Below are 57,671 nucleotides of genomic sequence, written 5' to 3'. Positions count from 1 at the left end.
CATCCTTGTAGTTGTCATATGCTGCTTTATACTCCATAACGCGAGCCACTTCCGAAATAAAGTTTTCATCATAGCCTGCTCTTCTTAACAAATGAAAGCCCATTTCCATACCAGAAGCAATCCCGCCTGCGGTTACAATTCTGCCAGTATCAACTATACGAGCACGACTGATTTTGCAAGCTGGTGCAATTTCAGCTAATCGATCGATTGGCACCTTGCCCATGTCCGTAGCCTCCAAATGATCTGGCTCTTTACGATTTGTTGCAGGGATACCATCCAGAAGCCCCATTCTGCCGTAAATCCATGAACCTGTACATACACTTGTAAGCAGAGTTGTTTTAGGAAGAGATCGAATGTATTGGTGTAGTCGCTTATTATTCGTTTCCTGCCGGGTACCAAAGCCACCAGGAATTAAAAAGGCATCCAAATCGGGCATGTCATTGAAGCTGTAGTTGGGGTGTACAGTTAATCCCGCTTGAGTTTGAATTGGTTTCATCGCGTCAGCTACAAGAAAAACATCCAATTCAGGGTCAAATCTTCGTGCTACCGAAAATACGCCGTAGGGAGCTGCGTAATCAATAACCTCTGCGTCTTTAAAAATGTACACGCCTAATCTAAATCCTTGTTTTTTGTTCATGTTTTGTTTCCTCCTTTTGGATCGTCCTGCTTTTGAAATAGTACTTTCTTCTGTACGAGAGTTACTATATCATTGAATTACCGATTTTACTTATGAATGTTTACGATACGATCCATTTCGATTCCCGATATCACGGAGGTAGATATACAATGATTGAATTACTGGAAGGGAAGTTCTTTCAGACATTTATTGCAGTAATAGAAGAAAAGAGCTTTAGTCGAGCCGCAGAGAAATTAGGCTATGTTCAATCTACTGTAACTTCTCATATTCAGTTATTGGAGCAAGCCTGCAATCAAAAATTGTTTCATCGATTATCCAGAGGTGTAAAACCTACAGAAGCGGGTGTTAGACTTGCTACATTTGCGTATCAATTTATACATTTAGGTATGTCCTTAGAGCATGCAATGAACGAATTGGATCAGCCGCAGGGAACGATACATATTCGTATGCAGGAATCTTTTTTCTTAACACGTATGTCCTCCTTTATCCAACAATTTATGAATCAATATCCACGGATAAAAGTAAGACTAGAAGCGGGATTTCAGCCGGATATTCTGAAGAGAGTTTTAGATCACGCTGTAGATTTTGGCATTGTTCCGCAAAATCCCAATCGCAATGATCTGATTTTCCACCCACTTTTAGAGGAAAAACTTGTTTTTATTGCCTCGGATGCCTTGGTACAAAGAGTTGAATCTAGTGGATTGGATATGTTACACGATGAAATCGTAATAAGCTTTGGAACCAGTTGCCTATACCACACTCAAGCTAGTAGGATTTTGCAGGAGGCTGGAATTGAAGGAAATCGTGCATTAGAGTTTCCAAGCATAGAAATGATTAAGCAAGCTGTGAAATGTGGCATTGGTTTTGCATTACTTCCAGAAATATGCGTAAAAAAAGAACTAGAAGAAAAAGAATTCCAAACGCTGCCACTATCCCCGCCCATTTACTCAACACACGGGCTTATTGTCCATAAGGATAGAGAACTGCATTTTCCTGCTAAATTATTTAAGTCCCAAGTCGTTGAGCATTTTGGATAGAACGGTAGGCCGTCAAACGTAAGTATGATACAAAGATATACAAACGAGCGGATAAAAAATAGAGTGCCACCAGTAGCTCCGACTGGTTTTGCACTCTATTACCGGACTGAAGTGAATTAGTGTACCTAGCAATTTTAGCTTGTTCTTATTCATGGCATCTTCCCATGATAATGGTGTTATAATATTTACCGTCAGACAGGATTTTGTCTTTTTGTAGTATGCCTTCTATTTCAAAGCCAAGCTTTCTATAAAGGGTAATGGCCTTATCATTCGTTTCTAAAACATTCAATGTAATTTTTTTAATATCATTCGAGTCAGCCCAAGCAATAGATTCTTTTAACAGATTTTTACCTATGCCAAATCCCCAAAACTCCTTTAAAACGCACACACCAAATTCTATTTTATGTGAGAATCTTTTCAACTGATTTCCTTCGCATCTGGAAAATCCGATTATCTGATCATGAACGACCGCAACTAAAAATAAGTTTCTTTTCTTTTCAGTATCTGCATTAATTAATTGTTCAAAACCTAATGGATCTATGAACGCCTCCCCTTTTTCCCTGTCTAAATTTTCAGTCTCCCCATCTATCTGTAATCTAAGCTTAGACAAAGCTTTCGCATCTGTTTCGGTTGCAGATCGAATCATATAGCTTAGCCCTTTTACATCAAATTCTCGTTTGGTAATGATCATGATATACTCCATTCATATTCGATATGGTAAATATTTATAAGCTTAGTCTATCATATGTCACCATACTTGCGACTGCCTAAATGTAAAAGGGACCTTATCCAGTCCAAACCAGCCTAGTGAGTCCCACAATATTTCTGATAGGAAAAGGGTGTATTCCATCTAGGGCTTATTGCTTTGCTAGCTGAAAATTTTCCCTGGATTTAATATTCCTTTAGGATCAAAGGCTTTTTTTACAGCAAACATGGCAGGAAATGCTTCGCCATGCTCTGTTTGCTGGTATTTTCGTTTCCCCAGCCCTACACCGTGCTCTCCCGTACATGTACCACCGCGTGCTAAGGCATATTCAACTATACGGGTATTCGCCGCTTCTGCACGGGCAAGCTCTTGGGAATCAAGTGGATTTAATAAGAGCAGCGTATGGTAATTACCATCACCGATATGTCCAACCACTCCGCCCTCTAAATTCAATTCTTGCACGACTTGTTGGGCATTGCGTACTGCACCAGCCAGTTCGGATAGCGGCACACATACATCCGTCGTCATAACACGCTTTCCCGGTACGGAATGAGCAAAAGCATAGTACAAATGATGCCTAGCCTCCCATAATTGCGCCCGGGCCTTTGAATCTATCTCCTGCTGAAAATGTAGACAGCCTTTCTCTAACGCTAATTCTCTAGCAAATTGTGCATCCTGCATCAATCCTGCTGTATTTCCATGGAACTCAAGGAATAAGGTAGGTGTCACTTCGTATGAGGTATTTTTATGGCGATTCATTTTTTGAATGGACAATTCGTCTACCAGCTCCATTTTAGCAACAGGAATTCCTACAGAAAGAATAGTCACCGCAGTCTGAACAGCACTTTCCACATCAGGAAATGTAGCTCGAACGGCCATCATTTCCTCAGGAATACCGTATACGCGTAAGGTCAGCTCAGTAAATACACCCAATGTCCCTTCCGAACCAACAAACAGACCATTTAGATGGTATCCAGATGATGATTTGGCTGCTAAACCACCGGTATGAATAATGCTTCCATCAGCTAATACGACTTCTAGGTCACGCACCTGATCACGCATAACACCATATCGGACAGCAGTAGTACCGCTAGCATTTGTCGCGGCCATTCCACCAAGCGTAGCATCTGCCCCTGGATCAACAGAAAAAAACAAGCCGTATTTTTTCAGTTCTTTATTTACTTGGGTCCTGGTTATTCCTGGTTGAACACGTATCAACAAATCATCTGGCCGAATCTCCAGAATTCGATTCATTCGTTGAAAATCTAAGGATATTCCTTTATTCACCGGAATCACATGTCCTTCTAAACTGCTTCCGATACCAAATGGAACCACAGGTAGCTCACGGTCGTTAGCAAAAGCAAGCAGACGTGACACATCCTCCCTGGATTCAGGAAACACCACTACATCAGGTAAGACAGGGGTGTGATAAGATTCATCTTTGCTATGTAGCTCCAAAACACTCTCACTTATAGAAACCTGATCATCTCGAAATAATTGCCGTAAATCATTTAGGTCATTCATTTGAATTCCTCCTAAATTGCTTTTGACAAGTAGCACCAGATGTTAGTTCTATTATAAGAGAAGAAGGGATGTTTCAGATATAAAATTCGAAACATTCCTCCCTATAGACAGTTCATTACATGGACTTATTTCATTTTCTTGTTCCATTCTTATCCGATCGCTTTGCAATCGGAAATCACCAAATTCAATTCGCTCGACAAATCTATTTCAAATGGAGGTAATGTAACATGTGCTTTATTTTCTAAAAGACGAACAATAGGTCGTGAAGGCATACCCGGATTATTTTTGACAACGACACCTGAATAGCCTGAGCTTAACGTTACAAACATACCTACAGGATATAAATAGATGGAATTACGGAACGCTTGCAATACCTTCTGACAAAACTGGGTGCCTGAGCCTGCAAATAAAAATTCCATGGCATCGTGCGGTAGCATCGGCTTTCGATAAACACGCTGGCTCGTTAAAGCTTCGAAGACGTCACACACTCCAATGATTTTCGCAAATAAATGAATATCTTTTTCCTGCAAGTTACGCGGATACCCATTTCCATCCATACGTTCGTGATGCTGATAAGCGCATTGCGCAACGATCTCTGGAATTGCCGGCAGTCGTCTCAACAAAGCAAATCCTTTGCTTGCATGCGTCTTCATCATGTCATATTCCTCATTCGTTAGTGAATCCGGCTTCTGAATGATCTGAGTTGGGATCATCAATTTCCCTACATCATGTAAAAGCGCCCCTAAGCCTAAATCTATGATTTGCTGTTTATTCAAGCCCATTCTCAATCCAACTAATACACTATAAATCATTACATGTAAGGAATGGACAAATATGCTTTTATCAAAAACGCAAATCCTTCCTAGTAAATCCATGATCATTGAGTTATTCTTGCATGTAGAAATTAAATTTGCCAGCATATCCTGAGCGCTGGAGCCTATTTGTTCTCCTGCGATAGCTTTAGAGTAGGAATTATCCAATGTGGTATGCACAAAATCTATGGCTTCCTTCCTTGCTTGTCCAGATATAACATCCTTAGCAGGGGTATCCGCTATATTTTTATGTTGAACATGGATGGAATTGTGTCCAAACAAACTTTGAGTGAAAGTTCCTCCATTGCCCGCCGAAATCGAGCGATTGCTACTATAAATATCGCTTGAAAGTCTCATACCAGAACCACTGTGATTTTGAGAAAGTAACTGCATGTATATTTATAAATCCTCCCTAAAAGCTGACATTACATAAGACTTTATACCTAAGTCGTAATACATATATTACATATGAACTGATTTTCCTATCAAGTGTATTAATTACCGTTACTAAAGGCAATTTTTTTATTTCCTTGATAATGTCATCTCTCGCTATTCATTTTGATAATGACTTTCCTGTATGCAAGGCCATCCATTTTTATGCGTTTTAGTATTCATAGGCTCTTACAGAAAAAAAGACGTTCTCTTTCATTATGATTGAAAGAGAAAACGTCTTTTTCACATTGACAGGTATATTATTTATCGTCGTTGATAAATTGCTGAAGGGTATGAAGGTTACGTTGAGATAAAATGGATTGAACACGAATAACCGGAATGGATTGTATATCAATAGGAATAGTCGTAATGATTATATCGATACCTAGCGTTTTGATTTGTTCCTCTGTTATATCATACAAAAATTGATCTAATATTTGTAATTTCTCACCAAACCTTTCTCTTAAAATAGCCTCCATATATCGTTTCCAGCTTGTCCCATCACCAGATATAATAAGAGCCTTTTTAGATGTAGGCTTAAATGAAATCATAGCTTCTACTTGCATGGTGACATTAGCAATTTCATCATCAATGATATGATCTGCTATCCCGTATTTTTTTGCCCATTCATTATATACTTCTTTCACCTGTAAAAACGTTTCTCGGTGCTTTTCCCTAATATAATTGGTAATGGATTTTTCCTTTACTTTTATCGTAGAGAAATACTTTAGGGTATACATGGTTCGCTTAAAGTAATCGATTAAGGTAAAAACAAATTCCTCGTCATGAATCAACGGCTTGTTGATTTTATTTTCAAGCATACGAATGAAATCTTTCATATATAGGAATACTTGTATTTTTCCTTCATGAAAATATTGAAGCGCTTCCCTTTTTACTTTGCCGACATCCTTATACACATGCTTAGAAGCCTTAATAACAATCGTCATAATTACTTTGTCCTCTGTTGTTAAAGAGATATTATACTCTGATGTTAACTGATCGAGTATCGTGGATATTGTATGATAATAAGGTGTCTCAATATTATAGTGAGAAATGGGATTGCCTAAATTGATTTGATAGCCTTGTTTTTTTCTTTTTAATACAATCGCCAAAAAATAGGAGAGCTTATGCCTATCGCATACATCAAAAGTGATGTCTAATCCCTCTTCAATCTCGTCTAAGTATCGCAGACATACTTCCTCGTATTCTGTAAACGGCCATTCTTTATTGGTATAAGAGCTAGTATATAGTTCAAAAAACATCATGATGATTTGAAGTTCATTCCCCACAATTTGGAGGGGATTTCTTTGAAGCTGTAATTTATAGGTCTTTAAATGTTTCCCTACCCTTCTTAGAACGTTTTGAAGAGAAGGTCCTTGGATAAATAAATGTTCGGCTAATTGGGAAACGGTTTTACAATTTCCTTCAAGCAATTGCTGAAATACTTGAAAAGTAAACGAGTCTCTTACAAATAAAGATATCACTTCATTTATTGAGGAGCTTTCCGGTAAAAATAATTGGACGCCCTTCCCTTTTACAGAACTAATCTCCCAGCCAGGCGGCAAAAAATCCTTTAATATGGAAATTTCCTTGGCAACAGTCTTATATGAGCAACCTATTTTCTCTGATAACTCCTGAACTGTAAACCATCTATTTTCTCCACCGAGGAGCTTCATAATTTGAATTTGGCGATGTCTTTCTTTTCTCATGTCCATCTATCCCTATAGGGACTCCTTTCTTATGGTAAAAATAGCTTCTACCAAATCGTGCAAATATAATCTCTTATCTTTGGCGTACATTGTAACTTCTTACTAACTAATACAGAATAAATGAGAAAAGGTTTCATTTTTATTTAACTAAATCATTATATAGGAAAAAGCCCTTTTTCCTGTTGACAAAACAAGGAATAAAGGGCTCTACTCAACCTTCACATTGACATAAGTGCCAAATCTTCTTCTTTACGCTTCAATATAGTAGATACACATGTATTTCTATTCATACCGCAATGCATCAATTGGCTTCATCTCTGCGGCCTTTTTTGCAGGATACACGCCGAATACCACACCTACCAATAAGGATGATAAAAAGGCATACAGCATGGGAGTTATTGTAATAGCAATCTCCACTCTTCCCAGCTTGTTCACGACCCAAGCCGCTCCAACTCCCAGCACAATTCCAATGAGCCCACCCAAGATACTCAGCGTAACTGATTCAATCAGAAATTGTTGCATAATCGCTGTCTTAGTTGCTCCAATGGCCTTGCGAATCCCAATCTCACGAGTACGCTCTGTTACGGAGACCAGCATGATGTTCATAATACCGATGCCGCCTACCACTAAAGAAATCGCAGCAATTCCCGATAGCAATGTTGTCATTACGTTGGTTACGCTTTGCGCTGTTTCCAAAATATCTGATTGAGAGCTTATGGTAAAATCGTTTTCTTGGCTAGGCATTAGCTTATGCTGAGATCGCAAGGTTTGTTGAATATCAAACTGAGCCTGAAGCATTTCATCTGCTGATGTTGCCGAGGCATAAATCGTGCGAATACTGCTTTGTCCTAGACGCTCCATCGCCGTAGTAATTGGAATCATTACCTTATCATCGTTATTAGTCATGCCGGAGCTTCCTTGACTTTTTAAAATGCCAACCACTGTAAATGGAATACGATTAATTTCAATCGTTTTGCCAATAGGACTTTCATTGGAGCTGGCAAAGAGATTTGTGACAATCTCTGGACCGATAACCACCACATTTGCTTGCTCGCTTACCTCAAAGCTAGTAAAAAATCGTCCCTCTTGTAAGCTAACATTTCGTACCTGTGGAAAGGCTTCCGTCGTGCCCTCCAAACTGGATAAATAGTTGCTATTCTGATACACCAATTGGGCTCGGGTGCTAACCGCAGGGGTAACATCTGCTATCGAATCCTTTTGTTGAAGGGCTAAAGCATCCTCTAGACTGAGTGAAAGCGAGCCTGCCCCCAAGCTAATGCCACCTTGCCTTGCTTGCCCTGCCGAGATAATCAACAGATTACTCCCTAACCCGTTAATTTGATTGGCTACACTTGCTTTTGCTCCTTCTCCAATCGCTACCATTGCGATCACAGCAGACACGCCGATCATAATACCTAGCATAGTTAGAAAGGACCTAAGCTTATTAGCTGTAACACTCCGCAGTGATACGCGCATAGCTTCCCAATAATTCATACTACCACTTCCTCGGAATTCGCTATTCTTCGATCTTGAATTACCTCATTAGCTACAATCTGTCCGTCACGGAAATGGATGACTCGCTTAGCGTATTCAGCAATATCTGGTTCGTGAGTGACTAAAATAACCGTTTTTCCTTCATTATTTAATCGTTGAAAAATTCCCATGATCTCTTGACTTGTTTTCGTATCAAGAGCACCGGTAGGCTCATCCGCCAAAATAATCACAGGTTCATTAACCAAGGCACGGGCAATGGAAACACGTTGCTGCTGTCCACCTGATAACTCATTTGGTTTGTTATATAACCGATTGCCAAGTCCGACTCTATGTAGGGAATCAATAGCTCGCTGTCGTCTTTGTTTAGCTTCTACACCTGCATATAAAAGTGGAAGCTCCACATTTTCTACTGCGGGTGTACGCGGAATCAGATTAAAATTTTGAAAAACAAAACCTATTTTTTGGTTCCGAATTTTAGCCAGCTCCTCATCCTCTGCCTCCGAAACAGGATAGCCATCAAGATAAAAGGTTCCACTTGAAGGCAGATCCAAGCAACCAATCATGTTCATCATAGTAGATTTACCTGATCCTGAAGGCCCCATAATGGCTACAAAATCCCCTTCTTCAATGCTAAGATTTACTCCTCGCAGGGCATGTATTTCTTGATCTCCAATTACATACTTCTTTTTCACATCTGCAATCCGAATTACAGCTTTAGCATTATCTTGCTCTTGCCCCACCTTGGAAACTAGCTCCGCCACTTGGCATACCTCCTCCCATTACAGGCATACCACCCATACCTGACGACATTGGCCCCTGACCCATTTGGCGACTATTCGAGGAGCTGTTAGCTACCTGCATAGTTAAAAGGATTTGATCTCCTTCCTCGAGTCCAGACGTAATTTCAACGCGATCTGAGCCTATTAGTCCAGTCGTTACTTCCTTGAATTGAAAACCTGATACATTTTGCCCTTTGTCAAGCGATTTGCCTTTTGAATCGGCTTGTGTGTCCGTATCTGTACTAGTACCATCTTTTCCTTTTACCAAAACTCCAGTTTTCCCGCCTTGTTCGCGCAAAGCAGTAATTGGAACGTAGAGCACATTCTTTTGCGCCCCTGCATGAATTGTTGTCTGGAGCGTCATGCCTGGCTTTAACAATCCTTCTTTATTTTCGACAGTAAGAAGTACTTTATAGGTTGTCACACCTGATTCTGTACTCCCTTCTGGGTACACTGTTTCTACTTTTCCTTGAAATTTTTTATTATTGTAGGTTCCAATCGTAAAAGTAGCTTCCATCCCCTGCTTGATTTTACCGATATCGTTCTGACTGATCTGGGCCATTACTCCCAACTGTTCAGAATTCGAGTTGTCCATAATCAAAAAGGGAGAGCTTGCCGCTTCTCCTACCTGCCCATTCACCTGTAAAATAACACCATCCATTGGTGCTTTTAAGGTGAGCTTTTCTAAATTCTGCTGTTGCTGTTGCAGTTGTACCTCAGCTTGAGCAACTGATGCTTTTGCGGCTTGTAAGGAAGACTCTTGGATCGGAGCCTTAGCTTGATTAAATTGGGCTAGCGCAGAATCGTAGGCAGCCTGTGCTTGGGCAACATTATTATTACTCTGGTCTACTGTCTGACTGTGCTGCATGCTGGCTGTTTTGTATTCAGCTTCTGCCTGATTCAAACTATTTTGCGCCTGATCTAATTCACTTTTGGAAATAGCGCCGGCTTCGTATAATTTTTTTTGCGTCTCCAGATTTTTTTGAGCCTCTTGTAAGGTAGCGCTCGCTTTCTCTTGTTGGATCAGGGCCTTTTGATTGTCGTAATTTTTCTTAGCAGATTCTAATGCTGCTTTTGCTTTTGTTACATTTGACTGTAGGACTACAATTTCATTTTCATCCTTTGCCTGCATTTTTTCCGCTAAACCTGCCTTAGCTGATAAGAGGTTAGCTTCTGCAATCTTTATTTGCATCAAAGCAGCGGATTGATCCATTGTAGCCAGTACCTGCCCTGCTTTAACAGTATCACCTATTTTAACGTTGATTGCTGTTACGGACTGATCACCACTCGGAAAGTTAACTGTCATTTGCTGTGCAGCTTGTACGGTGCCTGAAGCAGTAACTACCTCCGACACATCCCCTCGCTGGACTTGAGTTGTCTGCATAATCGAAGCTGCACGTGAAGGAGATAGCAGCTTACTATAGGCAAAAACACCCGTTCCACACAGTAAAGCTATAGCTACTGCTCCCGTGATGATCCATCTTTTCCTTTTTCCCATTCCACTTAAAAATGATGTCCTCGTTGTACTTCCAAGCATTGAGATTTCCCCCAAAAAATTGTTTATTTTGTAAACCGCCTTCGTGATGAACTAAATATAAGTTCGCTGTATGTCAGCTAGATGTCTGTCTTGTGGGAAACTTGGTGAAAAATGGGGGCAAAAGAAAGGAATCCTTTACAAAGATAGCAAGAAGGATTATTAAAAAAAAGTTGTCCACAGCTACCTTTGAAATCAGTAATTGTGGACAACTTCTATAGAATGTTTTTTATCTGTGGATAATCTTTTTGATGTTCCTCATTGGGGTAATGACAACGTAAAAATGGTCTTTTCCTGAACACTCTCCGTCAATTCAAGATCGCCACCAAGTGCCTTTGCCATCATTTTGCTAAAGGGTAATCCTAATCCAAGCCCTCTAACCTTGTGCTTCTTCTCTTCTCCGCGATAAAATCGCTCAAAAATATATTCCTTTTCTGTTTCTGGAATGCCGACACCATTATCTTGAACACAAATTTGAAGAACGTCATCTTGCTGTAATAGAGCTACCTGTATAATTCCGTTTAATCCTGTTGCTTGCTTTGCGTTATTTAATAGGTTATATAAAATTTGCTGTATACGTAGTGGGTCGGTGTCAATCCATACTTCTTGTTCAGGAATATTCGTCTGTAGAACAAGCGTATTCTCATCTTGTCCAATCAACCATTGATGCGTAATTTCCTGCACCAGATGATTCATGTTCTGTGGTTGTTTGTTAACTTTAATATCCCCTACTGCAAATGAGTTAAAATCTAATAAATCTTCCACCATTTTTTGTAAGCGTAAAATCTCTTTGGAGCAAATCTCCAGAAACTCTTTGGCTACCTCACCGGTCACCACATCATCCTTCACCGCTTGTAACAGCCCGCTGATAGAGGTAACGGGTGTTTTCAGCTCATGGGTAACTCCAGCCAATAGCTCCGTTCGCATCAATTCTAACTGCCGAAGTCGATCAGCCATGTCTTTAAACGAATGAATTAGTTCATAGATTTCCTTTTCTTTGATATCCTTCTTCAGTTCAATATCATAGTGTCCCGTCACAATCTGTTTAGCAGCATCCGCAACTTCCTTCACGGGCTCCGATAATTTTTTTGTTAGATAATAAATAACGATCCAGCCTAATAATCCAAGACTTGTCAGCATAATGCATAATTGTTGCAACGTCTCTATGCTGCGATCCATCTCTTTTTTCGGCGAGAAGAGAAATACCCACCCCAGTGTTTGACCATTCTCCTCTATCTTCTGGGTAAGAAAAATGGCAGTATCTCCTGAGCGCGTCTGTATTTCTTGCACGTCCTGATCTTCTTCCCAATCCGGAGAGATTCGGCGGAGGATATCGTCAACAAATCGATTTGATTTTCCAAAAATAACCTGCCTATGTGCATCTAATATCATAACCATGGGCTTAAATCCACCCATGAAGCGTTGGCGATTCTCTACCAATCGTGACAGGAAGGCAGGTATCACAATCGTCGTCCCGTCTGCTGATACAATTTGTTCCGAAATCTCCACAGCCATGTACCTCATGACATCTAGCCTTTTTTGCGTTTCATTGTAGCTTATCCACATGCTAGAGAAAAGTCCAATGACAACAAGACCAACGCATAAGGTTAATACATAACGAGTTGTCCAATAGGTTAATAACGTTTTCCGCTCTTTATTTTTCATTGACACAGAACTGATACCCCAATCCTCGTAGTGTACGAATTTCTCCTTCATCGGTTGGCCAATTTTGCAGGGTTCTGCGGATACGCTTCACTGCAAGATCGACAGCACGATCACTGCCCTCATAGTCCATCCCCCAAACCTGCTCGATTAATTGCTCTCTAGTAAAGGTCTGATTGGGATGCTGCGCTAAAAATAAAAACAGAGAAAGATCACGCGGCGTAAAAGTAAGCTCAATACCGTGCAAGGTGACAGAATGGGCTCGATAATCTACTTTTAAACTTCCAAAAATTCGAGTTTGGTAGTCACCCATGACTAGTAAGGAGCGGCGTAAAACGGCATTGACACGTGCTACGACCTCCTCACCAATAAAAGGCTTGGTAATATAATCGTCTGCCCCCTGATTTAGCCCATTTATCTTTTGATCCAGTTGACCCAACGCTGTCAGCATAATCACAGGACAGCTACTTTTGGTGCGAATATGCTCTAAAACCTTCCATCCACTCTGCCCTGGCAGCATGACGTCCAATAAAACCAGGGAAGGTGCCGCACGCTCAAATGTATGTATCGCTTCTTCACCATCAAAGGCAAGCTCTACCTGATATCCCGCTTTTTCTAAATATACCTGTAGAACCCGAGAGATCGGTACTTCATCTTCTACGATTACAATTGTTTGCATAATTTGCTCCCTTCCAGTATATGAGGCTAGGGCTTTATCAAAAGAATACGAAAAACATCCCGAAAGGAAAAGAGGGTATGTTTTGGCAGTTCAAACATAAAAAACTACACACAGGCATGGCCTTCCTGAAAATTCAGGAAAACCATGCCAATCATCACGCATTATATCGAAAGTGGGAGGGTACTATAAACATGAGGATACTACTTTTTGCCGCATTCTTACTGCTACTTTGCCGGATACTACTGCCGTTTTTTTAACCTTGCCTTTTACGCACCCACTAGAAGCTTACTATTTGCCGTAATAGTAGCCACTAGCTTTGCTTTTTTGCTACTTATCTATTTCAATTACTCATCCTTTGCTTCAGACTCAGCCTCTGCTTTTGGATTTTTCTTGTTTTGCATTTTTTCTAACCACTCTTGTAGTAGTTTGTTTACGGTATCAGCATCATCCGCATCAGCGGCTGCTTTGATCTGTTCCATGATATTCTCTTTTCCTGCATGACCAAAATGCTTGATACCTAGTTTTTCCATCTCTTCTTTTGCTTGTTCTTTCGTTAATGTTCCAGCTTTCACTTGCTCTTGGATTTCATCTAGTTTTTGCTTGGTTTCATCGTCAAGTTTGATGTCTTTATAGATCGCATTCTTGACACCGAGTTTTTCCATCTTTTCTTTTGCTTGTTCTTCCGTTAATGTTCCAGCTTTTACTTGCTCACGAATTTCATCCAGTTTCTTTTTCGTTTCTTCGTCAAACTTGATGATTTTACGAACAGGCTGCTCGATGCCTAGCTTTTCCATTTCTTCTTTTGCTTGCTCATCCGTTAGTGTTCCAGCCTTCACCTGCTCACGAATTTCATCCAGTTTCTTTTTCGTTTCTTCGTCAAGCTTGATGATTTTATGAACAGGCTGCTTGATGCCTAGCTCTTCCATTTCCTCTTTTGCTTGTTCTTCCGTTAATGTTCCAGCTTTTACTTGTTCCTGAATTTCATCCAGTTTCTTTTTTGTTTCCTCATCTAAGTTTTTAATTTTGATCTTAACCTTATCAAAGCCTTTCAGTCCAAGCTTTTCCATCTCTTCCTTGGCTTGCTCTTGCGTTAATGAGCCATCCTTTACCTGTTCACGAATTTCATCTAGCTTTTTCTTTGTTTCTTCATCCATTTGAGGACGTTTTTCTTTCATTTTTTCCTGCTGATCAAACAGCTTTTGGAAATCGTCAGCTAGATCAGGATTGTATTTATTAATGATCTTCATTAATTCCTCCTGATTGGCTTGTCTATCCTCTAGAGAAAAATGTCCACGTTTTTGAAAGGTTTGTTCTGCTTTTGTTGTCTCTACATTTGAAGTAGTTGCCGCAAAAGCAGCAGTTGGTGCAAACACTGCAAGAGCTAATGCTCCGATCATCCATTTCGATGCTTTTTTATTCATTCGAATCAAACTCCTTCATAGTTGATTTGCAAGAAGAACTTCTTACAAGTATCAATTTACTAAGGGAGTATGTCAGGTGAATGTCCACCTTAAGGAAAAGTTGTGGGAAACCTGAGGCTGGCTGTTCCATTTTAAGCTGTCAAAAAAGTTGACAATTAAATGAATATTTCGTATGTTTTGTATAACTTTAGTGATTGTAAGCTGAATATCCTATTGATTTGGCAAGCTAGTCACCACTTAGCAAACTCTTGAAGCAGAAGATTTTTTTGCAGAAATGTTGTATATAAAGGGATTTCATCATATCGATAACGATAGAAAGGATGTGTTTGTATTGAAAAAGAATCTAGGCCTTATCATTCTGTTACTAGGAAGTATGGCTTTGGTAGGCTGTGAACGGGATCAATACAATGTGTTAGGTCATGAAACAGAATTTTACGCTGCCATGTTAAGTGAAGGTAAAGACTTAACCGACAAAGGCAAGGAATATACTCTCCCTACCTATGATAAAGATGGCAATAAGAAAATCCTAACTTACATCGCAGATTCTAAAATACCTGAGGGCTCTTTAGTTAAATTCACAATCAATCAGCAAGGCGAAGTGATAACACTTGATAACGTAGCTATTAAGGACATTCCAGAACCAGCTCAGAAACAACTTCATATTCAATAGAACAAATCAGTCAAATCAAAACAGCCACCTTTCTCTAATCAGATGAAAGGTGGCTGTTTACCAAAGGAACTATTCCTTTGCCAAATTGTTATGCTACTTCGTTATCACATCTTCCCTGAGTAAGGAAGCTATATAGGTTTTCATAAGAGATTTCTACCATGTTGGTAAGCGCTTCGTCTGTGTAAGAACCGATATGCGGTGTTACCAGTACACGAGGGAACATGTTGATTAGTTTTTCAATTGTTTCATTAGGCAAAGCCTGATCCTTCAAGTTTTTGAAGAAGAAAGCAGATTCATTTTCGAATACGTCTGTACCAAACCCAGCTAGTTTATTTGTTTCTAAAGCTCGTAGAATTGCTTCATTGTCTTGCAACTCACCGCGAGAAGTGTTGATTAGCACAGCTTGATCTTTCATTTTCGCAAGGAACTCATCGTTGATCATTTTGTAGTTCTGATCCTTGAAGAACGGAACATGTACAGATACCAAGTCAGATTTCGCTAATACTTCATCTAAAGGCAGGTAATCTACAATGATTTTAGCCTGTTCATTTTCAAACACATCGTATGCTACTACATGAGCTCCCAAGCCTTTGAATAATTTAGCAGTTGTTAACCCGATTTTACCGGTACCTAGGATACCTACTGTGCAATTGCGAATCTCCTTACTAAACATAGAAGCATCAACTGTGAAGTCTTTGTCTTTTGTTTTATTAGCTGTATAAGAAGCATTGCGCATCAGCATCATGCCAAGTGTAAGTGCTAATTCAGAAATCGCATTTGGAGAATAAGCTGGTACGCGAGCAGCTTTCATACCGCAATCCTTCACCGCTTGTAGGTCAATATGGTTAAACCCTACTGTTCTAGTCAGTAAATATTTTACTCCGTAGCTAGCTAATTTTTCGATATTCGTGCGAGTCGCCTTACAATTACCGCGAACCATAACCGCATCTGCACCTTTAGCCATCTCAACATTCGTATCATTCATTAAATCTGTTACTAGTGTTAAATTATAATTAAATTTGTTTAGTTTTTGAAAGAATTCAACCTCTACATCTCGTACACCATAGCAAACTAGATTAACTGTTTTCATTTGAAATCCTCCCTCTCTGTTGTGAACCTATTTACAAGCTTCTCTGCATTTCGTTATTTCTTTTATACAAACAGTCCCATAGATTTAATCATTTCTAGGACGACAATCCATAAAGGCATTGCTAGTACACCAAGTATTGTGGATAACAAGGAGCAGTTAGATGTTAATACTGCCTCTTTATCAAAGCTGATGGCATAAGCTGCTGCCACTGTTGCTGTTGGTGTAGCCATCATGATTACTACTGTTGCTAGAGCTACGTGAGATACTGGCAATAGACCAATCACTGTTAGCACAGTCAAGATCACGATATTAATAATTGGAACGATAACTACTTTGTTTAAGCTGTAGTACCAAGCATCTTTAACTCGTACAGCATCTTTTAAAGAAATCTCAGCTAGAGTAGCACCGATAGACAACCAAGCAAGTGGAGAAGCTAATTTAGCTAGATAATCCATTGGTTTGAATAGCCACAAAGCTGTTTTATCTATGCGCAGGAATGCGTAACTTACTTCTTTTCCATCTGCCATCATGTGAACCTGTGGAATGTAATTTTGGAACATCCAGATAAACAATCCTGCAAAGGTAGCTAATACGATTGGATTTAAGAACATTGTCTTGATGTTTTTCGCTTCCATTTTTAAACCAGACATCTTGATATAGCCGTAAGAGTAAAGGAAAATTCGATATCCAATGTTAAAGATAGAAGCGTACATAACTCCGACTGCACCATACATAACTTGTACGATTGGAATTCCGAAGAAAGTAGTAGAACCAAAGATCGTTAGAACTCGTAATACATCTTGTTTATCACCTGCATATTTAGCAAACAGTGGTTTAGAAACAATAATGAGTACGACGTAGACCAAGATTCCCCAAATCAGAAGGTTAATCCCTTGCTTCAAGGATTCTGTATCGATGTCAGTCATAAAGGCCGTAAATGCTAGTGCTGGAAGAGCTACAGATAAGATAACGTTGCTTAGAATCTTAGCTGTTTGCTTTGATAAAACTTCCTTCTTACGTAAAAAGAATCCTAAGAAAATAATGAAGACAGAAGAACTAATGGCACTAACAATTTTGCTATCTGTTAATGTGCTAATAAAAATTTCCCCGATATTCATCGAGCACTCCCCCTTGTATCGAAAATGTGAATACTTTCACATTGTGGTTCAAAAAAATAAGTGAGTTATTTGTTTTACCCTTGTGAATCAATTCACATTCTTTATGGTTCTATCATAATCCTACTTTTCTATTCTGCCTACCTTATATAACTTATTAAATCAATTATGTAACTAATGTAATTAGATAAGCAGAATGTCTGCTTTCATAAATAAAAAAAGCGACCAGTCAAATGCTAGTCGCCTTTTTCTTACATATATTGTTTAATGCGCTCGCTGCTATCCTCAACTGTACGGTGTTTACACACAGGCCGTCCTACGGTACCGTACATAATTTCAGCCTTCAATACTCCAATTTCGCTTAAAAAATTTAAGTATTTCCGCATGGATACACGTGAAATACCTACCTCGTGCGCCATTTCTTCCGTGGAGAATGCTTGTCCTTTTCTCTCGGTAATATGATCCCAAATCAATTGCAATGTCGTGCGCGTTAATCCTTTGGGAAGATCCAATAAAATTTGGGTATGATCTTTATCCTTTGCTAACAAAAATTTATCCAAATCGGTTTGACTTAATTTTTTTTGGCGTTTCATCACACTAGCTTTCTCTTTGTAATCTTGAAGCGCCTCCTGAAAGCGTTCAAATTCGAACGGTTTAATCAAATAATCAACAGCACCGAATTGCAACGCCTTATTAATGCTTTTCGTATCGCATGCTGCCGTGATCATAATGACATCAATACTTCTTTCTCTTTGACGTATTTGTGTGAGAAAGTCAAACCCACTCTTTCCAGGCAAATACACATCAAGAAGAACGAGATCAACCTCTATCTCATCAATAATCTCTAAAGCCTTCTTAACATCATTGGCCACTGCCTGAACGGTGAAGCCTTCCACCATCTCTAGATATCTTTTATTAAATTCTGCAACCATTGGGTCATCCTCTACGATTAGCACCTTAATCATCATACTCATCCTTCATTTTGTAAGGCAGGGCTATTACAAAGCTTGTTCCTTTGCCCTCAACAGAATGGATAGCAATCTCACCTTTCCACTTATCCACATGCTGAGTAACAAAATACAGCCCCAATCCTCTATTTTCTCCTTTAGTCGAAAAACCCTTCACAAAGATTTCTCGTCTAAATGTTGGTGGAATTCCCTGTCCGCTATCGGTTAGTTCAATTAAAATCTGCTCTTCTGTTTGTTCAATCTTCAGCTCTACTTTTTTAACCTCTGCCTGTATAGAGGCTTCCATAGCATTATTAATCAGATTTCCAACTATGGTAATGAGAGAATGAATCAGCTCCGAATCCTCCGTCTCCGCTAAATAGCTCTCTTCATTTAAAATCAGCTCTACATCATCTTCTCTAGCATCGCTAATTTTCCCCAATAAAAATCCAGCGAACACTGTGCTCTTAATCCTTCTCACAATAAACCCAATTTCTTTTTGGTGCTGAATGGAAATTTGTTTAATATATTCATTGAGCTGGTCATAATAGCCCATGTGTATCATGCCTTGAATGACATGCAATTTATTTTTAAATTCGTGCGATTTGGCCCGAAGTGCGTCAGCATAGAGCTGGATTCCTGTAATTTGTTCTACCAGTTGTTGTATTTCTGTTTTATCTCGGAACGTAGCCACAACCCCTACTACGTGATCATCAACAACTACTGGTACACAGTTAATCACAAGAGAGATTCCATTGATGCTGTAATGCTCATCTAACTGTGCCTTGCCCGTACGCAGAGTTTCCTCCAATATCCACATGTGGTCACTAGCGCACTTTCCTACGATTTCTTCAGAGTTGTCCGCTAGCTGTAATAATCGACGGGCCTCCGAATTGACCAAGGTAATAATTCCTTCCCGATCCACGGCTATAACGCCTTCACGTACGGATTGAAGCATCGCGTTTTGTTCTTCTAGCACTTTTGCAATAGCAAAGGGCTCTAGTCCAAACAGAATTTTTTTAATATGTCTGGCTAGCAGCAACGCTCCAATAATACCAATTACAATCCCGAGTATCATGCTTAGATAAATCACCGATCGGCTCTGTTTAACTGCCTTTCCTACATCATCTAATGCGATTCCGACAGTCACAACGCCAATCTGTTTTCCATCGTAATCATATACAGGTGTAAATACTCGTAAAGCCTCCCCCAGCACTCCTACTGCAATAGAAATGTATTCCTTACCAGATAATGAAGCGCTCGCATCTTCTCGATCCAAAAAGGATTGTCCTACTCTGGAAGGAATCGGGTGAGATTTTCTAATTAAATTCATATCAAGCACGACCACAAAGCTCACATTCGTCAAATCTTTAATCCGATTAGAGAAGGTCTGAATTTCGGCTTGATCTCGCTTGCCTGTTAACCCCTCAATAACAATTACCGAATTAGCTACAATTCGCCCAATATCGGTTACCTTCTCAGACAAGCTATGCTTGGTCTGGCTAGCAATATCCCTGCTAATCAGCACATTTGTAACCAGTAGAGAACTAATAACGACAATTCCAATAAGCAAGATAATTTTTGTGTGCAAGCTAAGCTGTAACTTCCTTTTGCCAGGTTTGTTCATGAACAGGCTAAGCTCCTTCTGCTCGAGATGTCTAGTTTCTTTTAGGTAAGCTAAGGTGCTATATCCCCTGAGTCGCTATGCTTCTCTATGCAACTAACGGATTACTCCTTAGTTTTTTACGCCATTTTAGCTATTATACTAAACTTCACAGATATGTAATATTGTTATCCAAAAAAGATTAGCAAATTGTCAGTAATAGAGAGGATTTCGCGAATAGTCCAAGCAAACAAAAAACATCCCGTATCATCCATGCAGATGATTCGAGATGTACATACCCTGATCTGATTTAACCGAACAGATTAGCTATATTCTATAAAAATTTCCGTTGTACCTTTTTCCCATCATAGCTAAAAGCCACAGCCCGATCATCCAATGTAGTCTCAATGTGTACGTTTTTGCCCCATAATGTATAAACATACGGTAAGGTTTTCTCAATGTATTTCACATCTAGCTCTAATCCCTCGTATAGATGCTTGATATACAATTCTCCGCTACGCAGATAGTCACCATCTTGGACGATCAAGTAGGGGAATCCACCATTTACACGTGAAAGTACCAATTGATCACGCACCAGCTCCCATTGCTTCTGTGTGATCACCCAGTCACTCCCCTGCTTTCCAAAAGTATACATATCCAATCGCCTTACAAGATCCTCTGTAAGATAGTTACGGATAAAAGAAATATCTCCCTCTAATTCGCGCACCTCAAAGATTTTTTCCATTCCCTGATTTGGTTTGCGACCGAAACGCTCCTGTTCTTCTTTCGTAGGATTATTATAACGCATTTCAATATCTTCAAACATTTTCAACCCTAAATGATACGGATTAATACTAGTCGTAGATGGCTGTATAACCGAGGAATGCAGCTTAGCAAACTCAATTGTTTCCGCCTCCGTTAAGTCCATTTCGCGAAGAATCCGGCAATGCCAAAAGGAAGCCCAGCCTTCATTCATAATCTTCGTTTCCATTTGTGGCCAAAAATATAACATTTCATCACGTATAATGGTCATGATATCACGCTGCCATGGTGCCAAATATGGGCTATATTCCTGAATAAACCAGAGTAAATCTTTCTCCGGCTGCGCGGGAAATCGTTGAGGCTGATTAGATGCCGTATCTGTTATCGGAGCATCTTGATCAAGCTTCCACAAATCATCATATGGTGAGCTAGGCTTATAAGTCTTAGGAGTATCCGTCTTTTCCGCATATAACTTTGTTCTTTCTTTTTTGGGCTGGATCAGTCGTGGATCAATATGCTCTTGAACCCCAATGCAAGCGTCCAATAATTCCTCCACTCTCTCTTTCCCATAGGCAATTTCGTACTCCCGAATACGATCAGCACTAGCTGCCATGCTTTCTACCATATTGCGATTCGTATTGCTAAAACGTACATTATTCTTGAAGAAATCGCAGTGAGCCAGTACATGTGCCACAATTAATTTATTTTGGACCAAGCTGTTTCCGTCTAATAAAAAGGCATAGCATGGATTAGAGTTAATCACTAACTCATAAATTTTACTAAGGTTTAAGTCATATTGAAGCTTCATTTTGAAGAAGTTTTTACCAAACGACCAATGCGAATATCTAGTCGGCATGCCATAGGCCCCAAACGTATAAATAATCTCCGCAGGACATATCTCATACCGCATAGGATAAAAATCTAAGCCAAACCCTTTGGCAATTTCTGTTATTTCATCAATTGCATATTCTAGTTGACGTTGTTCCTCCTGGTTCATCCACAATCCCTCCTTTTCACCTCTACATCATGTATATGTAAAATGTGGAAAAGAAATAAGGTAAATAAAAAAAGCACTTAGTTTGGCTATTAGTGCCAAACCATGTGCTTTTTTATCGCTACAAAACCACTTTTTATCGTATAGCCTACTGCTTGCTTATTTACTTCCCTTTAATACAAGCTCAATATTGTACCTACTCCTTCTTGTCGTGCTTTTCTATAAATTTCATAAGCGCACGAGATATCTTCTATAGCCATCCCCATCGGATTTAAAATAATAATCTCATCATCGGTTTCTCGGCCAGCTTTTTTATTGGTGATAATATCCCCTAGCTCTGCATGAAGCATTTCCTTTGAAAATTTGCCTTCTACTACTAACTGATTAATAATTTTTTTCTCACGATTGGATTGATCCCAGTCATCAACCACCACTTTATCCGCCCGTAAAAAAGCTTCCTTCTCCAAGTCCATAATAGAAATGTTACTGACAAATGTTCCTTTCTGGATCCAGTCTGCTTTAATATAAGGTTGGTCTGTGACGGTGCACGTGACGAGAACTTCAGCATTCTCTACTGCACTTTGAGCTGAGTGATGAATCTGAAATACAACATGACTAAAGCGCTGCTGCATCTCCTTGCCAAACATTTTAGCCTTTTGTAAATCTAAATCAAACAAGTGAACATTCTTAATATGGTCAAACTGCTCTAATAAAGAATTTATTTGCATCTTAGCAATTAATCCACAACCTATAACGGATAGATGCTGGAAGTCTTTTTTAGCCAAGTATTCAGTGGCTACTACTGTTACTGCCGCAGTTCTCATAGCACTGATAACACTGCCCTCCAAAATCGCGATGGGAAAGTTTGTTTCAGGATCATTTAAAATAATCAAAGCGCTTGCTCTTTCCAAATTCTTTTTCGTAGGATTGGAAAATTTACTTCCGATCCACTTGATGCCCGAGATGGCAGGCTCCCCCAAGTAGGCCGGCATAGCTATGATTCTATCTGCGATATGCTCATCTTTTTTATTGGTTTTGAGATACGGTTTTAGGGGCTGACTGAAGTTCTTTTCTGAATGTAGGGTAAGAGCTTGTTTTATAGCCTGTACGTATATCTGCGACTTATAGCCACCTACGTTGATAATATCTTGCTTGTTCAGATAAATTAATTCCGGCTTCGTTTCCACTAACATCATAACCACTCCTTTATCGCTGTCGCTTTATTTAATCGAAACAGATTTATAAATGGAGGTAGGCAGTGTAATGTCATGTTGGCTCATCCATTCATCTGAAAAAATGGTGCTATAGTATCTATCTCCTCTGTCAGGCAAAATGGCTAAGACTCTTTGTCCTTCAGGTAAATCATCGAGTAAACGCAGGGCTGCACAAACTGCTGCCCCTGATGACCCTCCAACGAGTAATCCTTCCTGCAGTACCAATTGCCTTGTGATATAGAACGCATCTGCATCATTTACATAGCTTACATCATCATACAAGCTTTTATCTAAATTCCCTGGAACAATAGCATTGCCAATCCCCAGCAACCTTCGTGGACCTGGTTGCCCGCCAAAGATAACCGATCCTACGGCGTCTACAGCTAAAATTTTCACAGAGGGGCTTAATTTTTTCATTTCTGTTGCCACTCCTGTAATTAATCCTGCTGTGCCAACCGGGCAAACAATCCAATCCAGTGTATCCTGAAAATCACTGTGAATTTCACGGGCTAATGACTCCATATACGCTCTAGGATTCTCTGGATTGTTGTATTGATTGGGCCAATAAGCCCCCTCTATCGTACTTTCTAATAATTGAGCCGTGGCCAACCGTGTTTTTAAATAGTTTCCATGCTCATCTGCCTTTTCTACCATATGAACCTGTGCCCCAAATGCTTTAATCAGGTTTAAATTAACCTTGCTAATTTTAGGGTCTACTACACATATCATTTTATAGCCCTTCATCTTCGCTACCATAGCTAATCCTATAGCCAGATTGCCTGATGAGGATTCAACAATTGTTCCATTGGGCTTTAGTTGCCCGTTTTTTTCAGCAAACTCAATTATGCGCTTGGCAACCCTATCTTTTGAGCTTCCCCCAGGATTAAAGCCTTCTAATTTTACGAATAATTCACTATTTTCACTCTGAACTAAATGCTTAAGCTTCACCACTGGCGTATTCCCTATTAATTCTAAAGCATTTTCATAAATCATGTTCTCGCCTCCCATGCTTGTTTAAATGACATTTGAGACTTTTTCATTGATAGAAATTGCTCTTGGGCTACCTTCTTTTTATCCTCATCAAAATTTTTACTTAAAAAATTTTCTCCCAAGTCGTTTTTATCGCTCTTAACTCCCACATATTGCAACTCAGGATTTTCAAATTCCGCCCTCGCCTGATTGACTAAAAGTTCAAAAGCTAATCGATAGGATGCAGCTTTCACTTCCCAAATGGATTCATAACGAAAAGGGTCCTTTATTCTTACCGCTCTGATAATTGGCCCTGTATCGATTCCGTTATCCACATAATGTATGGATGCTCCAGCGGCTCTTTGAAAGTCATTCTGGTTACCTTTCACAGCCATATTTTCGATGGCATACATTCCTCTCGCATACGGAAGAACTGCTGAATGAGCATTAATAATGTTTCCTTCTGTATACTCAATCCACCAGGGGTTTAAAATCTGATCCAAGAAAATATATACAGTAAGATCATATTCCTTGGTCAAACTACTGATAAATTCTTCCATGTCAGGGTGATTCAAATTGGGTCCACTATAATGGATATGCCCAACCACATCAGCAGGATAGGAGGGGATTCCATATAACGAAATCATGCTTTTTTCTGCTTCACTGATGGTTCCGTATAGCGAAAGAAGTTCACTGTATTCATTCTCTGTAAGTTGTTTTTTACCAGAGAATGTACGGTGGAATTGCACCTTTTGTTCACTGTTACCCTGATTATCTCTGATAACAATGCCCTTGAATGAAGTTGTATCTTTAAAGCTTTCATACCAATCTCTGATTAAATATACAGCGTGAAAACTTGCCTCTGTCAGTAATAGATGAGCTTTAGCCTTTTTCATCTCCATCTAAAGTCTCCTCCTCTTTTTTACCTTTCCCAACCTAAATTTCACATAAAAAAACCGGATCAGTATAAAGCCTAATAGAAGCTCTCCATAATGCCAGCAATTCAAGCCAATCCTCTTCTACGTAATCTTCTCGAATCAAAAAACTAAGCGGGATGTTCAAATTCAAAATTCGCCCGCAAGTAAGGGTAAATTTTGTTACACCTGCTGGTAAAAGAAGGCCTTCATCAACTATATTTTTAATCTGATCAATATGAAAAGCAGGGTATTGAAAGACAATGCCTCGGTCAACAGGCAATTGCTCTGCTGTTATACGATCAAATTTATATTTACTGGAATAAGAATTAACAATCTCCTTCCAAATCGTAATTCTTTTTTTTACATCCATGTAAAAATCTGCGGCAGTGTATACATAGTGTTTCTCATTCCTAACGAATAGCGTTGCAATCGGATCTACAGCATATTTCTCCTTCCGCCATAATAAGTCCGGGTTCTGTAGCAATTCCTCGATAAGATTCTCAGCATCTACAAGATGATGGGCCCAGGCATCTATGGAAAGATACTCTAAATTCACCACTTGTATCACAATTCGTTTGCAATTTAATCTTTGTAAAGATAATGTGCGATGAGCTCCATCAAGAATCAAATATTTGTCATGTTCAAGTTGCAAAGCAATAGGAGGATTTTTTACCTTTTGCTCATTTTTAATTTTGCTGCAAAGTTTTTTTAGCCTCTCTACTTCGTATTCTTCATGTAAAAATACTTGATTAATTGGTACTACTCGTAGCTCAGATAACACATTATTTCCTCCTTTACAGCTAAATGAGAATGGTCAGTTACCTATTGATACGAAACATACCTATAAAAATTTTAAAATATTTATAATCTTTTTAACCCATTTCATTTTAACATCACTCATGATATATTTCATTATATATTTGCAGTTTATGGATATTTTGTAAAAAGGAGGTTTTGTTTTGAAAGTAGTAGCTGGGAATCGTATGAAAGGAATGATAATGGTAATTACAGGTGCTGGTTTATGGGGGGTATCAGGTACCGTTGCTCAACAGCTTTTCCAACAGCTAAACATTTCTACAGAATGGCTCGTTACAGTCCGACTATTGATTTCAGGTATTATCCTGTTGCTCCTTTCATCGTGTAGTCCCAATAGATATCAAATATTTGGTATATGGAAGCATAAAAGCGAATCAATCAAAATACTTTTGTTCGGGATATTAGGCATGTTAGGAGTTCAGTACACCTATTTTGCCTCGATTAACGAGGGAAATGCGGCTGTAGCAACCTTATTACAGTACTTAGCGCCTATCTTTATCACTCTCTATCTTATTATAAAATGTAAAAATATTCCAACTAAAATTGATGCTGTTTCTATTTTTTTAGCCTTATTAGGAACCTTTTTATTGCTCACCAATGGATCAACCGATAATTTAACAGTGCCCATGCCGGCAATTATTTGGGGCGTTTTATCTGGCTTATCCTTGGCATTCTATACACTTTATTCAAAGGGCTTATTGCAAAAATGGGCTTCTTCTATAGTAGTTGGCTGGGGTATGATTATCGGTGGAATTGGGTTAATCTTATTACACTTTATCTCCACGAAAGAAATGATATTACTAACACGCATTGATAATTTAACATTAGAAGCTTTTTTGTTAATAGGATTTGTTGTTATTTTTGGTACATTAATTGCTTTTTATCTCTATCTGGAGAGCATCAGATATATTACTCCAAAAGAAACAAGCTTACTAGGGTGTACAGAGCCGCTGGCTGCTATTATTACGTCCGTTTTATTTTTACAAGTTCCATTTGGATTCTTCCAATCTGTAGGGACCTTATCTGTTCTCATCATGGTTTTCCTGTTAAGCCAAAAGCCCTCTTCTTCAGAAAAACCATCTACTATAATTGAAGGCTAAAAAAACACAGCCTCTCTATGAAAACAGTTTCATCGAACTCTATGTTTTGTCTAGTTATTTACAAACATAAACAGCACATCTCCTCGCAATACGTTAGGAATATGTGCTGTTTGATTGTAAGAATCCATTAAATTAATAGCGAATCACATTTTATTTAATCCCAGAAAATCCATTCGAAAAGTGAAAAATGTTTACTTATTGCTCAGGATGTTTCTTTTTTTGTTCTTCTCTTCTCTGGTCACTTGTTATGATAAAAAAGGCTCCAACTACAAAAATCACACATCCAAGTAAAACCACATCCACAATAAATTCCGTTTAAAGCATCTTGTCATCCTTTCTTTTGTCACAAGCTAACGCTCCCCTTCTCCTGATTTATACGACTTGTTTAATCAGATTAGAACGAGGTTATTCTTGATAAGAAGCAAGGCTAGAGCACATTAAAACGAGTCGCAGCGACCAGAAACGGTTACAATAGGAAAAGAACATGATTTAGGAAATACAAGGAGGGCAATCATGCGCTTACAGGGTAAACAAGTAGTATGTTATGTGGAAGATGAATTTGAAGACTTAGAACTATGGTATCCCGTTTATCGATTACGTGAAGAAGGGGCTACTGTTCATTTAGTAGGACCAGAAGCGAATAAAAAATATATAGGTAAATACGGTGTTCCTTGCACCTCTGATAAATCAATCTCCGAGGTGAAGGCATCAGACTATGATGCTGTACTCGTGCCAGGAGGCTGGGCACCAGATAAATTGCGTCGTTATCCAGAGATCATTTCCTTCATTCAGCAAATGGATCAGGCCAAAAAGCCAATTGGTCACATTTGCCATGCAGGATGGGTATTAATCTCAGCCAAAATTCTCAAGGGTGTAACGACTACTTCTACACCAGGGATCAAGGATGATATTGAAAATGCCGGGGCCATTTGGGTTGACGAAGAGGTAGTTGTGGATGGACACATCGTAGGGTCTCGTCGCCCGCCAGACCTACCTGCTTATGCCAAAGCATTTGCTGATCTATTAGCAAAATAGCGGGTAGTCCTATCTATAACATCTTCTAAAACGTAAAAGCGGAAATAGGATGTGATTCCTATCTCCGCTTTTTTGAAGGGCTGTGGGAAGCTTCCTCTCCAAGTGCCCACAAAAAAACCAGCAAGGAACGTATCCTTTGCTGGTTTTTAATTCATCTAGTTTTTTGCTAGTTCCTACTTATTTCTCTAGCAATCTCATCTTCTGCAACAACGCTAAAATCTTGCCTGACTTAGGCAAAAATTGAATATCATCTCTTGTAATTCCGCCAAATTTAATCAGTGAAATTCCATAGACAAGAACTCCTAACCCTACAGAAGCAAGGGATACGATCGTATACAACAGACGTCCCTTCCCAATTACAGCAGGTAATACCGCCATAAGTCCAAAGGCAACAACAGCCACAATGATTCCCATCATTAATACAGCCAGCACCGATCGACCATATTTCTGCTTATCCTGCTGAGTCACCTGTGTTAATCTTCCAATAGCGCGTAGATTTAAAACCGTTGAGATTAGATAAGCAAGCACCGTGCCGATCGCTGCCCCTGCAATGCCCAGAAGAGGCAATAAAATCAAGTTAGCTACAAATTTTACAAGTACCCCAATTAATAAGTACTTAGGTGGCAAATTCACCTTTCCCATCCCTTGCAGGATACCTGAAGACACGATGCCAAGCGTCGAGAAAAGAATGGCAAAAGCATTGACGGCAAGTGCCAGCGTTCCATTTTCATCGCCAAATAGCATAATATTAATTGGTTTTGCTAAGATAGCCAAGCCTATTGTAGCAGCCGCTCCTAAGAGAAAGGTCAGCCGAATTGCTGTTTGTGTGCGATAGTGGATAAGATCGTTCTGTTTTCGAACAATGGCTTCACTGATTGATGGAACAATAGCAAGTGATAGAGACGTAGCAAAGAATGTTCCAAACTGCAATAATGGCTGAGAGCGATCAAAGGCACCTTTTAATAGGATAGCCGTCTCGTTATCCATTCCGGTGTACACCAGCATATTAATGATTGTAAAGCTATCGGCAAGTGGTATTAACGGTAATACCAGTGAAGCTAAACAGATTGGGATCGCATACATGATAATCCGTTTAAAAACCGCTCCATCTGATAAGCTTACCGCCTGATCTTCTGCTTGATTTGGTAGAGCTAGTATTGCACGTTTTTGTTTTCGATAGAAATAGCCTAATACCAACAGCGCAATAATGGCGCCTGGGGTTGCTGCAAACACGGCAATTGTACCGGCAAAGTAAGGATCATCATAGAGCTTCATCACAATATAGGCTCCCACAATGATAATAATGACCCGGAAGAATTGCTCTGTCACCTGGGATACAGCCGTTGGTAGCATGTTTTGGTGACCTTGGAAATACCCGCGTGTGTTAGCTATTAACGGCACCAATACCAATGAAACTGAAATAGCTCGAAGCGGATTGGTCAAATTAGGGTCGCCGATCAAATTCGCAAGCATTGGCGCAGTGATAAAGGTTAATAAAAAGAAAACAACCCCTAAAATCCCCAAAGTAAGTGATGAAATCCGAAAAATTTGTTGCACACCCTTGCTATCTCCTACTGCATAACGATCTGCAATCATTTTGGAGATGGCTAGAGGGAAGCCCGCTGTAGCTAATGCAATTAGAGTGGTGTAGAGCGGATACACGGTACCGTACACATGCATACCGATGTCCCCTGTAATGTTTTGATAAGGAATTTTATAGGCAGCACCTAAAACCTTTGAAATTAACCCTGCAATCGCCAGAATCGCTGCTGCCTTTATAAAATGATTGGCTCCTTTGGCCGTATTGTTCATATGCTTTATCCTTTCTATCTAAATAGCAAGTCTATTGGGTATTATATCAAATTCTCAACAAGGAGCAGTAAAAAAGCGATGATTCTTATGGAACCATCGCTAACTTATCATAATTTAAAACAACATATGTGCTATACCAGCAATAATCGGTAATGTAATTAAGGTCCGTAATAGAAAAATCAGGAGGAGATCTTTGATCGTAACAGGCAATCTGGAACCTAGTAACAGACCACCTACCTCAGACATATAGATCAGTTGAGTAACTGAAATGCAAGCAATCACAAATCTAGTCAGCTCACTTTGAATACCACTGGCAAGTACTGTTGGCAGGAACATATCAGCAAAACCAGCAACTAATGTCTGCGAAGCTGCTTGCGCTTCAGGTATTTGCAATAACTCTAGCAAAGGAGTAAATGGCAAGCCTAGCCATGCGAAAATAGGAGTTTGGTCCGCAATGATCAGCGCAATGGTTCCGACAGCCATAATGATTGGTGTAACACCGAGCCACAAATCTAATACATTATGTGAGCCTTCTCTTAAAAAAGCAAAGATGCTGTTATTTTGTTCAGCTCGCGTTACAGCTAGTCTCAATCCCTTTCGTACTAACGATTGTTCTTGTTCCTCATCCTCTTTATGCGGCACTACCCCTTCATGATACGTATCGGCTTTACGAGACAATGGCGGTATGCGAGGCATAATAATAGCCGCAATGAGTCCTGCAAAAGTAACGGTCAGATAAAACGGTACAAACATATGCGCAAGATTTACTTGAGATAACACAACAAAGCAAAACGTAATCGATACCGCTGAAAATGTTGTACTAATAACTGCAGCCTCACGTTTTGTATAAAACCCCTGCTCATATTGCTTGCTAGTCAGCAATACTCCGATTGTCCCATCCCCAAGCCAGGAAGTAATGCAATTGACAGAGGATCGTCCGGGTAGCTTGAATAAAGGTCGCATTACTTTCAAACATAACGTACCACAAAATTCTAATAGCCCAAAATTCATTAAAAGAGGCATGAATAGGCCAGCGAATAAAAACACGGTAACTAGTAACGGCAACAATTTGTATAAAAGCATACCACCAGTGCTTTCAGACCAAATCCATTCTGGTCCTATTTGAAATAATGTGCAAATAGCCAAAAGCATTCCAACCACTCGCATCACAAGCCAAAATGGAGAAACTCGGCATAAAACCGTCCAAAAAGAGGTTTTAGTAGTCAAAGCCGCTGGACGAAATAGCTTGGCCCACAAGCTCAAAAGCGCAGTCATACTAATAAAAATGGTTACTAGCTGTGGTAAAATAAACGCAAATTGCTCCTGTAATAATTGGGACAATAATGCTATTGGAATCGTAACCTGTCCATCAATAGAAACCGGGGTAATAAATAATAACACCCCGATGATTGAAGGTATTAAAAAGCGCATAAGCTGCTTAGATGTAGTTATATGAAAATAAGTCTCTTTTTTAACTGTCTGCATGGCTCTCCTCAAAAGTTTGTCATATTGCATACAAATAAATAATTATTCAACGATATACATCTTAATACATTCGCTCACGCTACTCAACCTATAAAAAATGTTAGGACTCTAAAAAAGACAAAAATCTTTGTTGAAAAAGAGCTAATTCCTCATAAAATATCCCGTGCCCGCTCTGCTCAAATGAAAACAATTGCGATCCGTATATCCCTTGATGCATCGCCAAAGCAAATTCATACGGGCATACCTGATCATGCTTTCCATGAAAAATTCCCGTAGGTACATGTATCTTGGCTAAGTCAGAACGTAAATCCTCATCTCGTAACGACATAGCTGTCATAGCTGTAGCATGGTTAGAAGCTGCCATGCCAAGCCCCCAAAACCATAAACGAAGCTCGTCACTAACGGGTTGGTAGAAAAATATGTTTCCAAAATCACGCATCATAGCCGGCCGATCTGTGTACGTTTTATAAATTAATTCGTCTACTTGCCGTTTGGTCATTCCATAGGGATAATTTTTTCGTTGTACAAAAGATGGTGCTGCTGCTGCTAACAAAGCCAGCTTTCCCACCTGGTACCCTTTATGTCGAGCCATATAGCGAATGGAAATTGCTCCCCCCATCGAATGTCCAACCAATGTAACATTTTCCAAACACAGCGCATCCATTATGACGCGAATATCATCTGCTAGTCGATCGTAACAATATCCTTGCCAAGGACGATCCGAATCGCCAAACCCGCGCAAATCTATCCCTACACAACGGTATCCATAGTTTGGTAGCCAGGTGGTCTGATACTCATACATCTGATGATTAACTGGCCATCCATGAATAAATACCACTGTTTTTTCGCCCTCTGGATACAAATCATCTGCGTAAATATGCACACCCTCTTCTACCTCTATGCAAGCCATACCGTTCCCTCCCTTTTGTTGTATCATTCATTTGTATGTCATGTTGAAAGCGTTAAGAAGAAGGACAGCTTTGTTCCCTCAAAAACTTTTCATCTAGCTCGTCACATTCAAAAAACCTCGACCAGATATTCTCGGTCGAGGTTTTTTGAATCTGTCGTTTCAAAGAAAGGAAATAATAGCTTAGTTGATACCAACCGCTTTGTAAGCATCTTTTACTGCTTGTACTTCAGCGGAATCAGCACCGTATAAATCTGTTGCTGCATTGATTGCTGCTTGACGCATTTGAGCAAAGTTAGAGGTTGACGTTAGATAAACAGTTAATGCACGATAGTAAATTTTTTCAGTTGCTTCGCGTCCTACTCCTTCAACCGTGACTCCATAATGAGTGCCACCTTCAGAAATCAGGTAGGCTGCTTTGTTATTGATACCGCTATTGGTATGAACGCCACCATTATCTTTAGTGCCTGTATATTTTTTGCTCATATGGTCAGGGTGATTATATTTAGCTGGGTCAGATAGTGAGCGCAGTGCATCCCCAGGAATATCAGGAGTGTAAATATCTTCACCGATTTCCCAATCATCACGATCTACCATTGCACCAAAAATGTCCGAAATAGATTCATTCAATGCACCTGACTCATTTCTATAAATCAAGCCTGCTGTTCTTTCTGTTACAGCATGAGTTAATTCATGAGCAATTACGTCAAGGCCGCCCGATAAACTGATGAATTTTTTGCCGTCTCCATCGCCATACACCATCTCAGAGCCATCCCAGAAGGCATTGTTATAGTTTGTAGAATAATGAACGATAGAATTGAGCTTGGCGCCAGCATTATCAAAGCTATCACGATTAAATGTGTTTTTATAGTAGTCGTACACTTTGCCCGCATAAGCATGAGCATCGACTGCGGCTGGATCGTCGAAATTGTTATTTGTACTTGTTACTGGGTACATATAAGTGGTGCCATTACGCGCTGTATACGTTTCGACCCCTTTACCGCGAGTAGTATCCTTCAAAGAATAGGTCCCATTAGCATATGTGGTTGGGAATGTTTTCGTATCACCTAAAACCCCTTTACCTGTGCCTAATTCTTTTGGATCGGCTGAACCAGCTTCATCTGCTTGTCCATCCAAGGATCGAACATCAGCAGTTGAATCTACAGCTTCTCCTACTTTGATATTAGACTTATGCGCCTTTGTCACATGCTCCATAATGTTATATTTGTCTAAGACTTTTCCATTATGAGCATCGATTGCATAGAACCAACGGCCTGGTTCTGGTTCAAGGAAGGTAACCTCTGTTATATAGGCCAAAGAAACCTTATTCTCCTGAGGATAGATATATAAATCTGCCTCTGGTTCAACGCTAAATTCTGATACTTCCCCTACATCCTTCTTCAAATCTTTTTTGATAGCTTTAATCGCATCTTTTTCTTTTAATTTAGGCTTTGTTTTTACTTTTTTCAGAGACTCTGTAGGAACTACTTGTCCAAAGAAGGAGGTTACATCCCCGTCTTCATTTAGATGCACAGTCTGATCTGAGCCGTACACTGGAACCCCTTTATATACCTCACGTAGACGGTAATGAGTTGTGTCAGTTTCTTGATCCTCTATTTCGTTTAGCAATTCAAACTGATTCTCTACCTCGCCTTGTACTTTAAGTACATCACTCTTGTCGGATAAATATTTCCAAACAACCTCTTGTTTTTTGACTTTCTTAGGTGCTTTCCATGTCTCACTCATGTAAGAAGGAGTTTCCCAGTCGCTATTATACATAACATTACTTTTTGCGAATGCTGGAAGTCCGCCTCCCAATAAGCTTGACCCTAACAAAATAGTAGCAATAATACTAGATGAGACCTGATGTTTTTTCAAAATAATTCCTCCATTCCCAATAAGATTTTTAAGTACATCCTCATTTTTAAATATTTCGAAAATATTGTCAACTTATTTTTTTACATTTTTCATCATTTTTTTATTTTGTTCTTTATATACAGACATAAAGTAACAGTATAAATAATAATCCATAAATGTGATGAATAATTCGAAAATAGGCAAACCTAGTCACATTGGATAAAAATAACTATTACTGGATTTCATGAACATCAAAAAAAAGCAACTCTCCAGTCTGATGACCGGAAAGTTGCCCCTTTTACTATCTTTTCACTTTACTATTTTACTTCAACGACGCGACCTTCAACTTTAGGCGCAATCACCTTGCGCTCTTTGAATGCATCCTCCATGATGCTGTAAAGAGTGAAGCCGGTATCAAATGCTGGTTTTTTCAGTGTTGAGTATCCGTCGCCGCCAGTTGCAATGAAATCATTTGTTGCGATACGATATGTTTTCTTCAGGTCGATTGGTTTACCTGCTACCTTAACTTCCACAAGGCGTTGACCTGCAGGTTTTGTCGGATTGTAGGAGAATGACATGCCGCTGATGTGTGGGAAACGACCTGCACCTTTCTCTACTTCACTTACACCGACTTCCATTGCTTTAACGATCTCATCCCCCGTTGCCTCGATAATGACAAGTGTGTTCGGGAACGGTAGCAATGTGTACAAATCTTTCTTGGTGATATCACCCGCTGGCAATTGGGTACGGATTCCTCCACCGTTTGTAATGGCGATATCCGCTTCATGTCCTTTGATGGACTGTGTTTTTTCACGCATTACATCCGCAATTAAGTTACCGATGTTTGTTTCTTGTTTGCGAACCAATTCACGATCGCCATCAAGAGGTACTTCAGCTTTTGCAATTACCACTTTCATAGCGTTATCTACTTTATTTACTACGTCTTTTACCAGTTTCTCTACTTCTGGATCAGGTTTTACATTTTTATCATATTCAACTAAGCCACCGCTGAAGCCTACGAGCTTGTTCTTGTAGTAGAACAGATCAGCACGACCTAATGATTTACCGTATTCCCAGTCCTGAACGATGTAGGTGCCATTTACTTTTTCAGGTTGTCGTAATGGTGTATGAGAATGGCCACCTACAATAAGGTCAATACCATCAACTGCTTTTGCTACTTCACGGTCGACATCAATACCTATATGAGAAACAACAACAACATGGTCTACTTCCTTCTTCAACTCAGGTACCATTTTCTTGGCAACTTCTACTGGTGATTTGAAAGTTAACCCCTTTACATTGTCAGGATGAGTCAGGATTGGCGTATCTTCAGCTACAAAGCCAAGGAAAGCAAATTTTTTGCCATTAATTTCTGTTTTGTATACCGGAACTAAAAGATTAGTGCCATCCTCTTTGACTACATTGGCATTAATGACTGGGTATTTCAATTGATCGCGCAATTTCAACAGTTGCTCATAGCCAAAGTCAAATTCATGGTTACCTGCTGCCATCGTATTATAATTTAAGTGATTAAGGATCGGAAGAACAGACTCACCTTTAAACTGGTTTACAAATATTGTTCCTTGGAATGTATCACCAGCATCTAGCAATAAGAAGTTTTTGTTTTCTTCGCGCCATTCCTTAATTAGGGTAGACATTTTGGCATACCCAAACTCTTTTCCGCTTTCATTCTCGTCGATGTGGCCATGTACGTCATTTGTATGAGCAATCGTTACATGAGTTGTAATGGCATCACCTAATGCTTGTAGGAAATCGCCGCGAGTAAGCGTAGCTTTTTTGTCTACTTTCAAGTCATAGCCTAGTTTTTTGGCAATTGCGATCGCTTTGTCGGAAGAAACGTTTACTGCTGGTGTTTTTACTTCTGCTGCCGTTAATGCACCTTGCTTTTCCAACCATTGCAAAGCAGGAGTAGCCCAATGTGCTTTACCTTGCGCCGCTCCCAAGGTAACACCTTTTACTTTTGTCATGGTTACTGCTACTTCCGCCAATGTAATATTTCTGTCCAAAGACAAATCAGAGATAATCTTCTGTTCCTTCATCCAGTTTGCATGTGTAACTGGTTGAAGAGGTGCTGCAAAAGCGCTTGTTGCGAATAAAGAAGAAGCTAGTAAGCCTGTTAAGAGGGAATATCCAGTAATACTTTTTTTCATGTATTGAGTCTCCTCCCAAAAATAAATATAATGTCGTAGCTATTATACCAAGTTTTTTTGCTTTCCCCCATCTTTTTGTCGCAAAATTGGTAGTGTAAGCGGATATATTCAGAGTTTTTCCGTACGTTTATGTAAAGACTCAATCATATCTTCCATTTTTTCTTGAATCTGTCTTTTTATTCGTGCGAAGGGGATTCTCATTAAACGATTCTCTCCTCTATGCTTCCATAGTACAAATGTCTCCCCGCGATCCTCCTCTATGGCAAGCATTCTTACATCTATTTTTCGTAGGTCTTTCGCAACGGCCTTTTCCATCCCATAAGCTACTTCGCAAAGGAAGGAGAGCAAATGCCCATACGCCATCCCAAGTTTTAAAGAAGAATTGATTAGTAGCTCTGTATCTCGTTTTAAATACTTTCCTGCCTCTTTCCATATAACATAAGCAAAAATTTGTTCTTGAATTTCCATTTATTATCACCTATTATTAAATGGGATCATATGTTCTTATATTATGAAGGATAGAGGTATTTTCATGCAACAAAAAACCAATACGATTGAAATCCACAGGTCTCAATTGTACTGGTCATATATCCAATCTTTTATTCTCTCGTGTATCGGTTGAGGCCTTAAGACTTAGTACCTGCTATGGTTTGTTGTAATTATTCCTTAACCATAATCGTTTTCAACATAGCCCAGATTTTCGGAAGAATAACAGCATTTTCTGTTTCGTTAGGAGCAAATACCGTAAATCTAAACCATCTGCTATCTATTTTTGTAACGATAATTTCTTTATGATCGTTTTTCGTATCCACCCCAAGATGAAGGGCTGTTTTTTGCAAAAAAGGATCTGTTTCCTGCTCTTTTTTCAGATTCTGTACATTTCCTAAATCACTTAATTCGACTTCCATTAGCTTCTTTTGTGCAGCTAGATCTACCTTATCCGGTATTTGCTCAATCCGGACAGCATACCGGTCATTCTTCTCATAGAAGAGCATATCTTTCCCCGGCTCTTCGCCAGTGGCTATAAAGTCAGGTAAATAATAAAGGAAATATCCTAAGTGACTTTCAAAAAGCTGCGCCTGCTCACTCACTTTTTTTCCATCTATCGTGTAAGTCAATTCTCTGGTTTGAGCTGGCGGTTGGCCCTTGCTACTAGCTGGATTGTTAGATTGAGGTATCTGTTTAGTATGATCTTTGTTTTCTTCCAAGACAGTAGCTGTCGCACCTGAGTTGATTATTTGGCCTGATTTTTCAGAGTCAGGAGTAGCTTGAACACCATTACCGCAGCCAGCCAATAATATTGCAATGATAGGTAAGACGATTATTCGTCTGCGCAGTCGATCATTAAGTACCATATTACACTCCCCCTTGTTCGGAAATCATCGTTCGCCTAATTTCTAAGCTAGACAAAATGGTTTCGTTCCAATCAAAAGCTGTACTGCCTCTCTACTACTATATGAATTAAGGGGATAGAGTATTCATAGTTTTATGAAAAAGTTGAGAGAATAGGGCTACATTTTCTTTACTTGCATAAAAAAAGACCGAGCAAGTAGCCTATTGCCCAGTCTTTGTCCTTTTTTCAGCTATTGTAAAACTCAAGGGGGGTTATCTTTCATTCATTCTATTTAATAGCACCAGATTTTGACGTAGTAAGGCTTTCACTTTGTCAGAAGAAACAGGCTCTTGAAACAGATAGCCCTGATATTCATCACAGCGGTGCTTGCTTAAATAATCTAGTTCTTCCTGAGTTTCGACTCCTTTTGCCAATACCGTCCAATTGAGGTTTTGAGCTAGTGCAATCACAGATAAAACCACAGCCTGATTTTTATCCTCATACGGCAGCTCATAGATAAAGCGCCGACCAATATTAATTCGGTCAATTGGCAAATGAATCAACTGTTGCAAACTATGCAAATCGCTGCCAAATTGCTCAAGGCATACTTGTACACCCAGCTCCTTTAACTGATGTACCAGCTCGTATCCTTGCTTGTTATTTAATAGCATACTCTCAGTCAGCTCAAGCTCTACATATTCTGCCTGTAATCCTGTTTCTTTTAAAATGGCAGCAATCATATCAATAAAGTCATGTTTCCAAATTTGACTATTCGCCAGATTAATCGAAATTCGTACGGGAGGATATCCCTGCTGTTGCCATTCTACTGTCTGTTTACAAGCAGTACGTAATACCCATTCACCAATAGGGATAATCAATCCTGTCTGTTCTGCTAACGGTAGAAATTCATCAGGCACAATCAAGCCTTTCATCGGATGTTCCCACCGTATCAAAGCTTCCATCGCTACAATTCGTTGTGTCTCTATAGAAACCTTTGGCTGATAATATAACCGTAGCTCATGATTTTCCATCGCTCGTTGTAATTCGCTGGCTACATGTAATCGTTCAAAATCTATTTCATTCATTATGGGAGAAAAAAGTTTATAATGGCTGCCATTTCGGCTTTTTGCGTGGAACATTGCAGTATCTGCTTGTTTCATAAGAGCTTGTAAATCTTGACCATCGTCTGGATAATGGGCAATCCCAATACTCGCTGTTACATGCACTTCATGACCTTTAATCAAGCAAGGCTGTTCAATGGCTTGAATAATTTTATCTGAGATAAGGAAAAGTTCATCTTGCATAATACTAGGTAGTAATAAAATAAATTCATCTCCGTCTAACCGCGATACTGTATCGCACTCACGTACACAGGATTTTAAACGGTTCGCTACCGTAATCAGCGCTAAATCACCAAATTGATGACCTAAAGAATGATTGATTCCTTGAAGGCTATTTATATCTAAAAACAGTACAGCTAGTTTTTCAAGTGGTTCTGGACTTCTCATCGTTTGCAGCACTTCTTGAAATCTAATTTCTAGCAAACGTCGATTAGGTAAGTCGGTTAGGATATCGTAATATGCCATATGGTAAAGCTGTTCCTCCACCTTTTTTTGATCAGTATAATCACGTATCATGAGAATGCCTCCTAGAACACGTTTTCTCCTGATCAACGGCAGGAATGTTATATTCACGTGTAAAAAACGATGGCTATTTTCAACTAAAGTAACATTAGCATTCAGGGTTTCACCTTGGAACAATCGATGTAAATACTTTCGTATAGCGGGTATTTCTTTTTTGCCTACATAGTCCATAAATGTTCTGCTTGAACATCCAGCTTCTGTAGAATCTTCACCGATCAATTTTCTCCAGGCAGGATTCACTTCTAAAATCTCTCTATTCGTGTTAAGAAGCAGGCAAGCATCACTATTTGTTTCCCAAAACATTTGGCTACGATTCGCTTTTTTCCAAATACTTCTTTTCTCGATGTCTAAATACCCCTGTTTGCGTAACAGTCCGACGGTCCCTACAATAAGCAGGGTTACCCCCATCCCGACAAAAAAAGAGAGGATGAGCGAATTCATCATTTCTGAAACGTCGTTCATTGCAACTTCTCCTTCTGTCGTAACCTTCATTTTTTCTCCATCCATCCTGCTTTCCACAATACCCCATCTTCTCTCAATATAAAAGGGTCGGAGTGACTATGATTTAAAAATGTTACTAGGCTTTTCCCCTTCTTTGTGACTAGTACCGTTCCCTCTGGTTTAAGCATAAAAAAGCCTGAAGCAATGCCTCAGGTTGTCAAGATCATTTGCTTTTCTAAGCCTCCCTTTTCCAAGCAATCTGTATCCAGCTTGGTAGGTAGTTTCCGTAATAGCCGCTGGAAAGTGTTACGCCTTTAAGAAGCTCATGTTCTTTTCCCGTACTGAGATCTTTTACAAATAACGAACCGTTAGCAGGAGTTTGCAAGCGAACATATGCTACCTGACGACCTGTTGGTGCCAAAGAATAGGAACTGTCCGCTGTTGCTGATGAGCCAGCAGTAATAGCTTTAGCCTGATCTGCCTTGTCTAGTTGCCAGATACGTTGACCTGGTACTAAGGGACGATTCTCCAATTGGGTTGGCCACGGTGCTTCCTGTCCACGTAAAAATAGAAGTGGAGCGTCTGCTTTTGAACCAAACGCGGGCAAGGAATCCACTTTATCCGTTTGACCTTTGTTATACACCTGTTTATTTAGCGTCTCCCATATTCCTAATTTTTTCCCATAGGTAGCCATACGATCTACTCCATTTATAAAGGCAAGCCTAGTACTATCTTTGGACCAGGTCAGCCACTCTGGATAGGCTAAACCCACACCTATTTGAAAGGTTTTTTGTGAGTGAATTTGTAACACTTTAATGGGGACTCCATCTGCTGATAACGAAGCAGAATTAGGTTTTTCAAAATAGGCAAGGTAGGCACCGTTTGGCGACCACACTAATCCAGTAGCATCACGGGCATAGATTCCTTCAACAGTAGATATCATTTGGCTGTATAGGGTTCGTGAAGTACCATCTAAGAAAACCTGATTAATATGTAGATTTTCAGTTTTCGTTTGTGGAAAGGATACTGCAAGACTTTTTCCATCTGGATACCAGGAGTAATCAGATACCTCATTTACCTCATTCTGCTGAAAAATGCTCTGTACCCTCTCTACCCCCTTTGGCGTAATACGAGCAACTATTCCTTCTTCCTTTGAATTTTCTCTTGTCTGATAAGCCAGCATATTTTCTGTAGGCGACCATTTAGGAGTACCTGTAATTTCTCTTTGATCTACCTGATATTTCTTGCTGCCATCTGCCTTCGAAACCCATAAATACCACGGACCTGAATAACTCTTTGGATCGGGACTTTGTAAATATGCAATCCACTCTTTAGTAACTGACCAATCGACAATCTGCACCTTGCCATCTGTCGCTATAGGGATCGGTTGGCTCCCCTGCTTGGATGCATCCCACAACAAGACCGTATGTTCATTTTGCAAGGCAACATAAAAAGGAAAGGTTTGCGTAGACACTCTGGTAGGAATCCCTACATCAGATGTCCGTTGATCAGATATTTGCTTGTTTGAGGATTGTATTGTTTCTTTGTTTGCAAGTGTGCTTGATTGAAATCCGCTTGCTTCTGCAGTAACTCCTCCTAGGCTGACACTTGCCAGTAGTAAGTAGCCTGCAAGCAACAAAACCCTTGTGCATTTTCCTTTTTTCTGCATGCTGTTTTCTCCTTTCGTTATTATTTTTAAAAAAAATCATTCTTTTTCATTTGTACCATTATTTTACTTTCTATCATAATTTATTATCCTACATTTAAGTTCTGGATTTTTCAACCAACATTTTCCACATTTTTTTCGATTAATCACTTTCCACTCACGAATAATCAAGCAGATGCAATGAATGCTGAATGTAAATCCCCCCTTTTTTCGGAGATTATGGCGAATAAAAGGGGGGCTGCACTGAGCTTTATTGTTATATCGAAACGGTTGGCAAAATAATTCGGACTGTCGTTCCCTTACCTAGTTCGCTTTCAATCTGTATTTCACCATTATGATTTTCAATGATTTTGTAGCTAACCATTAAGCCTAGTCCAGTTCCTTTTTCTTTGGTAGTAAAGAATGGCTCGCCAACTCTTGCTAGTTTATCCTGAGGAATTCCCTTTCCTTGATCTGTAATCTCTATAGCAATTTTTCCTGATGCCTTTCTACTAACATGCACGTCAACACTGCCACCAGTCGGCATGGACTCAATGGCGTTTTTTAACACGTTAATTAATACTTGCTTTAGCTGATTTTCCACACAATGAATCTTTGGTAAAGGCGTTGGAATTACTGGGATAATATCTACTTGGTTCATCAAAGCATGTGTTTCGATTAGCATTAATACATCATTGAGAATAATTCCAATATCCTCTGTCTGAAAGCTAAGGGCATGTGGTTTGGATAATAACAGCAATTCCGTAATAATTAATTCAATGCGATCAAACTCGCCCATCATAATCTGAAAATACTTCTCATTCCCCTGCCCATCTGCCATCATTAACTGGATGAAGCCCTTTAGCGCTGTTAATGGATTGCGAATCTCATGAGCAATCCCAGCAGCCAGTTGGCCAACGGCAGATAGCATTTCGGATTTACGTAACAACTCTTCCGCTTTTTTCTGTTGGGTAATATCCTCACTAATTTTAAGGAAATGAATGATTTCCCCTTCTTCATTTTTAATGGGCAGGAATGCTGTTCGTTCCCAAAAGGCCTCATCATTCTTGCGTTTGCTTTGTAATTCACCATACCAATTTCTCCCCTTGGTTAGGGTCTGGATTATTTCTTCTTGAATGTTCTCCTCATAATCCTCATGATTTTCTATAAGATTAAGCTTTTGACCGATCACTTCTTCTCCTGTGTAGCCTGTCTTTTCGGTAAAAGATGGGTTAATATACTGAATTTCACCGTCAAGGCCTGTAATAATAATGCTATTGGGGATTTGATGAATCGCATAGGAGAGCTTCTGTAGCTCTTTGTTGGCCATTTTTAATTCCGTAATATCTACAAACGTAATGACTACACCCTTAATAACATTATCCTGTGTCCGATAGGGCAAAATCTCCATGCTATACCATTGGCCATGTAAGCTTTGAATTTCTTTTTCCAACGGCATTACGCTATGTAAGACGTGCTCAGCATCTTCTACCAAATTGTTATACTTCAATTGATGTGTTATATGACTAATCGGACGATTGATATCCATGTCCATTAGATTAATAAGGGTGGTTACTGCTGGTGTAAATCGGCGTACGCACATATCTCTGTCCAAAAATATCGTCCCGATTTTCGTGCTGAGCAGAAAATTATCTATGTCATTATTTAAATCAAGCAGTTCTTGTATTTTGGCTTGATGTTCAGCGTTAACGGTAATTAATTCTTCGTTAATAGATTGGAGTTCTTCATTAGTGGATTGGAGTTCCTCATTTGCAGCAATTAATTCTTCATTGGTAGATTGTAGCTCTTCATTCGAGGTTTCTAATTCTTCGATAGTTGCCTGTAGACTTTCCTGCGCATATTGTAGTTCCAGCTCCAGCTCGCGAATTCGTTGGGTCGTCGTGCTTTGAGCATGAAAGCTCTGCTGCGCATCTTCCGGATATTTATCAGGTTTTGCTTCATCTTTAAAGGTAATCATCATATATTGCCCGTTATATTTATGGGGAGCAAAATTGTTAATGCTAAGTGTTATGAATTCAGAAACGTTAGCCTCCTCTTTTACTTTTACATTGGTAAAGATAATCTCTTTATTTTCCTTCCTGACTTTATGCATTGCTGAGCCAATTGCTGCTGATAAGGATGGCGAAACTAGCTTAAAAATATTTAATGTAATTTTGCCGCGCGGTAAGGTTAGATACTTATTAACAGGACCTGAAGTATGAACGATATCATAGTTTCTATCAACAATCACACATGCTGGCAAATATTCCTCTATGATCGTAGCGTATATATCGTCTAGCTTATTCGTTCCCGAAATCATTTCTCTTTCCCCTATTTTCACCGGGCTGGACTGTAGAACTGGACGTCCGCTTTCTTTATCAATACGGATAGTATGATTGGGAGTGTTTTGATTCGATTTCCGAATGGTGAAAATATTCCATTTACGATTGAGAGGAACATATAAATTCGCTAACTTTCCGATACTTTCACTTGGTCCTAAAAATAAATATCCCTTAGGATGCAAAGAAAAATGAAACAAGCTCAGTACCCTTTTTTGGACATCTGGTTGAAAATAAATCAACATGTTTCGGCATGTGATAAAATCCATATTGACAAAAGGTGGGTCTTTAATAATATTATGTGGAGCAAAAACGATCATTCTCCGGATATTTTTAATGACGTGATAGGCGTCACCCTGTTTCTCAAAATACCGATCTAACAAATCTTTCGAAATATCCTTCTCAATGGAGGCGGGGTAAATACCCTGAGCAGCGTAGTTTATTGCTTCTTTGTCTAAATCGGTAGCAAAGATGCGAACATCAAGTGTGATTTCTTTTTTACATAAATATTCATCAAACAACATAGCAAGGGAATAAGCTTCTTCTCCCGTGGAGCATCCCGCTACCCAAATACGCACATGCTGCTCACCATTTGCTTGTTTATTTTCGATTATTTTGGGGATTACATTTGCTTTTACGATGTTAAACGCTTCTTGATCTCGAAAGAAATGGGTGACATTAATCAGCATATCTTTTTGTAAGGCTCCCTGCTCCTCTTGTGTTTCTTCTAAATACTGAAGGTACTCTTCTAAGGATTGCTTGTTATTTATTTTCATTCGTCGTTCAATTCGCCGGATGATACCATCACGTTTATAGCCAGTAAAGTCGACTCCGTTATCCCTTGTAAGCAGGGTGAGTATGTCTTTCACTCGATCCTTTGCAATACTTCTCTCCTCTTCTCTTTCACTAAGGACATAGCGTTTTACATACTGTACTAGATACTCTCCTAATTGAAACGGAGCACAGATAAAATCTACTACTCCCGTAGAGAGCGCACTTCTTGGCATACCATCAAACTTGGCCGATTCGCCATCCTGTACCATAACCATTCCTCCATATTCATGGATAGCCTTTATCCCATTGGAACCATCTGTCCCAGTTCCTGAAAGAATGATGGCGATAGCACGTTGTTTTTTCTCAGTGGCCAAGGATGCCAAAAAGGCATCTATAGGTAAATGAATCCCAGAAACTTCAGGATACGTAGTTAAAGAAAAACGACCATTGATAAGTTGAATATAGTTCTTAGGTGGATTTAAATAGATGAAGTTGGGCTCGATTTTCATACCATCGGTCACTTGCTTTATCCTAAGGGATGTGTGTTTTTCCAACAATTCAGCCATAAAGCTTTTATAATGTGGCGATAAATGTTGGACAATAACAAATGCCATGTTTGAAGTCTCTGGTAAATGATCAAAGAATTCCTGCAACGCCTCTAGTCCCCCAGCAGATGCACCAATCCCTACTACTACAAATTCTTCTGTATTCTGCTTGTTCGTTTCATTTCTTTGGATAGAATCTTCTTCTCGATTGGACATCTAAAATCACCTTTCCTTGCAAAAATACTGTGACAAACGTTTTTCCGGCAACTATTCCCTAATGAATAGATGGGGAAAAGCGCAGTCGAGCCTAAAAACGAGGGAGACACTTCCAAAGTTTTTTTCATAAAAATTACCAAAACACACTACTACAAGTTTAGCAGAACATCTAAAAACATAATATATTGTTTTCAAATTATGACATGCGAAATACCCGTCCTATCTACGAGAAGGAAGGACGAGATTCGTTCAAAAATTAGCAATGAATTTTTGTATATGATCTATTGACTATACCCAGATATTACCATATACTACATAAACAAACACTAATTTACTGTATATTTGTAATGTTTGTTATATATTATCTAAGAAAGGGGAATTACTCACAAAAAAGTAGTAAAAGTAACATTTTATCCTGCTATGTAAGAACGAAAAGCTGTCACTTTCCTTTATTGATCTATAACCTAAAATAGTTTGTAAGAAATCGTACACTGTTAGATAGGGATACCTACTTAGAGTGCTCTTCTTTATGGAATTGATTCCTAATCTATCGAAAAATAAAAAGGAGGTCATTTCGTGCAATACTGCCAACTATTCGAAAAATATCAAGAGATTCGTTCTCTTACTCAAGATTATGAAGCATGGATGAATTCCTCTATTGGTGGAGACCTGTGGATTGATGGCTTGCAAGTTTTTTTGACGATAGAGCCTGCTGATTTTGAGTCTGCCTATAAACAATTTGTTGAAAATTATACATACGATTCACATTCTTTTATGCGATGTTTAACTTCCCTACATCAATTCACTGTTGGTTGTGCTAAAGAAAGTGAATTTGAGTTATACAAAGCACTCGCTTTGGGGATGACCTGGCTGTCTTTCTATCCTCATTATCAGAGTGATTTTTTTAATCTTTCTGGTCGTATTACCAATCATTCGATTGCATTGCTACTAAGCCCTACCTATCAGGCTATGTGGATTACCAGTTACAACGAAGGACTTACTCTGTACATTGCAGACAAAGCCAACTCCCATCTCTCTCTTTTCCGACCTGAGAATGATCTAATTTATCAGAATCATCAATATTTTCTCCAAACGAACTACGTCAATTTTCCTTATCAAAGTTATTTTCATGAAATGGCTCACATTCTGTTTTGTTATAACCTTTACGCGCATGTCTTAGCTAATGAAAATGAAAGAAATAACTATCTTTCCTACGTGGAAGAGGGGATTGTTACTCTTGAAAAAAAGGTACTTTCCGAATTAGTTGCTGTAAGAGATAGCCTGCATGTGATTCATGATGGATTTAATGGTTCCAGCTCCCCTGAATTCAGAGAATATAACCTTAGTGTTATACGTGGAGATATTTCTTCGATATCCGCTAGCTCTCTAAAATGGTTCACAAAGGCTTACATGCAAGTAGGAACAGAAAATAATTACACACCAAATAACTCAAACTCTGCTAACCAACTAATAGTAGCTAGTCATCCGCTTACAGAAGAGAAAACGTTTTCTATGATACCTCCTTGCCAGCCGCATATAGAAAATACCAAGCAGCACTGTCGATGGACAATTCGAAATGGAGCATATAATCATATTCCAGCCTATCGAGAAGTCATTGAATTAATGGCACCAGATTTGAATGATTTTGCAAAAGTACAAGAAGCTCTGCATCCAAGCACATATACCGCCTCACAGATATCCAAAGAATCTTTACCAGAGCCAGATTCAGACCAGCGAGAACAGAAAAAGCAATTATGGCGTTGGCGAGAAGCATATGCTCGTTTGGCTGAAATTCGTGGGTATATTGAAATGGAAGCCCCCCTCACAGATGCGATACCAGACATTCAACGTCGATTGCTGATCGTGGCGAAACGAAATGCTCATTATTTGAATACGTATTCCACAAAGGATAAATTATCGAAAAACCACACAGGCGAAATCATGTCGGTAGAAAATATGCGTAAAGAAATTCGCATTATTCTGTGTGGATTACGCCATACAGCTACTCGGGAATTACTGTTATCCATGTTTGACGAGCCATATATGCATGTGCTAGAAACAAGCTGATATTTTTATTAAAACGATAATTATTTATGTGAAAGGACTTTTTCTCTTCCTAGCGAAAAAGTTCTTTCACATGCTGTTGGTAAATCATGTACGTACTGTTCATATTTTCTGTTTTTATATAAAAGGGCGATCCAATCAGGCAAGACTTCCAATATGATTCCAATACTAGAGAGTGATCGCACTTATAGGCGAGTTGAATTCATATGCATCTAACAAAACTGATCGAATGGAGAGATGTATGATGGTTAAGCAGCATAGCAGGAAATACAGTATATTCATGTTTGTAGTAATCCTGACCATAGCTATTCTTTTTCCCACACCTTATACCTATAGTTCACCTGTAAAAGGACCTCTCTTGGGCCCAACAGACCCTAAAGAAGTAGAAGATTTTGCAGATCAGTTCTTTAATCAATCACATATTAAAAATCAGTTGGCGGGAGCTGTTTTTGTTATCGTCCGAGATGGCAGGATATTGCTGAATAAAGGGTACGGTTATTCTGATGTAGAAAAAAAAATAGCTGTCAATCCAAACCATACCATTTTTCCGCTAGCTTCTATTTCTAAAGTTTTTACATCTACAGGAATTATGCAGTTAGTAGAACAAGGAAAGCTCGATTTAGATGAGGACATACAAACCTATCTTGGGGACATAACGCTAAACAATAAAACCAATGACAAACTAACAATGAAGCACCTATTAACCAACACAGCAGGCTTTGATTTTACAGATAAGCTGGAATCTATCCATCACCGTAGTATCCCGCCGATCTCGTTGGATAAATACGTGAAAGAGAATATGCCTAGTATTGTCCGTAAACCAGGAGAAGCATTCCGCTACGATAACTTTGGCTTTAGTCTTCAAGGATACATTCTGGAGAAGTTGTCTGGTAAATCCTTCAACCATTACATGACCGAAAATATTTTTAACCCTTTGAAAATGGAAAATAGCAGCTTCTTACTTACACCGCAATTAAAAGCTAATTTAGCAACTGGTTATACTTCTAGCAATCAACCATTTCCTGTTTTTCTATCCAATCCGATTGAACAGCCTGAAGGAGGAATGGTTTCAACTGGGCATGACATGGCCCATTTTATGATGGCTCATCTCAATAAGGGTTGGTTTGAGGATAGAACAATCCTGAAACAGGATACAGCTCAAAATATGCATACCATTCACTATTCCGTTCATCCCAAGGTTCCAAATATGGCATACGGCTTTGAAACATACTACCATTCCAGTCACAATAATCAATTTGTTATAGGCAAAGGTGGAGATATACCCGGGTTCCATTCTTGGATGTGGCTGTTGCCAGAGCATAAGGTTGGTGGGTTTATTATTTTCAATAAAGATAAGGAGTTTCGCGAGGAGTTATTTAAAGCTTTCATGAATCACTATTACCCTATACCTGAGAAAAAACAGACCTATATGACATCCTCTCCTCAACAATTGAAACGCTTTGAGGGTACCTATCGGGATTTGCGGATAAATCCTTGGCTCACTAAAATTACAGCAACCTCACAAGGACAGCTAATAGCAGAAGATCCAATGGGGAAAAATATTCTTCGCCAGATCGATCCATTGCTGTTCAAGGACGAAAAAGGCACCTTTTTAGCCTTTAAGGAATCCGCTGATGGCAGCATAGGCTATTTGCAATATCATAATATGGTCAGTATGGCTCAAAAAATTTCTCCCTCTAAGCATTTTTCCGATGTTCCTCAGTCACACCCATATGCCGCATATATCAATGGCGTTCAAGACTTTGGCGTGCTCCGAGGAGATTCGAATCATGCCTTCCGTCCTTTATCCCCTATTACAAGAGCCGAATTTGCAGGTGATTTAGTGCGGCTTATTGGGGTTCGTGCCTCTACTAATCCTGTGACATTTATAGACTCTAAAAAGAGTCCATACGTAAAAGAAATTCAAGCTCTTGTAGAAGCAGATGTGTTAAAAGGAACCTCTACTACTAAATTTGAACCCAATCGTCCTATTACAAGACAGGAAGCGGCCGTTATTTTATTTGAGGTGTCCAAATCATTACTGAATGCTCAGCCTGTTAATGTTAACCTTAAAGGCGCCATTGATCCTTGGGCTACTCAAGCCGTTCAATATGTAGCATTTCATGGTCTATACGGACCTGAGGTTATTTCCTCCAAAAGCTTGATTGACTATAAGGCTAAGGAACCTCTACTTCGCCAAGAAGCTGCTGCCTTCCTATATAACTATGCACGGCATATTTTCAAAAAATAAGTAATCTCTATATGAGTATGGAATAAACATAAGGTTTTGATTGTGTTGAATGGAGTAAGGTTATCAAAAAAGGCCGTTTCCTTGAAAGCAAAGAAACGGCCTTTTGAAAAAAAGAACCAAGGAACCTACTTGTCCTCATTCATCCATTCCATTAAGGTTTTATCAAATAGCTGTGGTTCTTCAAACATAGGATTATGCCCACTATGCTCAAAAATCACTTTCTTCATGTTCCTATATGTGTCATCAAGTGAGTCCCATAGTGAAACGGGAGAAACCAGGTAATCATATCTTCCTAAACCAATGAATACTGGTTTTTTGAAATCAGTCAACGATTGTATTAAATTACGTTTTCCAAACTCTTCTCCCCACAGATGGTCCATAATTGGCATATTGGTATATACATTCTCCCACATATAAGCTGCATCAAATGTATAATCGTAAAAACTCTGAGCTCCCATGCGAATGCACATATGGACAAATCGTCTTTCAGGATCTTTTTGGATGTCACTTTCTAAAAATGCGATATCTGCTTCAAACTGCCGCTTTCTCTTTAAGCTGGCCGTTTTATAAAAAAATGCGGTGCTTTGCTGCTGTCTTTCTTGACTATTTGTAGGTGCTGAATTTAGTAAGACAACTTTCTGAACAGCTTCTGGATATTTCTGGGCATACGCTAAGGCCATAAAGGCATGTCCTGAATGTCCCAGTATAATAAAATCCTGCAATTCGAGTGTCTGTCTTACCCTTTCTATATCATCTAAAATTTTATCCAATTTATAATCTTCTGGTTCTAAAGCACGCGGTGGCTTAACAAATCCCCTATGGTCTAAAAAAATAAATTGAAATGTTTCAAATAGATTTTCTGAGAATAAACGTGGATAATATATGCTGCTCCCTACCACCAGAACTGGCTTTCCAAACCCTTTTATACAATAGTTTAATGTAAATCCATCGCTGGTTATACTTTTAAATTGGTTCATCTGAATAGCCCCCTTTTTTTGTTAAGAAGAGCTATTAAACCTCAAGCTCTCCTTTGAATCACTCCCTTTCCTGCTTCTAATCCCCTTATATTTTCCATTGAACGCTCTAACAATTTACATCACCTCAATCAATGGTGTGCTTCGATAGTAAAACATTTGGGATACGATAACATAATATCCCTATCTAGGAAGTGTAGCATATAAAAATACCTAAGAATAGGTACTTGGATTGAGAGCGATTCTTCGCTTACATACAACTCTTGCATGCAAAAAAGCTCCCTCTGGATGTGTCCAGAAGAGAGCCGTATTGATTTACTTACTTTCCGGTCTACTACATTTTTATTAGGTCATCGACATTTCCCTTATTAATCTGTGATACGTGTAATGGAGAGGTGTGCTACGGTTGGAGAGAAAGGCAGGAATGGATTGTTAATCACGCCAAGATTATAAGTTGTTCCGCCAGCACTTTGCGGATTTACAAGTCTAAGGGTAGTTCCTGCCGTTAAAAAGGAAGTAGTTGATCCAAAAATTGGGGCTCCTGCTATATTAGATGAAGAATCTATTGAGAATGAACTATCTTCCAAAGTAATATTAGTTAGGCAGTTCCCTTACTAGTTTTTAATACAAATGTTTCGCTGCAACAGTTGAACTTCATCAGCAATAGACTCCTACAATTGCAGAAGATGACATTTGTTCCCTAGAAAGCATTTTCTTGTTCCTAAGAAAATGCTTATTATTAGAATAATTCTTCCACGAAGTTCAAAATCTCCTACTGTCAGTCAGAATAACAACTGGCACAATCTGATAGTTTCATAGAGATGGCCTACTTTATTTATTAATACCAAATATGATAGCTATCCCAAAAGTTAAAAAACGCCATTCCTCATAAATTCGAGAAATAGCGCTTTGTCCCTCTCTCTTTTTATTGTAGATTGATTGTATAGTCTAAAATGGGCGAAAGAATTGATTAGGGACCTGTAATTTCTTAAACCCCAGGTTTCTGCTGTCGGTACTTCCTGTGTCCCAGCACCAATCGAAAGCTCTCGAAGGGATTGGGGTAACAAATTCGCCCGACCACGTACGTCCGAGACCACTTGTATCCTCAGCGTAGTAAAAGAATTTTCTACCGTTGGCCCACCCGCTCCAAACCTGCACTGTGTTCCCCGGATCCACCTGATACCAGCCCTTCTTTGACCACTTGTTGCTCCCCTCGCAGTTGGGATCAGAGTAGGCATAAACAATCTGCAAGCCTACGTTAATCCTGTTGGGGAAATGAAGACCTATCGTCGATCACTCCTCCCCCGTTATTGTCAGGCTGTATGTCATACGCGGAGAGTAAGGGGAAGTTTAGATAATTAATATGATCAAATCCCCATAATCGGACGTTTTTACTATCCTTCTAGTTAGTTCATTCTTATCATATTTATTTTACTCCTCGCTTTTAAGAAGCTATGTGAAGAATGATCTTTTATTATATCACTTCAGATGTATCTCCAATATATTACAATGCTATCCGCCTTCTATATGTCTTACTAGATTATTTTAATGGTGGCAATTTGCATCCATACCCTCTCCATCATTTTCAATATCAATAATTGCCGGTTTTTAGGACTTCTTGTCATACCTCTAGCCAATGTATGGAGTTGTTTTTTAAATTGAAACTCTATCCGGTCAACTATCCTGAAATGGTACTTATGCCCATGTCAATTTCCATCCCCATTCATACAGTGTAATTAACTAGGAGAAGGGGGTTTAAAATGAGAAAAATACCTGTTGAAGGTTTTCTATTTCAATCAAATGACTCCTCCGCAGAACATTCGCATGGATTATATATTACTTCTTGGAATGGTATGCCTGTACACCGTCATCCGTTTTCGGGAACTACATCATTTAATGATGGTCATGATCATCAATACATTGGGGTAACTGAACCAGCCCCAACAGGTGTTCCTCACGTTCATCGCTATTATACGATTACTTCATTTGATGATGGTCATTCTCATGTAATTGAAGGTACAACCGGCCCTGCAATCCAACTACGGCGTGGAGGACATATTCATTACTTTGAAGGGTATACAACAGTAAACGGAAGACGCCCTCACACCCATCATTACAAAGGAGCAACAGAAAATGAAATCCCTTAAACATGGGGACATGATTTGCCAAGTAGTATGATATTCATTCACATTTGGAATCTAATCAAGAAGTGAGCAAAAAAAGCTCACAATCATTTGTGAGCTTTTAAATACATAGGTTCTTGACTAACACTCGGATTCAGGAGTACTTCTTCTTTGTTTACTCCGTTTTGTTGCCCCTTCTAATACCTCTTCAAATGCATCTAAAATTTCAAGAAAATGTGATGCCTCTCTAAAAACATGATCGGCAAGAAGAGGAGGAATAATGCTCTTGATTCGACAAGCTTCGATTAGATCGCGAGCAGTTTTTTTAAAATCACGGAGTTGACGGACAGACACTCTATTCTGATCAACAAACTGCGATAGTAACGGAACAGTTTGAGATTGGGGACTCATGGAATCTAAATCAATGGCTTGGTATAGAAGTTGATCAAAGTCGTGGCTAAAGTCACGAGCTTGCTCAACCAATTTCCTTTCAGAAGGATCTAGTAAGTGATTAATGAATTTAGCATGATCAGCCATAATTTTAAGAAAGAAGACATTTTCATTAATAATGGCATCCGGCAAAGGATCTAGGGTTCCGGTGTTTAATTGTTCCAAACGCCTCGCAAAGTAAGCAGCTTCTCGGCTAACATGATCCACTAATAATGGAAAGTTATTACCTCCAATTTGACAGGAGATGATCAAACCTAATACCCTTCTTTTGAAAGCCCAAATTTGATTAACATAAGGAAGAATTTGAGCATTGAACTGACATATATATTGGGGGTCGGTATCTTCTGATAAGGAAAGGGCTTGAGCTTCTATATCTTCGAATATATGGTAAAAATACTCAGCTTCATTGATTAACTGGGTATCGTCACAATTAAAACCTAGCTTCAAAAAAAGCGAATGTTCCTTCATTATCCTAGACCAAAAACGAACTTCCTCAAGTGATCTAATTACAAATGCATCCGCCATCCAATGAATCCTCCCCAACATATGTATTTCTCTAAGTTTATGCAAGAGGCGTGTCTCAAATGTCTGTTGCTCACATTCATTATTGGATAGTCGATTAAATTACTTAATGCCACACACTGTAAAATTTACTTTATATCTGCTTGTTTATTAAGTTTTACTGAACACCTCTATCATAAACTAGTAGTTTTTAAATATTTAAAGCATAATTTTATTAGACATAGGCCTGTCAGTTACTTAGACAGGCCTATTTGACATCCTCTAGCATCCCAGAGTGACTAACCTTTACCTTTCAAAATAAAATTTTCACCTCTAAAAACTAATAGCATATGATACTGAGTTTTTTCGTAACAATTTGCTCGTTTATTTATAACTAACTATCAAAAAGTGGTACTTATTTTTCTCCACACTACCACATTCTTCAACAGGTATCGGTTAAAAATTCACATTGTCTTTGGTTTACAAAATGGTTTCAAATTGAGACATAGAACTCTTACAATTCTGTCATGTAAATGTAAGGTTATCCAATATGAACTATCGAGTAAATTAATTAAACTCTGTATCGAACCTAAAAAATTAGCTATTTTAAGTTCAATCAAGTCTTCTTGAGATTTTGTTACTTTTACAGTATTGATCTCAGTAGCTGCAAAGGTAGGAACGGCACTCCACCAACCTATTTATCCTTGCAAGATTTAAATCATTAACAATGGAAGACTATAGCAGCATAACAGTTCAATTGTTTATTTATAGCGCAGGGGTAATTGTGCTCTTCACTAAAGTTGCCGAAAAAATTCAAAATATTATAGACAAATTCAGAATATTTTTATAATATACAATTGTAAATAAAATACATATCAAGGAGTGAATTGGTAATGAAAAAATTAGTTGGCATTGCTTCAGTACTTGCTTTACTAGTATCGGCTACCCCCGCAATCGCAATGGAAATTCAATCTGAAAATACTGCTGTAGCAGTAGCTTCTATTATTAGTGACAGCCGAACATTAAAACCAGAAAAGAAATATGAGACACCTACTTTTAGAGCTTCCAGTAATACCTTGACTCTTACCGTAGATCAGTCATCCGACGGTTCTATAACCCATATTAAATATACCCTCTGGGATGATACTGGAAATCAGGTTGGTAAGGTATTTAATGTGAAAAAAAATGGAACTGCCTCCACTACATGGGATGTAAAAAAGGGAAAAAAATATACTTTAGAGATGCTCAATCGTAGTACACACAATGGTATTTTCATAGAAGCCACGACTGACTTTTCTATAGAATAGGTAAAGAAAAAAGAGACCTTCCTTCTATGATGGAACAGTCTCTTTTTTTGTCCCAAATGATAGTGATATGCTCTAGCAAAAGGAATGCTTATTTGTCAAATTAATTTCATTTTCGCAACCACTATGTTAGTTTAACCGTTAATTTATCAAAATTAACCACGGGTTTACATTCAAGCAATGTAAACAGATTATATATCACAAAAAATCCCCTTCTGGTGGATTATCTCTGTTCCCTTTACAATAAGGATATACAGCATAATTAACCGCAGGGGGTTTTATTGAAAATTTTATTCTTTCTAGTAAGTCTCTATTTCTTTTTTACCAAAAAACTGTTTCAGAGCCTTGTAAACCTCTCCTTTTTCCCGAATAATCGAGTACATGAATTTCGGATCTTTAATATGACGATATGCGGACATGAGAGTGCTGTGACGATTATACTGATTGAACTCCCTAAGATATATACGGACTAACCTTAAAAATAACTTACTTCTTATTATATTCATCACAAACTGATTATGTAGTAATATCCACTACATCCTCTACAGGTATCCACCAAAAATCCTCATCATTCTTTAACTTGATTTGTTTATACGTTGAATCAAACTTCTCTACCCAGCCCCAAGCAGATTCAATTACTCCTCTGCCCTCTTTTGTTTCTTTCCACCAGCTAATTGTTAATGCGTAGTCATACTGACGCGAGTCAGATATCCTGTAGCAAAACTCGGACAACTCATCCTCTTCAATGATCGGTTTCTCGATCAGTTTCTTATCCTCGTGATACTGACGTAACATTTCTGCATGTTCTGGCAAGATGAATTTCGTTACAAGTGGATCAAGAATTTTGCTAGCCATCAAAACATCTCCTTAAATACGAATATATGTTCTTATTTTATTAGATGATGAGGAGATTATACAATGGTTAGAATTGGTACTTTAGTCCGATATACATTAAAATCCATATTTTGTAATATATTCTTGATTTTGGAAAATTAAATATGGAGGTAATACGTTTATGAAGAAGTTTGCAACTACTGTAGTTACAGCTATGAGTGTGCTTAGTCTTCTCTCTATTTCACTTCCTACTAGTGCTTATGCAGAATCCAACCCCGCAGTAGAACTAAAAGGGGAAAATAATCAAGACATTCGAGTAAATATCCCTGATGACCTCCGCGGTAAAGTTTCTGAAGAAGAAATTAATGCAATTGTAAAGCAAGCGGGTGATGCTTCTGAGATTACCATTCATGATGTGTTTGAAGCTGAAAATTCTACTCCCCGGTCTACTCCCAAAAGCAACACCACCCCAAGCGAGATCGCTCCTCAAGGAGTGTTTACTTATTATGATTCTCCTGTGTTAAGAACGACTCGAAGCGATCAACCAACCCAAGCAATACAAATTATTTCGGTGGCGAGAGGCCAAACAATAACCCTTACTTCAAAAGAAGCAAGTAAGGTAAGTTCCCAAACTAGAATAAAGTCAAGCGTTACAGCAGGAGCAAATACTCCAGCATCAGCAGCTAGTGAAGTTGAATCACAAATTGGGGTAGAAGTTTCCAAAGAGTTCACTGTACAAGAAGAATTCAAAGGACCTTCAGAAGGCTCTGCATATAACACTCGTGTCTTTTACTGGACTGGCTTTTATGACGAAGGCACGTGGACAATGGACGAGAGAAATCGCTTTACTGATAATATAGTTGCTACTCACAAAGGTAATTTTAAGAAGCCCACAAGATGGTTACAATGGTCTCAGGACTATAAATAATAAAGAGAATGCGCCTTCTGGCGCATTTTTGATTTTTCTTAATTTTGTTATTATGGAATCAATTAACTATTTAGGGAGGGCGATACATATGGAGAAGAAACCTTCACTTTATTCTCTACTTGGCTTGGTATTGTTATTATATTTAGCATTGATTGCCACTTGGTATTTATTTTTACACGTTAACCCAGTAGATAAAACGGTTTATGTTAAGGATTCTAAGGAATCACGAGTCCACATTTCAACAACACAATCTGGGGATATATGGATATACAACGAGGATGATGCGACTATTAGTTTTATCGAAAACCCAAAAACAACCAAAAAAATTAATGTAATCAACTATGATTTTCGCAATCCAGGCAGATACAGATAAGGGAAACCCTACTTTTTTTAAGAGAAACATAATAAGTTAGATAAAAAAACAGAAAAGCCCTCCAACGGTTTAATTTCCGCCGGAGAGCTTTTCTGTTTTTTTATGACTTATTTATTTGATAAAGGAATATCTAAACTACCTGCTTTTCCCTTAAGGCTTACCCAAGAATTAACCGTTTTCTTTAGACCATTAAGTATGACATATTCCACTTCCCAATCAGATTTCCAACCTTTTCCATCACTAATCAAAGTTAGGGACCGAATTTCCCCAACATCTGTTCCAGAAAGATAGAACGTTTCAAGATCTCCTTGTTCAAAAGTACCATTTAACTCTTTCGTAAAAGAACCTTTCGATCCCCTGATAGTAACTTTAATATTTGAGTCAGTTCCCGCATCTGTAGATTCAGAGGTCTTAATTTCCAAAGTGTAATTTTTTTGAGCTTTTTGAACTTCTGAAACCTGATGAGCAGCAAACGAAGATGCAGGAGCGACTGACAACAAAACAGCAACAGCAGCTAACACTGGAGCAAATTTTTTCATAGAATAACCTCCATTTAATTAATATAATTACAGTAAAAATATACCACTAATTTTAAAATAAGTAAATTATAAATAATGAATTTTTTGGTAATATATCAATTTTTTATATTAACGAAAGATAGTCACTGAAAATAAGATAGAGCTTTTATTAATTTCATAGAAAGTATTTTATATAGCCCTCCAGTCTAATTTCAGTCAGAGAGCTTTCGCATTATCTTTGCCTACTAAATCAAAATAAAAAGGGGGTTACTATGAAGTTTGGAATGCGGAAACCAAGTTTAAAGAAGCGTATAGCAACTAGGACAAGCCTAAAAAGACAGTTAGTACATCGAGCTGGATTGAAGATGCCAAGAGGTTGGGGATGGCTCAGAAACCCTAAGAGGCATGCTTATAATAAAGTTTACAACAGGACTACGTTTGATATATTTAAGGTATTGGTAAGTTGTTTAAATAGCAATAACCCTCTAGGGCTTCCTAGGGGGGTTTTCTGTGTATAAATGATTT

Annotated in this window: 45 protein-coding genes and 2 pseudogenes (1 of these 47 running past the window's edge); 11 read left to right on the top strand and 36 right to left on the bottom strand. The window is 38.9% G+C overall.

Annotated elements, in window-relative coordinates:
• Positions 1-637: the 5' portion of a DJ-1/PfpI family protein gene (locus AYJ08_RS17655; protein WP_064018818.1), read on the bottom strand. Its footprint begins 23 nt before the window's first position; only the first 637 of its 660 coding nucleotides appear in the window; the start codon lies at positions 635-637; its stop codon lies off the left edge, out of view.
• A 149-nt stretch (positions 638-786) separates the two neighbouring features.
• Here AYJ08_RS17655 and AYJ08_RS17650 point away from each other — a divergent pair, with 149 nt between their 5' ends.
• Positions 787-1,674: a LysR family transcriptional regulator gene (locus AYJ08_RS17650; RefSeq protein ID WP_064018817.1), complete on the top strand. Its 888-nt coding sequence runs from the start codon at positions 787-789 to the stop codon at positions 1,672-1,674.
• A 145-nt stretch (positions 1,675-1,819) separates the two neighbouring features.
• On the opposite strand, the gene AYJ08_RS17645 is transcribed toward AYJ08_RS17650, so the two are convergent.
• The 10 genes from AYJ08_RS17645 to AYJ08_RS17595 form a co-directional block, all read right to left on the bottom strand.
• Positions 1,820-2,365, bottom strand: coding sequence for a GNAT family N-acetyltransferase (locus tag AYJ08_RS17645; RefSeq protein WP_064018816.1), 546 nt, complete (start codon positions 2,363-2,365; stop codon positions 1,820-1,822).
• A 177-nt stretch (positions 2,366-2,542) separates the two neighbouring features.
• A complete protein-coding gene (locus tag AYJ08_RS17640; protein WP_064018815.1) occupies positions 2,543-3,904 on the bottom strand; it encodes an FAD-binding oxidoreductase in 1,362 nt (453 codons plus the stop codon).
• Between the two features lie 149 nt (positions 3,905-4,053).
• Positions 4,054-5,109: an HD-GYP domain-containing protein gene (locus AYJ08_RS17635; protein WP_064018814.1), complete on the bottom strand. Its 1,056-nt coding sequence runs from the start codon at positions 5,107-5,109 to the stop codon at positions 4,054-4,056.
• Positions 5,110-5,408: 299 nt separating this feature from the next.
• Entirely contained in the window at positions 5,409-6,857 is a 1,449-nt protein-coding gene (locus AYJ08_RS17630; RefSeq protein ID WP_064018822.1) for a BglG family transcription antiterminator, read from the bottom strand.
• A gap of 282 nt (positions 6,858-7,139) precedes the next feature.
• Positions 7,140-8,351, bottom strand: coding sequence for an ABC transporter permease (locus AYJ08_RS17625; protein ID WP_064018813.1), 1,212 nt, complete (start codon positions 8,349-8,351; stop codon positions 7,140-7,142).
• Positions 8,348-9,112 carry an ABC transporter ATP-binding protein gene (locus AYJ08_RS17620; RefSeq protein WP_197490746.1) on the bottom strand — a complete coding sequence of 255 codons (765 nt, stop codon included), beginning with the start codon at positions 9,110-9,112 and terminating at the stop codon, positions 8,348-8,350. The genes AYJ08_RS17625 and AYJ08_RS17620 overlap by 4 nt, the downstream gene beginning before the upstream one ends.
• Positions 9,072-10,667, bottom strand: coding sequence for an efflux RND transporter periplasmic adaptor subunit (locus AYJ08_RS17615; protein ID WP_064018812.1), 1,596 nt, complete (start codon positions 10,665-10,667; stop codon positions 9,072-9,074). The genes AYJ08_RS17620 and AYJ08_RS17615 overlap by 41 nt, the downstream gene beginning before the upstream one ends.
• A gap of 255 nt (positions 10,668-10,922) precedes the next feature.
• A complete protein-coding gene (locus AYJ08_RS17610) occupies positions 10,923-12,329 on the bottom strand; it encodes a HAMP domain-containing sensor histidine kinase (protein ID WP_064018811.1) in 1,407 nt (468 codons plus the stop codon).
• Complete coding sequence (locus AYJ08_RS17605) at positions 12,319-13,005, bottom strand: response regulator transcription factor (RefSeq protein ID WP_064018810.1); 687 nt, start codon at positions 13,003-13,005, stop codon at positions 12,319-12,321. The genes AYJ08_RS17610 and AYJ08_RS17605 overlap by 11 nt, the downstream gene beginning before the upstream one ends.
• 344 nt (positions 13,006-13,349) lie before the next feature.
• On the bottom strand, positions 13,350-14,426 hold the full coding sequence (locus tag AYJ08_RS17595; protein ID WP_064018808.1) for a hypothetical protein: 1,077 nt from the start codon (positions 14,424-14,426) through the stop codon (positions 13,350-13,352).
• Positions 14,427-14,748: 322 nt separating this feature from the next.
• Here AYJ08_RS17595 and AYJ08_RS17590 point away from each other — a divergent pair, with 322 nt between their 5' ends.
• Positions 14,749-15,096, top strand: a complete 348-nt coding sequence (locus tag AYJ08_RS17590) for a YxeA family protein (RefSeq protein ID WP_231929151.1) — start codon at positions 14,749-14,751, stop codon at positions 15,094-15,096.
• Positions 15,097-15,184: 88 nt separating this feature from the next.
• Here AYJ08_RS17590 and AYJ08_RS17585 read toward each other — a convergent pair whose 3' ends face one another.
• The 9 genes from AYJ08_RS17585 to AYJ08_RS17545 form a co-directional block, all read right to left on the bottom strand.
• Entirely contained in the window at positions 15,185-16,186 is a 1,002-nt protein-coding gene (locus AYJ08_RS17585) for a 2-hydroxyacid dehydrogenase (RefSeq protein WP_064018807.1), read from the bottom strand.
• Positions 16,187-16,248: 62 nt separating this feature from the next.
• On the bottom strand, positions 16,249-17,304 hold the full coding sequence (locus AYJ08_RS17580; protein ID WP_031411205.1) for an AEC family transporter: 1,056 nt from the start codon (positions 17,302-17,304) through the stop codon (positions 16,249-16,251).
• Between the two features lie 248 nt (positions 17,305-17,552).
• Positions 17,553-18,266 (bottom strand): response regulator, encoded by a 714-nt coding sequence (locus AYJ08_RS17575; RefSeq protein ID WP_064018806.1) that lies wholly within the window; start codon positions 18,264-18,266, stop codon positions 17,553-17,555.
• Complete coding sequence (dcuS, locus tag AYJ08_RS17570; protein WP_064018805.1) at positions 18,259-19,875, bottom strand: DcuS/MalK family sensor histidine kinase; 1,617 nt, start codon at positions 19,873-19,875, stop codon at positions 18,259-18,261. Before dcuS ends, AYJ08_RS17575 begins: the two co-directional genes overlap by 8 nt.
• A gap of 310 nt (positions 19,876-20,185) precedes the next feature.
• Positions 20,186-21,610, bottom strand: a complete 1,425-nt coding sequence (locus AYJ08_RS17565; protein ID WP_064018804.1) for a SpoVR family protein — start codon at positions 21,608-21,610, stop codon at positions 20,186-20,188.
• A 170-nt stretch (positions 21,611-21,780) separates the two neighbouring features.
• Positions 21,781-22,800 (bottom strand): 2,3-diaminopropionate biosynthesis protein SbnB, encoded by a 1,020-nt coding sequence (gene sbnB / locus AYJ08_RS17560; protein ID WP_064018803.1) that lies wholly within the window; start codon positions 22,798-22,800, stop codon positions 21,781-21,783.
• Positions 22,801-22,827: 27 nt separating this feature from the next.
• A complete protein-coding gene (gene sbnA / locus AYJ08_RS17555) occupies positions 22,828-23,814 on the bottom strand; it encodes a 2,3-diaminopropionate biosynthesis protein SbnA (protein ID WP_031411303.1) in 987 nt (328 codons plus the stop codon).
• The gene (locus AYJ08_RS17550; RefSeq protein ID WP_064018802.1) at positions 23,811-24,692 is read right to left on the bottom strand and encodes a formyltransferase family protein; all 882 of its coding nucleotides are present in this window, start codon (positions 24,690-24,692) and stop codon (positions 23,811-23,813) included. Before AYJ08_RS17550 ends, sbnA begins: the two co-directional genes overlap by 4 nt.
• A gap of 34 nt (positions 24,693-24,726) precedes the next feature.
• Positions 24,727-25,488: a ParB N-terminal domain-containing protein gene (locus AYJ08_RS17545; protein WP_064018801.1), complete on the bottom strand. Its 762-nt coding sequence runs from the start codon at positions 25,486-25,488 to the stop codon at positions 24,727-24,729.
• A 202-nt stretch (positions 25,489-25,690) separates the two neighbouring features.
• Between AYJ08_RS17545 and AYJ08_RS17540 the strand changes: the two genes are divergently transcribed.
• Complete coding sequence (locus AYJ08_RS17540) at positions 25,691-26,623, top strand: DMT family transporter (RefSeq protein ID WP_064018820.1); 933 nt, start codon at positions 25,691-25,693, stop codon at positions 26,621-26,623.
• A 513-nt stretch (positions 26,624-27,136) separates the two neighbouring features.
• Positions 27,137-27,658, top strand: a complete 522-nt coding sequence (locus tag AYJ08_RS17535; protein WP_003335329.1) for a type 1 glutamine amidotransferase domain-containing protein — start codon at positions 27,137-27,139, stop codon at positions 27,656-27,658.
• Between the two features lie 177 nt (positions 27,659-27,835).
• Here the strand turns inward: AYJ08_RS17535 and AYJ08_RS17530 are convergent, their stop codons facing one another.
• The 10 genes from AYJ08_RS17530 to AYJ08_RS17485 form a co-directional block, all read right to left on the bottom strand.
• Entirely contained in the window at positions 27,836-29,470 is a 1,635-nt protein-coding gene (locus tag AYJ08_RS17530; RefSeq protein ID WP_064018800.1) for a putative polysaccharide biosynthesis protein, read from the bottom strand.
• 114 nt (positions 29,471-29,584) lie between these two features.
• Positions 29,585-30,955 (bottom strand): YjiH family protein, encoded by a 1,371-nt coding sequence (locus tag AYJ08_RS17525; protein ID WP_064018799.1) that lies wholly within the window; start codon positions 30,953-30,955, stop codon positions 29,585-29,587.
• Between the two features lie 100 nt (positions 30,956-31,055).
• Positions 31,056-31,865 carry an alpha/beta fold hydrolase gene (locus AYJ08_RS17520; protein WP_064018798.1) on the bottom strand — a complete coding sequence of 270 codons (810 nt, stop codon included), beginning with the start codon at positions 31,863-31,865 and terminating at the stop codon, positions 31,056-31,058.
• A 180-nt stretch (positions 31,866-32,045) separates the two neighbouring features.
• Entirely contained in the window at positions 32,046-33,740 is a 1,695-nt protein-coding gene (locus tag AYJ08_RS17515) for a M4 family metallopeptidase (protein WP_064018797.1), read from the bottom strand.
• A 296-nt stretch (positions 33,741-34,036) separates the two neighbouring features.
• Complete coding sequence (locus tag AYJ08_RS17510; RefSeq protein ID WP_064018796.1) at positions 34,037-35,890, bottom strand: bifunctional metallophosphatase/5'-nucleotidase; 1,854 nt, start codon at positions 35,888-35,890, stop codon at positions 34,037-34,039.
• A gap of 108 nt (positions 35,891-35,998) precedes the next feature.
• On the bottom strand, positions 35,999-36,358 hold the full coding sequence (locus AYJ08_RS17505; protein WP_003335335.1) for a YhjD family protein: 360 nt from the start codon (positions 36,356-36,358) through the stop codon (positions 35,999-36,001).
• 191 nt (positions 36,359-36,549) lie between these two features.
• Positions 36,550-37,245, bottom strand: a complete 696-nt coding sequence (locus AYJ08_RS17500; protein WP_064018795.1) for a hypothetical protein — start codon at positions 37,243-37,245, stop codon at positions 36,550-36,552.
• Positions 37,246-37,495: 250 nt separating this feature from the next.
• Positions 37,496-39,328, bottom strand: coding sequence for a sensor domain-containing protein (locus AYJ08_RS17495; RefSeq protein ID WP_231929149.1), 1,833 nt, complete (start codon positions 39,326-39,328; stop codon positions 37,496-37,498).
• A 214-nt stretch (positions 39,329-39,542) separates the two neighbouring features.
• Complete coding sequence (locus AYJ08_RS17490; RefSeq protein ID WP_064018794.1) at positions 39,543-40,976, bottom strand: hypothetical protein; 1,434 nt, start codon at positions 40,974-40,976, stop codon at positions 39,543-39,545.
• A 253-nt stretch (positions 40,977-41,229) separates the two neighbouring features.
• Positions 41,230-44,826: a CheR family methyltransferase gene (locus tag AYJ08_RS17485; RefSeq protein ID WP_064018793.1), complete on the bottom strand. Its 3,597-nt coding sequence runs from the start codon at positions 44,824-44,826 to the stop codon at positions 41,230-41,232.
• Positions 44,827-45,402: 576 nt separating this feature from the next.
• Here AYJ08_RS17485 and AYJ08_RS17480 point away from each other — a divergent pair.
• Together AYJ08_RS17480 and AYJ08_RS17475 are read left to right on the top strand one after the other, a co-directional pair.
• A complete protein-coding gene (locus AYJ08_RS17480) occupies positions 45,403-46,893 on the top strand; it encodes a hypothetical protein (protein ID WP_064018792.1) in 1,491 nt (496 codons plus the stop codon).
• A gap of 277 nt (positions 46,894-47,170) precedes the next feature.
• Entirely contained in the window at positions 47,171-49,141 is a 1,971-nt protein-coding gene (locus AYJ08_RS17475) for a serine hydrolase domain-containing protein (protein ID WP_231929147.1), read from the top strand.
• A 125-nt stretch (positions 49,142-49,266) separates the two neighbouring features.
• Here AYJ08_RS17475 and AYJ08_RS17470 read toward each other — a convergent pair whose 3' ends face one another.
• Positions 49,267-50,118 carry an alpha/beta fold hydrolase gene (locus AYJ08_RS17470; protein WP_064018790.1) on the bottom strand — a complete coding sequence of 284 codons (852 nt, stop codon included), beginning with the start codon at positions 50,116-50,118 and terminating at the stop codon, positions 49,267-49,269.
• 945 nt (positions 50,119-51,063) lie between these two features.
• A complete protein-coding gene (locus tag AYJ08_RS24980) occupies positions 51,064-51,402 on the bottom strand; it encodes a DUF1036 domain-containing protein (RefSeq protein WP_082891013.1) in 339 nt (112 codons plus the stop codon).
• 473 nt (positions 51,403-51,875) lie between these two features.
• Between AYJ08_RS24980 and AYJ08_RS17460 the strand changes: the two genes are divergently transcribed.
• Entirely contained in the window at positions 51,876-52,262 is a 387-nt protein-coding gene (locus AYJ08_RS17460) for a YmaF family protein (RefSeq protein ID WP_064018788.1), read from the top strand.
• Between the two features lie 117 nt (positions 52,263-52,379).
• Here AYJ08_RS17460 and AYJ08_RS17455 read toward each other — a convergent pair whose 3' ends face one another.
• A complete protein-coding gene (locus AYJ08_RS17455; protein ID WP_064018787.1) occupies positions 52,380-53,213 on the bottom strand; it encodes a DUF2935 domain-containing protein in 834 nt (277 codons plus the stop codon).
• Between the two features lie 869 nt (positions 53,214-54,082).
• Here AYJ08_RS17455 and AYJ08_RS17450 point away from each other — a divergent pair.
• Positions 54,083-54,496, top strand: a complete 414-nt coding sequence (locus AYJ08_RS17450; protein ID WP_064018786.1) for a hypothetical protein — start codon at positions 54,083-54,085, stop codon at positions 54,494-54,496.
• A gap of 296 nt (positions 54,497-54,792) precedes the next feature.
• Here AYJ08_RS17450 and AYJ08_RS24575 read toward each other — a convergent pair.
• Together AYJ08_RS24575 and AYJ08_RS17440 are read right to left on the bottom strand one after the other, a co-directional pair.
• Positions 54,793-54,945: pseudogene (locus AYJ08_RS24575) on the bottom strand (sporulation protein YhbH); the annotation flags it as partial.
• Positions 54,946-55,009: 64 nt separating this feature from the next.
• The gene (locus AYJ08_RS17440) at positions 55,010-55,348 is read right to left on the bottom strand and encodes a YolD-like family protein (protein ID WP_064018784.1); all 339 of its coding nucleotides are present in this window, start codon (positions 55,346-55,348) and stop codon (positions 55,010-55,012) included.
• 160 nt (positions 55,349-55,508) lie between these two features.
• Between AYJ08_RS17440 and AYJ08_RS17435 the strand changes: the two genes are divergently transcribed.
• Complete coding sequence (locus AYJ08_RS17435) at positions 55,509-56,255, top strand: hypothetical protein (protein WP_064018783.1); 747 nt, start codon at positions 55,509-55,511, stop codon at positions 56,253-56,255.
• Between the two features lie 88 nt (positions 56,256-56,343).
• Positions 56,344-56,628, top strand: coding sequence for a hypothetical protein (locus tag AYJ08_RS17430; RefSeq protein ID WP_064018782.1), 285 nt, complete (start codon positions 56,344-56,346; stop codon positions 56,626-56,628).
• Positions 56,629-56,735: 107 nt separating this feature from the next.
• Here AYJ08_RS17430 and AYJ08_RS17425 read toward each other — a convergent pair whose 3' ends face one another.
• On the bottom strand, positions 56,736-57,167 hold the full coding sequence (locus AYJ08_RS17425) for a PLAT/LH2 domain-containing protein (protein ID WP_064018781.1): 432 nt from the start codon (positions 57,165-57,167) through the stop codon (positions 56,736-56,738).
• A 251-nt stretch (positions 57,168-57,418) separates the two neighbouring features.
• On the opposite strand from AYJ08_RS17425, the pseudogene AYJ08_RS24570 reads away from it, so the two are divergent.
• Positions 57,419-57,621 (top strand): annotated as a pseudogene (locus tag AYJ08_RS24570) (hypothetical protein).
• Positions 57,622-57,671 lie beyond the last annotated feature (50 nt).

The sequence above is a fragment of the Brevibacillus sp. SKDU10 genome (genome assembly GCF_001645205.1).
GTDB lineage: Bacteria > Bacillota > Bacilli > Brevibacillales > Brevibacillaceae > Brevibacillus_B > Brevibacillus_B halotolerans.
The sequence above is the reverse complement of the archived record's forward strand: the minus strand, read 5'-3'. Positions and strand labels throughout refer to the sequence as shown.

What these genes read in the sequence shown, in the direction of transcription:
- AYJ08_RS17440 (WP_064018784.1), bottom strand. Translation starts at nt 55,348, where the DNA reads ATGGCTAGCAAAATTCTTGATCCACTTGTAACGAAATTCATCTTGCCA.
- AYJ08_RS17610 (WP_064018811.1), bottom strand. Translation starts at nt 12,329, where the DNA reads ATGAAAAATAAAGAGCGGAAAACGTTATTAACCTATTGGACAACTCGT.
- AYJ08_RS17490 (WP_064018794.1), bottom strand. Translation starts at nt 40,976, where the DNA reads ATGCAGAAAAAAGGAAAATGCACAAGGGTTTTGTTGCTTGCAGGCTAC.
- AYJ08_RS17470 (WP_064018790.1), bottom strand. Translation starts at nt 50,118, where the DNA reads ATGAACCAATTTAAAAGTATAACCAGCGATGGATTTACATTAAACTAT.
- AYJ08_RS17495 (WP_231929149.1), bottom strand. Translation starts at nt 39,328, where the DNA reads ATGAACGACGTTTCAGAAATGATGAATTCGCTCATCCTCTCTTTTTTT.
- AYJ08_RS17635 (WP_064018814.1), bottom strand. Translation starts at nt 5,109, where the DNA reads ATGCAGTTACTTTCTCAAAATCACAGTGGTTCTGGTATGAGACTTTCA.
- AYJ08_RS17520 (WP_064018798.1), bottom strand. Translation starts at nt 31,865, where the DNA reads ATGGCTTGCATAGAGGTAGAAGAGGGTGTGCATATTTACGCAGATGAT.
- AYJ08_RS17535 (WP_003335329.1), top strand. Translation starts at nt 27,137, where the DNA reads ATGCGCTTACAGGGTAAACAAGTAGTATGTTATGTGGAAGATGAATTT.
- AYJ08_RS17530 (WP_064018800.1), bottom strand. Translation starts at nt 29,470, where the DNA reads ATGAACAATACGGCCAAAGGAGCCAATCATTTTATAAAGGCAGCAGCG.
- AYJ08_RS17640 (WP_064018815.1), bottom strand. Translation starts at nt 3,904, where the DNA reads ATGAATGACCTAAATGATTTACGGCAATTATTTCGAGATGATCAGGTT.
- AYJ08_RS17455 (WP_064018787.1), bottom strand. Translation starts at nt 53,213, where the DNA reads ATGGCGGATGCATTTGTAATTAGATCACTTGAGGAAGTTCGTTTTTGG.
- AYJ08_RS17430 (WP_064018782.1), top strand. Translation starts at nt 56,344, where the DNA reads ATGGAGAAGAAACCTTCACTTTATTCTCTACTTGGCTTGGTATTGTTA.
- sbnA (WP_031411303.1), bottom strand. Translation starts at nt 23,814, where the DNA reads ATGATTTATGAAAATGCTTTAGAATTAATAGGGAATACGCCAGTGGTG.
- AYJ08_RS17625 (WP_064018813.1), bottom strand. Translation starts at nt 8,351, where the DNA reads ATGAATTATTGGGAAGCTATGCGCGTATCACTGCGGAGTGTTACAGCT.
- AYJ08_RS17525 (WP_064018799.1), bottom strand. Translation starts at nt 30,955, where the DNA reads ATGCAGACAGTTAAAAAAGAGACTTATTTTCATATAACTACATCTAAG.
- AYJ08_RS17575 (WP_064018806.1), bottom strand. Translation starts at nt 18,266, where the DNA reads ATGATTAAGGTGCTAATCGTAGAGGATGACCCAATGGTTGCAGAATTT.
- AYJ08_RS17510 (WP_064018796.1), bottom strand. Translation starts at nt 35,890, where the DNA reads ATGAAAAAAAGTATTACTGGATATTCCCTCTTAACAGGCTTACTAGCT.
- dcuS (WP_064018805.1), bottom strand. Translation starts at nt 19,875, where the DNA reads ATGAACAAACCTGGCAAAAGGAAGTTACAGCTTAGCTTGCACACAAAA.
- AYJ08_RS17500 (WP_064018795.1), bottom strand. Translation starts at nt 37,245, where the DNA reads ATGGTACTTAATGATCGACTGCGCAGACGAATAATCGTCTTACCTATC.
- AYJ08_RS17595 (WP_064018808.1), bottom strand. Translation starts at nt 14,426, where the DNA reads ATGAATAAAAAAGCATCGAAATGGATGATCGGAGCATTAGCTCTTGCA.
- AYJ08_RS17475 (WP_231929147.1), top strand. Translation starts at nt 47,171, where the DNA reads ATGTTTGTAGTAATCCTGACCATAGCTATTCTTTTTCCCACACCTTAT.
- AYJ08_RS17550 (WP_064018802.1), bottom strand. Translation starts at nt 24,692, where the DNA reads ATGGAGATGAAAAAGGCTAAAGCTCATCTATTACTGACAGAGGCAAGT.
- AYJ08_RS17615 (WP_064018812.1), bottom strand. Translation starts at nt 10,667, where the DNA reads ATGCTTGGAAGTACAACGAGGACATCATTTTTAAGTGGAATGGGAAAA.
- AYJ08_RS17450 (WP_064018786.1), top strand. Translation starts at nt 54,083, where the DNA reads ATGAAAAAATTAGTTGGCATTGCTTCAGTACTTGCTTTACTAGTATCG.
- AYJ08_RS17435 (WP_064018783.1), top strand. Translation starts at nt 55,509, where the DNA reads ATGAAGAAGTTTGCAACTACTGTAGTTACAGCTATGAGTGTGCTTAGT.
- AYJ08_RS17540 (WP_064018820.1), top strand. Translation starts at nt 25,691, where the DNA reads ATGAAAGGAATGATAATGGTAATTACAGGTGCTGGTTTATGGGGGGTA.
- AYJ08_RS17585 (WP_064018807.1), bottom strand. Translation starts at nt 16,186, where the DNA reads ATGAAAACAGTTAATCTAGTTTGCTATGGTGTACGAGATGTAGAGGTT.
- AYJ08_RS17605 (WP_064018810.1), bottom strand. Translation starts at nt 13,005, where the DNA reads ATGCAAACAATTGTAATCGTAGAAGATGAAGTACCGATCTCTCGGGTT.
- AYJ08_RS17460 (WP_064018788.1), top strand. Translation starts at nt 51,876, where the DNA reads ATGAGAAAAATACCTGTTGAAGGTTTTCTATTTCAATCAAATGACTCC.
- AYJ08_RS17505 (WP_003335335.1), bottom strand. Translation starts at nt 36,358, where the DNA reads ATGGAAATTCAAGAACAAATTTTTGCTTATGTTATATGGAAAGAGGCA.
- AYJ08_RS17650 (WP_064018817.1), top strand. Translation starts at nt 787, where the DNA reads ATGATTGAATTACTGGAAGGGAAGTTCTTTCAGACATTTATTGCAGTA.
- AYJ08_RS17485 (WP_064018793.1), bottom strand. Translation starts at nt 44,826, where the DNA reads ATGTCCAATCGAGAAGAAGATTCTATCCAAAGAAATGAAACGAACAAG.
- AYJ08_RS17580 (WP_031411205.1), bottom strand. Translation starts at nt 17,304, where the DNA reads ATGAATATCGGGGAAATTTTTATTAGCACATTAACAGATAGCAAAATT.
- AYJ08_RS17565 (WP_064018804.1), bottom strand. Translation starts at nt 21,610, where the DNA reads ATGAACCAGGAGGAACAACGTCAACTAGAATATGCAATTGATGAAATA.
- sbnB (WP_064018803.1), bottom strand. Translation starts at nt 22,800, where the DNA reads ATGTTAGTGGAAACGAAGCCGGAATTAATTTATCTGAACAAGCAAGAT.
- AYJ08_RS17630 (WP_064018822.1), bottom strand. Translation starts at nt 6,857, where the DNA reads ATGAGAAAAGAAAGACATCGCCAAATTCAAATTATGAAGCTCCTCGGT.
- AYJ08_RS17425 (WP_064018781.1), bottom strand. Translation starts at nt 57,167, where the DNA reads ATGAAAAAATTTGCTCCAGTGTTAGCTGCTGTTGCTGTTTTGTTGTCA.
- AYJ08_RS17645 (WP_064018816.1), bottom strand. Translation starts at nt 2,365, where the DNA reads ATGATCATTACCAAACGAGAATTTGATGTAAAAGGGCTAAGCTATATG.